The 55,038-nt window shown below is 70.5% G+C and carries 53 protein-coding genes (1 of these 53 only partly in view); 19 read left to right on the top strand and 34 right to left on the bottom strand.

Translation table 11 applies throughout. The features are described 5' to 3' along the window. Window positions 1-548, top strand: the final stretch of a protein-coding gene (locus J5Y10_RS21900) for a CaiB/BaiF CoA transferase family protein (RefSeq protein ID WP_209376253.1). Its footprint begins 655 nt before the window's first position; 548 of the gene's 1,203 nt are visible here — the last part of the coding sequence; the start codon falls outside the window, past its left edge; the stop codon is at window positions 546-548. 85 nt (window positions 549-633) lie between these two features. Further along, entirely contained in the window at window positions 634-1,596 is a 963-nt protein-coding gene (locus J5Y10_RS21895) for a LysR substrate-binding domain-containing protein (protein ID WP_209376252.1), read from the top strand. Window positions 1,597-1,755: 159 nt separating this feature from the next. Here the strand turns inward: J5Y10_RS21895 and J5Y10_RS21890 are convergent, their stop codons facing one another. The 3 genes from J5Y10_RS21890 to J5Y10_RS21880 form a co-directional block, all read right to left on the bottom strand. Beyond that, a complete protein-coding gene (locus tag J5Y10_RS21890) occupies window positions 1,756-2,838 on the bottom strand; it encodes an Ldh family oxidoreductase (protein WP_209376251.1) in 1,083 nt (360 codons plus the stop codon). A 190-nt stretch (window positions 2,839-3,028) separates the two neighbouring features. After that, window positions 3,029-3,820, bottom strand: coding sequence for an enoyl-CoA hydratase-related protein (locus J5Y10_RS21885; RefSeq protein ID WP_209376250.1), 792 nt, complete (start codon window positions 3,818-3,820; stop codon window positions 3,029-3,031). Window positions 3,821-3,828: 8 nt separating this feature from the next. Then, window positions 3,829-5,001, bottom strand: a complete 1,173-nt coding sequence (locus J5Y10_RS21880) for an enolase C-terminal domain-like protein (RefSeq protein ID WP_209376249.1) — start codon at window positions 4,999-5,001, stop codon at window positions 3,829-3,831. 136 nt (window positions 5,002-5,137) lie between these two features. Here J5Y10_RS21880 and J5Y10_RS21875 point away from each other — a divergent pair, with 136 nt between their 5' ends. Beyond that, window positions 5,138-6,133 (top strand): Bug family tripartite tricarboxylate transporter substrate binding protein, encoded by a 996-nt coding sequence (locus J5Y10_RS21875; RefSeq protein WP_209376248.1) that lies wholly within the window; start codon window positions 5,138-5,140, stop codon window positions 6,131-6,133. Window positions 6,134-6,142: 9 nt separating this feature from the next. Continuing rightward, window positions 6,143-7,297, top strand: coding sequence for a mandelate racemase/muconate lactonizing enzyme family protein (locus J5Y10_RS21870; RefSeq protein WP_209376247.1), 1,155 nt, complete (start codon window positions 6,143-6,145; stop codon window positions 7,295-7,297). Here the strand turns inward: J5Y10_RS21870 and J5Y10_RS21865 are convergent. From J5Y10_RS21865 to J5Y10_RS21835, 7 genes are all read right to left on the bottom strand, one after another. Next, window positions 7,294-8,070, bottom strand: coding sequence for a FadR/GntR family transcriptional regulator (locus J5Y10_RS21865; protein ID WP_209376246.1), 777 nt, complete (start codon window positions 8,068-8,070; stop codon window positions 7,294-7,296). The genes J5Y10_RS21870 and J5Y10_RS21865 overlap by 4 nt on opposite strands. 52 nt (window positions 8,071-8,122) lie before the next feature. Then, window positions 8,123-9,124 carry a Bug family tripartite tricarboxylate transporter substrate binding protein gene (locus J5Y10_RS21860; protein ID WP_209376245.1) on the bottom strand — a complete coding sequence of 334 codons (1,002 nt, stop codon included), beginning with the start codon at window positions 9,122-9,124 and terminating at the stop codon, window positions 8,123-8,125. Window positions 9,125-9,171: 47 nt separating this feature from the next. Continuing rightward, on the bottom strand, window positions 9,172-10,221 hold the full coding sequence (locus J5Y10_RS21855; protein ID WP_209376244.1) for a malate/lactate/ureidoglycolate dehydrogenase: 1,050 nt from the start codon (window positions 10,219-10,221) through the stop codon (window positions 9,172-9,174). Between the two features lie 35 nt (window positions 10,222-10,256). Further along, window positions 10,257-11,219, bottom strand: a complete 963-nt coding sequence (locus tag J5Y10_RS21850; RefSeq protein ID WP_209376243.1) for a Bug family tripartite tricarboxylate transporter substrate binding protein — start codon at window positions 11,217-11,219, stop codon at window positions 10,257-10,259. 35 nt (window positions 11,220-11,254) lie between these two features. Beyond that, window positions 11,255-12,208, bottom strand: a complete 954-nt coding sequence (locus J5Y10_RS21845; RefSeq protein ID WP_209376242.1) for a 2-hydroxyacid dehydrogenase — start codon at window positions 12,206-12,208, stop codon at window positions 11,255-11,257. Window positions 12,209-12,296: 88 nt separating this feature from the next. Further along, window positions 12,297-13,499 (bottom strand): mandelate racemase/muconate lactonizing enzyme family protein, encoded by a 1,203-nt coding sequence (locus tag J5Y10_RS21840; RefSeq protein WP_209376241.1) that lies wholly within the window; start codon window positions 13,497-13,499, stop codon window positions 12,297-12,299. Window positions 13,500-13,511: 12 nt separating this feature from the next. Further along, a complete protein-coding gene (locus tag J5Y10_RS21835; protein ID WP_209376240.1) occupies window positions 13,512-14,504 on the bottom strand; it encodes a Bug family tripartite tricarboxylate transporter substrate binding protein in 993 nt (330 codons plus the stop codon). A gap of 137 nt (window positions 14,505-14,641) precedes the next feature. On the opposite strand from J5Y10_RS21835, the gene J5Y10_RS21830 reads away from it, so the two are divergent. Next, window positions 14,642-15,319, top strand: a complete 678-nt coding sequence (locus J5Y10_RS21830; protein WP_209376239.1) for a FadR/GntR family transcriptional regulator — start codon at window positions 14,642-14,644, stop codon at window positions 15,317-15,319. Window positions 15,320-15,569: 250 nt separating this feature from the next. On the opposite strand, the gene J5Y10_RS21825 is transcribed toward J5Y10_RS21830, so the two are convergent. Genes J5Y10_RS21825 through J5Y10_RS21815 form a run of 3 tightly spaced genes read right to left on the bottom strand, consistent with a single transcriptional unit; the run spans window position 15,570 to window position 18,674 of the window. Further along, on the bottom strand, window positions 15,570-15,938 hold the full coding sequence (locus J5Y10_RS21825; protein WP_209376238.1) for a c-type cytochrome: 369 nt from the start codon (window positions 15,936-15,938) through the stop codon (window positions 15,570-15,572). A gap of 11 nt (window positions 15,939-15,949) precedes the next feature. Further along, the gene (locus J5Y10_RS21820) at window positions 15,950-18,208 is read right to left on the bottom strand and encodes a xanthine dehydrogenase family protein molybdopterin-binding subunit (RefSeq protein ID WP_209376237.1); all 2,259 of its coding nucleotides are present in this window, start codon (window positions 18,206-18,208) and stop codon (window positions 15,950-15,952) included. A 16-nt stretch (window positions 18,209-18,224) separates the two neighbouring features. After that, the gene (locus J5Y10_RS21815; RefSeq protein ID WP_209376236.1) at window positions 18,225-18,674 is read right to left on the bottom strand and encodes a (2Fe-2S)-binding protein; all 450 of its coding nucleotides are present in this window, start codon (window positions 18,672-18,674) and stop codon (window positions 18,225-18,227) included. Between the two features lie 414 nt (window positions 18,675-19,088). Here J5Y10_RS21815 and J5Y10_RS21810 point away from each other — a divergent pair, with 414 nt between their 5' ends. From J5Y10_RS21810 to J5Y10_RS21800, 3 genes are all read left to right on the top strand, one after another. Then, on the top strand, window positions 19,089-19,832 hold the full coding sequence (locus J5Y10_RS21810) for a Crp/Fnr family transcriptional regulator (protein WP_209376235.1): 744 nt from the start codon (window positions 19,089-19,091) through the stop codon (window positions 19,830-19,832). 244 nt (window positions 19,833-20,076) lie between these two features. After that, complete coding sequence (locus J5Y10_RS21805) at window positions 20,077-20,823, top strand: Crp/Fnr family transcriptional regulator (protein WP_209376234.1); 747 nt, start codon at window positions 20,077-20,079, stop codon at window positions 20,821-20,823. Window positions 20,824-20,938: 115 nt separating this feature from the next. After that, entirely contained in the window at window positions 20,939-21,820 is an 882-nt protein-coding gene (locus tag J5Y10_RS21800; protein ID WP_209376233.1) for a response regulator, read from the top strand. Between the two features lie 304 nt (window positions 21,821-22,124). Here J5Y10_RS21800 and J5Y10_RS21795 read toward each other — a convergent pair whose 3' ends face one another. Next, window positions 22,125-23,105, bottom strand: coding sequence for a Bug family tripartite tricarboxylate transporter substrate binding protein (locus J5Y10_RS21795; protein WP_209376232.1), 981 nt, complete (start codon window positions 23,103-23,105; stop codon window positions 22,125-22,127). A gap of 127 nt (window positions 23,106-23,232) precedes the next feature. Then, a complete protein-coding gene (locus J5Y10_RS21790) occupies window positions 23,233-24,135 on the bottom strand; it encodes an SMP-30/gluconolactonase/LRE family protein (protein ID WP_209376231.1) in 903 nt (300 codons plus the stop codon). Window positions 24,136-24,301: 166 nt separating this feature from the next. Between J5Y10_RS21790 and J5Y10_RS21785 the strand changes: the two genes are divergently transcribed. Together J5Y10_RS21785 and J5Y10_RS21780 are read left to right on the top strand one after the other, a co-directional pair. Beyond that, window positions 24,302-25,309, top strand: a complete 1,008-nt coding sequence (locus J5Y10_RS21785; protein ID WP_209376230.1) for a Bug family tripartite tricarboxylate transporter substrate binding protein — start codon at window positions 24,302-24,304, stop codon at window positions 25,307-25,309. Window positions 25,310-25,430: 121 nt separating this feature from the next. Beyond that, window positions 25,431-26,078, top strand: a complete 648-nt coding sequence (locus J5Y10_RS21780; protein ID WP_209376229.1) for a glutathione S-transferase family protein — start codon at window positions 25,431-25,433, stop codon at window positions 26,076-26,078. Window positions 26,079-26,137: 59 nt separating this feature from the next. Here the strand turns inward: J5Y10_RS21780 and J5Y10_RS21775 are convergent, their stop codons facing one another. Both J5Y10_RS21775 and J5Y10_RS21770 read right to left on the bottom strand, forming a co-directional pair. Then, on the bottom strand, window positions 26,138-26,953 hold the full coding sequence (locus J5Y10_RS21775) for a hypothetical protein (RefSeq protein ID WP_209376228.1): 816 nt from the start codon (window positions 26,951-26,953) through the stop codon (window positions 26,138-26,140). Window positions 26,954-27,349: 396 nt separating this feature from the next. Continuing rightward, entirely contained in the window at window positions 27,350-28,090 is a 741-nt protein-coding gene (locus J5Y10_RS21770; RefSeq protein ID WP_209376227.1) for an SDR family NAD(P)-dependent oxidoreductase, read from the bottom strand. Between the two features lie 82 nt (window positions 28,091-28,172). On the opposite strand from J5Y10_RS21770, the gene J5Y10_RS21765 reads away from it, so the two are divergent. Together J5Y10_RS21765 and J5Y10_RS21760 are read left to right on the top strand one after the other, a co-directional pair. Beyond that, window positions 28,173-28,853 (top strand): TetR/AcrR family transcriptional regulator, encoded by a 681-nt coding sequence (locus J5Y10_RS21765; protein ID WP_209376226.1) that lies wholly within the window; start codon window positions 28,173-28,175, stop codon window positions 28,851-28,853. A gap of 213 nt (window positions 28,854-29,066) precedes the next feature. Next, window positions 29,067-29,405: a Rieske (2Fe-2S) protein gene (locus J5Y10_RS21760; protein ID WP_209376225.1), complete on the top strand. Its 339-nt coding sequence runs from the start codon at window positions 29,067-29,069 to the stop codon at window positions 29,403-29,405. A 13-nt stretch (window positions 29,406-29,418) separates the two neighbouring features. Here the strand turns inward: J5Y10_RS21760 and J5Y10_RS21755 are convergent, their stop codons facing one another. The 6 genes from J5Y10_RS21755 to J5Y10_RS21730 all read right to left on the bottom strand — a co-directional run bounded on the left by J5Y10_RS21755 (window position 29,419) and on the right by J5Y10_RS21730 (window position 35,630). Next, window positions 29,419-29,949 carry a gamma carbonic anhydrase family protein gene (locus J5Y10_RS21755; protein ID WP_209376224.1) on the bottom strand — a complete coding sequence of 177 codons (531 nt, stop codon included), beginning with the start codon at window positions 29,947-29,949 and terminating at the stop codon, window positions 29,419-29,421. A gap of 27 nt (window positions 29,950-29,976) precedes the next feature. Then, window positions 29,977-30,960, bottom strand: coding sequence for a Bug family tripartite tricarboxylate transporter substrate binding protein (locus J5Y10_RS21750; protein ID WP_209376223.1), 984 nt, complete (start codon window positions 30,958-30,960; stop codon window positions 29,977-29,979). A gap of 57 nt (window positions 30,961-31,017) precedes the next feature. After that, on the bottom strand, window positions 31,018-33,216 hold the full coding sequence (locus J5Y10_RS21745) for a hydroxymethylglutaryl-CoA lyase (RefSeq protein WP_209376222.1): 2,199 nt from the start codon (window positions 33,214-33,216) through the stop codon (window positions 31,018-31,020). A 61-nt stretch (window positions 33,217-33,277) separates the two neighbouring features. Next, window positions 33,278-34,231 (bottom strand): LysR family transcriptional regulator, encoded by a 954-nt coding sequence (locus J5Y10_RS21740; RefSeq protein ID WP_209376221.1) that lies wholly within the window; start codon window positions 34,229-34,231, stop codon window positions 33,278-33,280. Window positions 34,232-34,298: 67 nt separating this feature from the next. Continuing rightward, window positions 34,299-34,493, bottom strand: a complete 195-nt coding sequence (locus J5Y10_RS21735; protein WP_209376220.1) for a hypothetical protein — start codon at window positions 34,491-34,493, stop codon at window positions 34,299-34,301. 282 nt (window positions 34,494-34,775) lie between these two features. After that, window positions 34,776-35,630 (bottom strand): IclR family transcriptional regulator, encoded by an 855-nt coding sequence (locus J5Y10_RS21730; protein WP_209376219.1) that lies wholly within the window; start codon window positions 35,628-35,630, stop codon window positions 34,776-34,778. A 191-nt stretch (window positions 35,631-35,821) separates the two neighbouring features. Here J5Y10_RS21730 and J5Y10_RS21725 point away from each other — a divergent pair, with 191 nt between their 5' ends. From J5Y10_RS21725 to J5Y10_RS21710, 4 genes are read left to right on the top strand one after another with little or no spacing between them, the layout of a single operon-like run. Continuing rightward, on the top strand, window positions 35,822-36,994 hold the full coding sequence (locus J5Y10_RS21725) for an oxidoreductase (protein ID WP_209376218.1): 1,173 nt from the start codon (window positions 35,822-35,824) through the stop codon (window positions 36,992-36,994). A 14-nt stretch (window positions 36,995-37,008) separates the two neighbouring features. After that, on the top strand, window positions 37,009-37,896 hold the full coding sequence (locus tag J5Y10_RS21720) for an SMP-30/gluconolactonase/LRE family protein (protein ID WP_209376217.1): 888 nt from the start codon (window positions 37,009-37,011) through the stop codon (window positions 37,894-37,896). 4 nt (window positions 37,897-37,900) lie between these two features. Continuing rightward, window positions 37,901-39,106, top strand: coding sequence for a CaiB/BaiF CoA transferase family protein (locus tag J5Y10_RS21715; RefSeq protein ID WP_209376216.1), 1,206 nt, complete (start codon window positions 37,901-37,903; stop codon window positions 39,104-39,106). A 55-nt stretch (window positions 39,107-39,161) separates the two neighbouring features. Then, window positions 39,162-40,136, top strand: a complete 975-nt coding sequence (locus J5Y10_RS21710; protein WP_209376215.1) for a tripartite tricarboxylate transporter substrate binding protein — start codon at window positions 39,162-39,164, stop codon at window positions 40,134-40,136. A gap of 29 nt (window positions 40,137-40,165) precedes the next feature. Here the strand turns inward: J5Y10_RS21710 and J5Y10_RS21705 are convergent, their stop codons facing one another. Continuing rightward, complete coding sequence (locus J5Y10_RS21705; RefSeq protein ID WP_209376214.1) at window positions 40,166-41,122, bottom strand: hydroxymethylglutaryl-CoA lyase; 957 nt, start codon at window positions 41,120-41,122, stop codon at window positions 40,166-40,168. Window positions 41,123-41,325: 203 nt separating this feature from the next. On the opposite strand from J5Y10_RS21705, the gene J5Y10_RS21700 reads away from it, so the two are divergent. After that, window positions 41,326-42,303 carry a Bug family tripartite tricarboxylate transporter substrate binding protein gene (locus J5Y10_RS21700; protein WP_209376213.1) on the top strand — a complete coding sequence of 326 codons (978 nt, stop codon included), beginning with the start codon at window positions 41,326-41,328 and terminating at the stop codon, window positions 42,301-42,303. Window positions 42,304-42,349: 46 nt separating this feature from the next. Here the strand turns inward: J5Y10_RS21700 and J5Y10_RS21695 are convergent, their stop codons facing one another. From J5Y10_RS21695 to J5Y10_RS21660, 8 genes are all read right to left on the bottom strand, one after another. Next, complete coding sequence (locus J5Y10_RS21695; RefSeq protein ID WP_209376212.1) at window positions 42,350-43,555, bottom strand: acyl-CoA dehydrogenase family protein; 1,206 nt, start codon at window positions 43,553-43,555, stop codon at window positions 42,350-42,352. A gap of 37 nt (window positions 43,556-43,592) precedes the next feature. Continuing rightward, window positions 43,593-44,837 (bottom strand): acyl-CoA dehydrogenase family protein, encoded by a 1,245-nt coding sequence (locus J5Y10_RS21690; RefSeq protein WP_209376211.1) that lies wholly within the window; start codon window positions 44,835-44,837, stop codon window positions 43,593-43,595. A 150-nt stretch (window positions 44,838-44,987) separates the two neighbouring features. After that, window positions 44,988-45,965 carry a Bug family tripartite tricarboxylate transporter substrate binding protein gene (locus J5Y10_RS21685; protein WP_209376210.1) on the bottom strand — a complete coding sequence of 326 codons (978 nt, stop codon included), beginning with the start codon at window positions 45,963-45,965 and terminating at the stop codon, window positions 44,988-44,990. 16 nt (window positions 45,966-45,981) lie between these two features. Next, window positions 45,982-46,830 (bottom strand): alpha/beta fold hydrolase, encoded by an 849-nt coding sequence (locus J5Y10_RS21680; protein WP_209376209.1) that lies wholly within the window; start codon window positions 46,828-46,830, stop codon window positions 45,982-45,984. A gap of 3 nt (window positions 46,831-46,833) precedes the next feature. Next, window positions 46,834-47,313, bottom strand: a complete 480-nt coding sequence (locus J5Y10_RS21675) for a hotdog family protein (protein ID WP_209376208.1) — start codon at window positions 47,311-47,313, stop codon at window positions 46,834-46,836. A 5-nt stretch (window positions 47,314-47,318) separates the two neighbouring features. Then, entirely contained in the window at window positions 47,319-47,837 is a 519-nt protein-coding gene (locus tag J5Y10_RS21670) for an FAS1-like dehydratase domain-containing protein (protein ID WP_209376207.1), read from the bottom strand. Window positions 47,838-47,874: 37 nt separating this feature from the next. After that, on the bottom strand, window positions 47,875-49,110 hold the full coding sequence (locus J5Y10_RS21665) for a CaiB/BaiF CoA transferase family protein (RefSeq protein WP_209376206.1): 1,236 nt from the start codon (window positions 49,108-49,110) through the stop codon (window positions 47,875-47,877). 178 nt (window positions 49,111-49,288) lie between these two features. Next, complete coding sequence (locus tag J5Y10_RS21660) at window positions 49,289-50,650, bottom strand: MmgE/PrpD family protein (protein ID WP_209376205.1); 1,362 nt, start codon at window positions 50,648-50,650, stop codon at window positions 49,289-49,291. 414 nt (window positions 50,651-51,064) lie between these two features. Between J5Y10_RS21660 and J5Y10_RS21655 the strand changes: the two genes are divergently transcribed. Together J5Y10_RS21655 and J5Y10_RS21650 are read left to right on the top strand one after the other, a co-directional pair. Next, a complete protein-coding gene (locus J5Y10_RS21655) occupies window positions 51,065-52,441 on the top strand; it encodes an MmgE/PrpD family protein (protein ID WP_209376204.1) in 1,377 nt (458 codons plus the stop codon). After that, the gene (locus J5Y10_RS21650; RefSeq protein WP_209376203.1) at window positions 52,441-53,406 is read left to right on the top strand and encodes a Bug family tripartite tricarboxylate transporter substrate binding protein; all 966 of its coding nucleotides are present in this window, start codon (window positions 52,441-52,443) and stop codon (window positions 53,404-53,406) included. The genes J5Y10_RS21655 and J5Y10_RS21650 overlap by 1 nt, the downstream gene beginning before the upstream one ends. Before the next feature lie 111 nt (window positions 53,407-53,517). Here J5Y10_RS21650 and J5Y10_RS21645 read toward each other — a convergent pair whose 3' ends face one another. After that, on the bottom strand, window positions 53,518-54,279 hold the full coding sequence (locus tag J5Y10_RS21645) for an IS5 family transposase (RefSeq protein ID WP_245214960.1): 762 nt from the start codon (window positions 54,277-54,279) through the stop codon (window positions 53,518-53,520). Window positions 54,280-54,402: 123 nt separating this feature from the next. Further along, a complete protein-coding gene (locus tag J5Y10_RS21640) occupies window positions 54,403-54,864 on the bottom strand; it encodes an isochorismatase family protein (protein WP_342452990.1) in 462 nt (153 codons plus the stop codon). Window positions 54,865-55,038: the final 174 nt, after the last annotated feature.

The following is a 55,038-nucleotide window of genomic DNA, read 5'->3' as shown; positions in this document are numbered from 1 at the left end:
AGGCGGCGCATGTGCGGCTGACCGGCAAGCCGACCATGCGGTCGGGCAACCAGTCCTCCCATACGGCGCCGCGCAACGTCTATGCCTGTGCCGACGGCGCCTATGTCGCCCTCTCCGGCTCCATGCAGTCCATGGCGGAGCGCATCTTCGACACGATCGGGCGGCCGGAACTGAAGACCGATCCGCGCTTCCTGGACAATGCGGCGCGGGTCGCGAACCGCGACGAGCTGGATGCCATCATCGGCGCCTTCGTCGCAGCGCGTGGCCAGGCGGAGAACCTGGCGCTGTTCGATGCGGCGGGCGTGACGGTGGGGCCGGTCCATTCGGTCGCCGAGTTGCTCGACCACCCCTATGTGCAGGGGCGCGAGGCCATCATCGAGGTGGCCGATCGGGACATGGGCGCGATCCCCATGCACAACGTCATCCCGCGTTTCTCCGCCACACCCTCCCCCCTGCGCCGCGCGGCCCCGGCCGTGGGCGAGCACACCGAGGAGTTGCGCCGCGAGCTGGGCATGGAGAGCGCTCGCCTCGCGCCCGGAGAGGATTAGACGGGTCGTTTGGCGGCCGGGACCACAAGGCTTGAGGGAATGACGGGATGGAGGGACAAAGGCGTCCCTTCACCTCGGCAGGACCATGGACCTTCGGGATCTCCGTGCCTTCGTCGCCATCGCCGAAGCCGGCTCCCTGATGGCGGCGGCGAAGACCCTCAACAGCAGCCCGCCCGCGCTCAGCGCGCGGCTGAAAAGTCTCGAGGATGAACTCGGGACCACCCTGTTCGTGCGCTGGGCCCGCGGGCTGACGCTGACCGATCAGGCCCGCGAGTTCCTGGTGCATTCCTATGCCATCCTGAAGCAGGCCGAGGATGCCAAGGCCAGCATCCTCGGGCAGGACAAGCCGCCCTCCGGCGTGGTGCGGCTGGGCATCCCCGGCTCGCTGGTCGGCATCCTCAGCGTTCGGCTGATCGAAACATGCCTTCGCGAGCTGCCGGCCGTCCGGCTCCGGATTGTGGAGAGCATGTCGGGCTATCTGACGCGCTGGCTGCACGAGGGAACGCTCGATGCAACCCTTCTGTTCGGGAACAGCGCGCCGGAGGATAGCGGTGCCTCCGTGCAGCCGATCCTTGAGGAGGATCTCTATCTCGGGACCTACGACCCGTCGCTGCTCTACCCCTTCCTGAACGGGCGCGGCGAGATGCCAATGGCGGCGCTGCGTCACCTGCGGCTGGTCATGCCAGGTCCGGAGCATGGGCTTCGAAGCCTGGTCGAATCCACGGCGCGCCACCATGGCGTCCCGCTCGACATCGCGATCGAGATCGACGCCTCGCCGCAGATCTTCGAGCTGGTGCGACGGGGCCATGGCTCGACCATCTGCTCGCTCGCCGCCCGTCACTTCGCGGCGCCACCGAACGGTGCCGGCCTGCCGGAGCTCCATACCTTCCGGATCGTCGAGCCGGGCTTCCAGCGGACAGTATCCCTGGCGACGCCGCTGAGCCGGCCTTCATCGCGGGCCACGATGGCTGTTGCCCGCCTGGCCGTGACCATGCTCGCGGATCTGGCAGAGACGGAGGAGTGGAGGGCGAGGCGCCTGGGCGCCTAACCCGAATTGGGGATCAGGAAACGCGTGGAGCACGCCATCCGCTCTGCCGCGTGAGGGAACGGGTGATCGGTTCACCCGGTTCGGCCGGTTTCCCGCAACTGGCGTTCCGGTATCCGGCGCGGCTGCCCCGGGGCCTCCCGGGGTCGTCGCGTCGCGCGCTCAGGCCAGGCTTTTCCGGATCTCGCCCATCTCAACGCGAAGGCGCGAAGCCCAGTCCCGGATCGCCGCGAGGGTCGCGGCGGGATAGGGCAGGCCCTCGGCCAAGTTGCGGTCGCGATTGGCCAGGGCGCGCTGGCCGGGCAGGCGCACGGGCGGGCCGCCCTCGCGCGGGCGGCTCTCGCGGCAGCGGCGGGAGAGGGCCGTGGTCTCGCGCAGGAAGGCATCACGGCCGGCGAAGCCCGCGGGGTCGATCGCCTGCAGGAACACGCCCTGCCCGCCCCGCGGGGCGCCGGTGCTGCGCCCGTGCCCGGACATGCCGAGGCTCAGAGCCTCCACCATGAGGCTGAAGCCGAAGCCCTTGTAGCCGAATTCCTGGCCGCCCAGCAGCGCGATGGTGCCCGGCGGGTCCGCCGACAGCACGGCGGGATCGTCGCTCGGCCCTCCCTGCCCGTCCACAAGCCAGGCGCCGGGCGTCCGCTCCCCGCGCGCGGCATAGCCCGCGATGGCGCCGTTGGAGACGACGGAGGTGCTGGCATCCACCAGGATCGGATCGTCCAGCGTCGGAATGCCATAGGCGACAGGGTTGGAGGTGAGGACAGGATCCGCCCCTCCGAAGGGCGCGACGGAGGCGATGCCGGGATCGGTCGTCGCGAGGGTGACGAAGAGCCCCGCATCCGTCATCGAGCGCAGATAGACCTGCAGCGCGCCGATATGGGAGCAATCGGCGATGGTGGCCGTGACGACCGGGTGCTCCGCGACGCGCGCCAGCACCTGCCGCACGGCACGGCGCATCACCCAGGCGCCCGCCAGGCGGTGGGCGCGCCAGGCGAAGGTGGCGCCGGCATCGACGGTCACCTCCACCTCGCCGGCCTTCGCCATGGCCCCGCGCTCCAACCGCTCCAGGTAGTTTGGCAGCATGGAGAGGCCGTGGGTCCGGTGGCCCAGCAGGTCCGCTTCCAGCAGCACCGCCGCCACGTCCTCCGCCATCTCGGCCGAGAGGCCTGCCGCCTCCAGCAGCCGGCGCGCCTCGCGCGCGAGCGCCACAGGATCCTGCAGGGGGACGCCCTCGTCCGGTGCTGTCATGCCCGTTCCTCTCCCATGCCTGCACGCCGCCTGGGCGGCACCTCCCCTTGCTTCGAGCGGAGGACGGCAGCGGCAAGTCTAGCCCCCGCAACCCGGGCGCGCTTCAGTCTCCGCAGAAGGATGCCGATCTCTCCTGGATGCGTGCCCGGGAGCTTCGGGCCGGGCAGGCGCATCGGCCCGGACCGGGCGCTCAGACCTGCCAGGACGGGCGACGCTTCTGCCGATAGGCTTGCAGCCCCTCCCTCCCCTCCTCGCTCGAGCGCTGGATCCAGGATTCCTCGGTCAGGGCGCGGCTTTCGTCGTCGGTCAGAAGAAGCCGGTTGGCGCGCAGGAGGGAGTGCTTCGTGACCGCTGTGGCCTGCGGGGCCGCAGCCAGGATCTCCAACAGAAGAGCCTCCAGCCGTTCCTCGATGGCGGGGGCCGGGACCACCTCGTGGATCAGCCCGATCCCCATCGCCGTCGCGGCGTCGAAGCGCTCGCCGGTCAGGGCGTAGCGGCGCGCCTGGCGCAGGCCGAGGGCCTGGACGAGATGGGTCGAGATCGGCGTGGGGGCGACGCCGACCCGCACCTCGGTAAGCCCAAACACCGCCTCGGGGACGGCAAGGGCAATATCGACGCAGCAGAGAAGCCCGCAGCCGCCGCCGAAGCACGCGCCCTGCACCAGGGCGACACAGGGCAGCGGGAACTCGTTCAGGCGGCGGAAGGCGGTGACGCTGGCCAGGGAAGCCTGACGCGCCGCCTCGGCCGGACCGCGCGCCACCTCCTCCATCCAGCCGATATCCGCGCCGCACTGGAAGTGCCGGCCCGCCCCGCGGATGACGAGGGCGCGGAGACCCGGCCGAGCCGACAGTTCCTCCAGCAGGGCGGAGAAGCGTTCCAGCAGCGCGCCATCATAGGCGTTGCCGATCTGCGGGCGGTTCAGCGTCAGCGTGGCGATGCCGCGCGCGTCCACGGCCAGCGTCACGCGGCTCTCGTCGGTCATGCGGCCGCTCACCAGTCCACCACCGTGCCGTCCTCCAGCAGGGCGTTCTGCGCGTGCAGCACCTCCTGCTGGAAGGGGTGCTTCGCGGCCTCCTTCTCATCGACCTCCACGCCGAAGCCGGGCAGATCCGGCACGGGCCAGAAGCCGCCCTCTCGCTGCACGGGCTGGCGCACCACGTCGTGGTACCAGGGCACCGAGCCGGGCATGGCCTCCTGGATCACGAAGTTCGGCGTCGCCACGGCGTAATGCAGCGCGGCGATCCCGGCGAGGGGGCCGTTCGGGTTGTGCGGGGCGATGCCGACCTGCGCCACCTCGGCGAAGGCGGCGATCTTCTGCGCCTCCAGCAGGCCGCCGCAGTGGTTCAGGTCGGGCTGGAGGATATGCGCGGCCCGGCGCTGCAGCAGGTCCGCAAATTCGCGCACCCCGACCAGGCGCTCGCCGGTGGCGATCGGGCTCCGGGACGCGGCGACGATCTGGACCAGCCCCTCCGTGTCGCCGGGCTGGATGGGCTCCTCGCAGAACATCGGGGCCAGCGGCTCCAGCGCACGGATGAAGCCGAGCGAGGCGGAGACGGTGGCCGGGCGGCCGTGGAAGTCCACCATCACCTCCGTATCCTCGCCCACGGCGTCGCGCAGGGCGCGGCCGAGCCGCTCCACGTGGCGGAGGGCGGCGGGCGAGGCGGTCGCGCCGGCATAGGGGATGAAGACGACCTTCAGCGCGTCGTAGCCGGCCTCCAGGACCGCCTGGGCGCGCTCCGTCAGCTGCCCCGCATCGAAGGTCTCGTAGACCGCGCTCATGTCGCCAAGGCCGAGATGGGTATAGAGCCGCACCTTGTCCCGCACGCGGCCGCCGAGCAGGCGCCAGACCGGCACGCCGAGCGCCTTGCCCGCGATGTCCCACAGGGCGTGCTCGATCCCGCTGATCGCCGTCATCCCGATGATGCCAAGGCGGTAGTAGCTCTGCTTCTGCATGACGCGGCAGGCCTGGGCGATGTCGCGCGGGTCGCGCCCGATCAGCAGCGGCGCCAGGTCCTCCACCGCGCCGGTCACGGCGCGGGTCTTCCAGTTCAGCGTCGCCTCGCCCCAGCCATAGAGGCCATCCTGGTCGGTGAGGACCTTCACGAAGACCCAGTTCCGCATCTGGGCGTTCACGACGATGGACTCGATGCCGGTGATCTTCATGGGGTGATCTTCATGGGGCTGGCGGTCCTCCAAGGCTTGGTGGATTCATATGATGACCATTTGACTTTGATGGGAAGGGGTCTTTAGCTTGGCGCCGCCCGGCCGGGAAAAAGAGCGGGGCAGGAGGAACACAGGAATGGCCAAAGCAGGCACAAGCCGGGCGCGCCGCGCCCTCCTGGCACTCGCCGCGCCGCTTCTCGCCCTGGTGCCGGGGATCGCGCTCGCCCAGCAGCCCTCCGCGGCGAGCCGGCCGGTGCGGATGCTCGTCGGCTTCCCGCCCGGCGGCTCGACGGACATCTTCGCCCGCGCCCTGTCGGACGAGCTGTCGCGGATGTGGTCCACCCCCGTGGTGGTGGAGAACCGCGGCGGCGCCAACGGCATCATCGCGACGGAGGCGCTGGTGAAGAGCGAGCCGAACGGCGAGACGCTGATGTTCACCATCTCCTCCCACGTCACCAACCGCGCGCTCTATCCGAACCTGCCCTACAACCCGCTCCGCGACGTGACGCCGATCGCCCTCGTCGCGCGGTCGCCCTTCATCGTCGTGGGCAACCCGCGCTTTCCCGCGCGGAACCTGCAGGACCTGATCCGGCTGGCGAAGGAGAAGCCCGGCGGGATCGACTACGCCTCGCCAGGTCCCGGTTCCGCCCAGCAGCTGGCGATGGAGCTGCTGACCAGCACCGCCGGTATCCGCCTGAACCATGTGGCCTATCGCGGCGGGGCGCCGGCGATGACGGACCTGATGGCAGGCGTCATCCCGCTCTCGCTTCTCACCACGACCCAGGTGCTCCAGCAGGTGCGGGAGGGAACGCTGACCCCGATCGGCGTTACCACCGCCCAGCGCTCCACCATGCTGCCGGACGTGCCCACCATGGCCGAGCAGGGCCTGCAGGGCTACGAGGCCGATGTGTGGTTCGGCGTGATCGGCCCGGCCAATATGCCGGCACCCATGGTCCAGCGCATGGCCGCCGACATCTCCCGCGCTCTGACGAATCCGGCGGTGCGGGAGCGCTTCACGTCGCAGGACGCCGTCGTCCTCAACAAGCCGCCCGAGGAGTTCGCGCAGCTCATGCGCGATGAGGACCGGAAGTGGTCCGAGCTGATCCGCGCCGCGAATATCCGCGCCGAATAGGGGAACCGAATGCCGAAGATCGCCTCCGTCGAGGTCTGCGTCGCCCGCGTCCCGCTCGACAAGCCCATCAACTTCTCCACGCGCCAGGTCACCGCGCGGGAGTACTGCCTCGTCCGCGTGCGGGCGGAGGATGGCACGGCCGGGCTCGGCTACTGCTACGCCGTGAACAAGGCCGGGCGGCTGCTCTTTGACGCCGTGGTGGATGGGCTGTCGCACAAGGTGGTCGGCCAGGATTCCCACCGCGTGGAAGGCATCTGGCAGGACATGTACCAGGAGACGCTGCTGCTCGGCCGCGTCGGCGGCGTGATGCGCGCGCTCAGCGCCATCGACATCGCCATCTGGGACCTGAACGCCCGCCTCGCCGGCCTGCCGCTCTATCGCTATCTCGGCGCCTCCGTGCTGGACCGCGTGCCCTCCTACGGCAGCGGCGGCTACTACTGGCCGGGCAAGGGCGACAGGGAACTGGGCGAGGAGCTGCGCGCCTTCGTGGAGGCCGGACACCGCGCGGTGAAGATCAAGGTCGGCGCCCGCGGCCGCAGCCCGGCGCAGGAGGCGGCGCGGCTGAAGGCGGCGCGCGAGGCCATCGGCCCGGACATCGAGCTGATGCTGGACGCCAACAACGCCTGGCCGGACCTGCCCACCGCCCTGCAGTACATCCGCCGCTTCGAGCCGATGGAGCCCTACTGGATCGAGGAGCCCTTCCTTCCCGACGACATCGACAACCACGCCGCCCTGGCCCGCGCGACGCCGATCCCGGTCGCGACCGGCGAGATCGAGGCCGGGCGATGGCGCTTCAAGGAACTGCTGGAAAAGCGCGCCGCCGCCATCCTGCAGACGGATGCGACCGTTTGCGGCGGCATCACGGAATGGCGGCGCATCACGGCCATGGCCTCCTGCTTCGGCGTCGCCACCTCGCCCCATGCCTGGCATGACGTGCATGTCCATCTCGCCGCCAGCGCCCCCAGCGTCAGCTACGTCGAGTTCATGCCCGATGACCACGTGGTGAACTTCCGCCGGCTCATCGACACGCAGCTGGTGCTGGAGAAGGGCGACCTGCTGTTGCCGAAGGGCTCCGGCCTCGGCTTCGACTTCGACCCCGAGGCGATCGCCCGCTACGGCGCGAAGGATGTCGGCGGCGAAGGGATCTGGCGCATCCTGCGCTAGGGACCGTCACCGGCGGCCGAGGTGATTCGCGACATGCCGGCCTTCAGGTGATCCCGCATCGCGACCCGCGCCGCTTCGGCATCGCGGGCCGCGATGGCATCAAGGATCCGGCGGTGCTCCTCCAGCACAACGGACATCCGCCCGACCTCGCGGGTGCGCCCATGCGACACGCCGATGCTGTCCGTGAGGTATTGCTGCAGGAAAACCTGGAACTCCACGAAAAGCGGATTGCCGGCGGCCTCCGTGACGGCACGGTGGAACTGCAGGTCCGCCGCCATGGCGGGCTCGCCGCGCCGGACCTGCTGGGCGAACTCCTCGAATGCCTCTTGGATCCCGCGCAACTCCTTCCGGGCTGCCCGTGAAGCGGCCAGGGCCGCCGCCTCCGCCTCGAAACCAAGGCGAAGTTCCAGCACGCGCAGCACGGAAAGGTCGCTCGCCGCCCCGGCCGCGATGCGGAAGGGGCGCAGGCTGCGGGAGACATAGGCGCCCGATCCCTGCCGGACCTCGACAATCCCTTCCGAGCGCAGGCGGGCCAGCGCCTCCCGCACCACGGTCGGACTGACGCCATAGGTGCCGGAAAGGGCGGCGATCGTCGGAAGCTGGGCGCCCGGGGTCAGCCCCTGCTCGGCGATGTGGCTCAGGATCGCCTCGGCCATGCGGTCGGTCAGCTTCGGCGCGGCCGCGAGCCCGGGTTGCGGCGCCACGCCGGCGGAAGCCCGGCGCCGGGCCGGTGCCTCGCCATCGCCGGAAGCTGCCGCGCGTCGTTGTGCCACGGCGGGAGATTACAGGCCGCCAGAGCACCCCGTCGAGAGCGGCCCGGCGGCATCACCCCTCCCGCCAGGGTTTCTCCGCCCAGAGCTTCCGGAACTCCGCCTCCCGCCCCAGGGTGAAGGCGCGGTACTCATCCCCCAGGATGGCCCGGATGGGCATGCCCAGCCGATCCGCCTCCGCCAGGAAGGCCGGGTCCGCCAGGACGGTGCGGTAGGCCTCCACCAGCCGGCCATGGATCTCGGCGGGCAGGCCGGGCGGGCCGCAGATGCCCCGCTGGGCGCCTCCGCCGGAGAGGGCCACCCCGGCCTCCTGCAGGGTGGGCACCCCCGACGCCTTGTGCCAGCGGGCGGCCCCGGCCTGGGCAAGGCAGCGGGAGCGGCCGTCTGTCAGCCCTTCGTAGCCCTCGCTCATGTTGTAGGAGCCGAAGTCGAGATGGCCGCCGAGCAGGGCGGTCTGCATGGGCGCGGAGCTGTTGAAGGGCACGTGCACGAAGCGCGTCCCCGGCACCTTCTGGGCGATGTCGAGGACGAGGAGATGGTCGTCCGAGCCGACGCCGGTGGTGCCGTAGGACAGGCCTTCCGGCTTCCTGCGCGTGGCTTCCAGCAGCTCCGCCAAGCCGTGATAGGGCGAGGCGGGGCGGACCCAGATCCCGCCGGGGTCGTCCACCACGTTGGCGATGAAGCTGAACTCGCCGGCCCTGTACCGGGTGGCCCGCTCGATGGGGATGGTGACGAGCGTGGGGGAGGTGACGACCGTCAGAAGGTAGCCGTCCGGCCGGGCGTTGAAGACGAACTCGTTTCCGGTCTGGCCGGAGGCGCCGGGGCGGTTGGAGATGATGAAGTTGGAGCCGGGCAGCAGCCTCTGCACGAAGGGCAGCGTGGCGCGCGCGATAAGGTCGCTGCCGCCGCCGGGGGTGAACGGCACCACCACCTCGATCGGCCGTTCCGCGGGCCAGGCGCGCTGGGCCAGGGCCGGCGATGCGAGCGCGGTGCCGAGGGCGGCCATTCCCAGGCCGCGCCGCGTGATGCCCCGGGGTGGTTCCGTTCGATCGTCCATGGCGTCCTCCCTTTCCGGCCGCATCGGGCGCGGCCCTTGCTGCATCCCTAGGCGGCTTCCAGCACGACCCCCAGGCTTGCCGCCGCCTTGCCGATCTCGCGCCAGGTGGTGGCGTCCACGGGGATGCCCTCCTGCAGGCGCTTGCGGCGGCTGGCGCGCTCGGGGTCGCCCGCCACCATCACCGGCTTGCCCGGATCGATGGCGGCGGCGGTCTTCATATGCGCGACCACCGCCTCGACCTCCTGCGCGAACCAGGGCAGGTCCACCACGTGGCCGGGATCGATCGTGATGGCGGTCAGGCCGTTGATGATAGCGGGATCGGCCGCGTCGGCCCGCTGCCCGGCACCGCCACCGGCGAGCGCGCCGCCCAGAAGCTCGCAGATGAGGGAGAGGCCGGAGCCCTTGTGCTCGCCGAAGGGAAGCAGCGCGCCGCGCGGCCCATCCCCGTACAGCACGTCCGGGTCGGTGGAGGGCTCGCCCTCATGGGTGATGATGGAGCCGGGCGCGACGTGCCGGCCCTCGTTGCGCGCCACGCGCACCTTGTTGAGCGCGATCCGGCTGGTGGCGAAGTCCAGCACCACGGGCGTGTCGCCATGCGGCACGGCGATGCAGATCGGGTTCGTGCCCGTGCGCGGCTCCCGCCCGCCATGGGGCGCGACGCGTGGCGCGCCGGAAATGCCGTTGACGAAGGCGAGCATGATAAGCCCGGCAGCCGCCGCCTGCTCCCCGTAGGAGCCGACGCGGCCGACATGGTGGACATTGCGCAGCGCCAACAGGGCGAGGCCGTTCGCCTTCGCGGCGCCGATGGCCCAGTCTGTCGCCTCCCGCGCGATGACCTGGCCGAATCCCATGCCGCCATCGACCACGGCGATGGTGGGATCGCGCCGCAGGAACTCGGCGTGGCGGTTCGGGTTCAGGCGGCCGGCGGCGATGTTGCGGACATAGGCGGGCAGCACGCCCACGCCGTGGCTGTCATGCCCGCGCAGGTTGGATTCGATCAGGTGGTCGGCGACGATCGCCGCCTCCCCCGGCTGGCAGCCCGCGCCGCGCAGCACGCGGTCCACCTCGGCGCGCAGCCGTTCCACCTCGATCAGCATGTGTCTCGCTCCTCCCCTTCCATTCCCCGGCACGGTCAGGCCGGCCTCAGCGCCGCGCGCAGCCGGTCGGTGATGCGGTTCATCTCCGTCTGGAAGGCGGGGCCATCCAGGTAGCCCTCGGTGGCGCCGGTGCGCTCCAGGAAGGTCTTCCAGGCCGGGGACGCCATCGCCTCACGGAAGCGGTCGTGCAGGCTGGCGGCGGCCGCGTCCGGAAGGCCCGCGGGCGCCACCAGGCCCTTCATCCCCTCCACCTGCACGTCGAAGCCGAGCTCCCGCAGCGTCGGCACGGCCGGGAAGCGCTCCAGCCGCTCCGGAGAGGCAACGGCGAGGAGGCGGACCTGGCCCGTCTCCAGCAGCCCGCCCACATCCTCCGGCGCCGCGCCCGTCAGCCGGACCGTGCCGGAGAGAAGCGCCTGAAGGGCCGGTGCGCCGCCCTGGTAGGGGGCGTGCAGAAGCTCCGTCCCGCTCGCCCGCTCCAGCAGCACGAAAAGGGCGTGGTAGATCGAGCCGATGCCGGAGCTGGCATAAGCGGTCTCGCCCGGCCTCTCCCGCGCGGCCTGCAGAACCGGCGCGAGACCGGAGGCGCCATCATTGCCGCGCACGACGATGAACAGCGGCTGGCGCGTCAGCCGGATGATGGCGCGGAAGGAGGTTCGGGGGTCGTAGGGCACCTCGCGAAAGGCCGGCAGGCTGAGGGATTCGCTGCCGCCCGCGATGAGCAGCGCCTGCCCATCCGGCGACAGCCCCGCCACGTGCTGCGCGGCCGGCGCCCCGCTGGCCCCGGGGCGGTTGACGACCACCAACGGCACGGGAAAGAGCGGCGCCGCGGCCTGGGCGATGGCGCGGGCCGGCAGGTCCGAGTTCGCGCCCGGCGCGAAGCCCACCACCACCTCGATGGTGCGCGCCGGCTGCCAGGCCGGACGCGGCTGCGCCAGGGAGGGCGGCACGACCGAGAGGCCTGCCAGCGAGAGCGCTGCGCGGCGCGTGATGATATTCATGACCTCCTCCCTTTCCTGTTCTCGTCGTTCCGCCGCTATCGGGCGGGGCGCACCACGTTCTCCAGCGGCCTCCCTTCGGCCAGGCGCTGGATGTTCTCCGCCATGAAGGCGTAGCGCCGCTCCATGAGGCCCTCGGTCCAGCCGGAGATGTGTGGCGTGGCCCGCAGGTTCGGCAGCTCATGGAAGGGAAAGCGGGAGGGCGGGCATTCCGCCTCGCCCGGCTTCGGGTAGCGGTACCAGACATCCAGCGCGGCCCGCGCGATGCGGCGGTCGCGCAAGGCCTCGTAGAGCGCCTCCTCCTCCACCACCTCGGCCCGCGCCACGTTCACCAGCAGGGCGGAAGGCTTCATCGCCGCCAGTTCCGCCGCCCCGATCAGGCCGCGCGTGCTCTCGTCCAGCGGGCAGCACAGCACCAGCACGTCGGTGTCGGGCAGCGCCTCCCGGAGGCGGGCGACGGGCAGGCTGCGATCCGCCGCCGCGTCCGCCTGCCCGCGGCGGGTCACGGCGGTGATCCGCATGCCCAGAGCCCGCGCCCGCACGGCGATCTCCTTCCCGATATGGCCGAAGCCCACCAGGGTCATGGTCCGGCCATGGGCCTCGCCGTGGAAGGGACGGTTCGGATGGATCGCGGCCCAGCTCCTGGCGTCCAGGCGGGGCGGCAGGGCACCAAGCTCCAGCACATGCTCGAGCACGGTGAAGAGCGTGTATTCCGCGATCGGGATCTCGTGCTCGAACACGTTGCAGGCAGCGCATTCCCGGGGAAGCGCCTCCAGCGCGATGCCGTCCATCCCGGCTCCGGGAACCTGAAGCAGCCGGGCATCGAGCCGGCCAGCCTCCTGCTCCGTCAGGCGATTGGTGACGAGCACATCCGCGCGGATCGGTCCCTCCGCCGACAGGCGCTCCAGCGGCAGGATCTCGTGGCGGGGCCCGAGGAGGGCACGGAGCCGGGGCGCCTGGGCGGCATGCGCCCCGAGAAGTTGGATCAGCATCGGGCCACCGCTCTTATGCCGTGATCCGGCCGGCCTTCCTCGAGGGCCAAGGGCTTCGGCGACCCATGACAGGCCTCTCCGGCGCGGATCACGGCGCTGCGCTCTCGCGGATCACGGCATCGGGCCGTGACCGCACGGCTTCCTGCAGCTTCGTGCCGAGCCCCGGCGCGGTCGGCGCCTGCACCATGCCGTTCCTCAGCACCGGCAGGTCGGTGACCAGATCGCGGTACCAGGTGGCCAGCGTTGCGCGGACAACCTCCTGGAAGATCGCGGTGGGCGCGTGCAGCGCGAGGTGCAGCCCCGCCATGAGCGTGACGGGCCCGGTGCAGTCATGCGGGGCGAGCGGCTTGGCATAGACCTCGGCCAGGGCCGCGATCTTTCGGCCCTCCGTCAGCCCGCCGCACCAGGCGAGGTCGATCATCACCATGTCCAGCGCGTCCGCCGCCAGCAGGTCGCGGAAGGGCACGGCGCCGCCGAGCGTCTCGCTGCCGCAGATCGGCGTGCGGGTCTGGCGGCGCAGGTCGGCCAGGGCGCGGGCATCGTCCATCTTGGCGATGGGGTCCTCCGCCCAGAAGACGCCGACATCCTCCAGCGCGCGGCAGATGCGGATGGCGGCATGGCTGGACCAGATGCTGTGCAGCTCCGCCATCACCTCGATCCCGTCGCCGACGGCGCGGCGGATCTTGCGGAAGGGCTCGATCCCCGCCTTCAGGTCCTCCAGCGTGATCAGGTGCCCGCCCGAGGCCTCGGCATAGATGTCCAGCGGCCAGATCTTCATGGCCGTGTAGCCCTCAGAGAGCAGGCTCTCCGCCAGCTTGCCCGCATCCTTCATGAAGGCGACCTGGTCGTCATAAGGACCTGCCGCCTCCTCCTGCCCGGAGGTGGCGCGGCGGCCGCCGCTGGTGTTGTAGGCATAGCCCGCGCAGGTGTTGTAGGCGCGCACCTCGGTCCGCACCGCGCCGCCCATCGCCTCGTGCACGGGGATGCCGTGGCGCTGGCCGGCAAGGTCCCAGAGCGCGATGTCAACGGCGCTGGCGGCGCGCACCTCCGCGCTCGCGCTGTGGAAGCCGAGATAGGGGGTCATCAGTTGGCGGGAGACCTGCTCGATCCGGCGGGAATCCTTGCCGATCAGCCAGGGCGCCACCTGCTCATGCAGGACCGCCTCCACGGCCTGGGCGCCACGGAAGGATTCGCCGAGGCCGGTCAGCCCCTCGTCGGTCTCGATCTCCACCCAGATCAGGTTGGGGCGCTCGGCGATGCGGATGGTGCGAAGGCGCGTGACCTTGGACAACAGGCTGGTCTCCTACTCGGCGCTGATGTGGTTGGTGCGGATCACCTCGCCCCAGCGGGCCGCCTCGCTTCGCAGCTGCCCGGCCATGCGGGAGGGCGGGCCGCCCAGCGGCACCACCGCGGCCTCCTGCAGGCGCAGGCGCAAGGTCGGGTCCTCCAGCGCCTTATTGAAGGCGGTGTTGAGGGCGTTCACCGTCGCCTCCGGCGTGCCGACAGGGGCAAGGAAGCCGAACCAACTGTCGATCTCCAGCCCCTGGGCCAGCTCGGGCAGGCCGGATTCGCGGAAGGTCGGCACGTCCGGCAACTCGGGGATGCGCTCGTTGGAGACAGCGGCAACGGGGCGCACCGTGCCGGCGCGGATCTGCGGCAGGATGGAGGGCAGGTTGTCGAAGAAGACATCGATCCGCCCGCCGATCAGGTCGGTGATCGCCGGACCGCTGCCGCGATACGGGACGTGGATCCAGTTGATGCCGAGCATGCCGCGCAGCAGCTCCGGCGCCAGCTGGTTGGACGCACCGACGCCGGAGGAGCCGAAGGTGACCGTGCCGGGCCTGGCCCGGACGACGGCGATCACCTCTGCCAGGTTCTTCGCCGGGAAGGCATTGCTGACGGACATCACGTTGCGCACCGCCCCCGTCAGGATCACCGGCGCGAAGCTGCGCTGCAGGTCGTAACCGGTGTTGGCATAGAGGAAGGGGTTCGCCGCGCAGGTGCCGATGGTGCACTGGATCAGCACCGTGCCGTCCGGCTGGGCCCGCGCCACCTCGGCCGTCCCGATATTGCCCGCCGCCCCCGCCTTGTTCTCCACCACCGCGCCGGCGGGCAGGTAAGGCGTCGCGCCGACGGCGAGGATGCGCGCGACGATGTCGCTTGTCCCGCCGGGCACGAAGGGCACCACGATCCGCACGGGTCGGTTCGGGATCTGGGCGGCCGCAGGTGACGTCCAGACGGCACAGGCGGAGAGCAGCGTGGCCATGGCGGCACCAAGCCCCATGCGGCGTCTCATGGCGCGTCCTCCCGGTTGTCTTGTTCTCCCCAGGTTTACCAGTCCCGCCAACTTGTCAATTCTCATTGCATTTCAGGGCTATTTTCAGACAGATTTTACAGATCAGCGCTTGGCTGGACGCCGTAGGAGAACGAGGCATGGATCAAGCCGCGCGACGGCCGCTCGCAGACGAGGTTTATGAGCGCCTTCAGGACCTGCTGGGCTCAGAGAGCTTCCCGCGCGACTCCCGCCTTCCGGCGGAGCTGGACCTCGCGCGCCGCTTCGCGGTCTCGCGCCCCGTGTTGCGCCAGGCCCTCGCCCGCCTGCGGGAGGAAGGGCACGTGGTCTCCCGGAAGGGCTCCGGCAGCTATGTCCGGGCGCCGACCCGGCCTGCCGCGCCGGGCTTCGGCCCGCTCCACAGCATTCCCGACATGCGCGGCTTCCTGGAATTCCGCTGCAGCCTGGAGAGCGAGGTTGCCGCCCACGCCGCGCGGCGGGCCGATCCCGCCGCTGTTGCCGCCATCAGGCAGGCCCTTCTGCGCCTGGAGGAGGACCCGGCGGCGCTGGAGGCCGACGTCGCCTTTCACCACGCCATTGCGCGGGCAACCGGCAACCGCTTCTTCCTGACAACGCTGGAGGCGTTTCGGGAGCAGATGATCTCCGGCATCCGCCTGACGCGCGAACTCGCCGGCCGCCCGGAGGGCGACCGCCGCCCCGAGATTGCGCGCGAGCATGCCCGCATCGCCGAAGCCATCGCGGCGGCGGATGAGCAGGCCGCGCGGCAGGCCATGGCGGATCACCTGCATGGCGGCATCCGGCGCCTCTTCGGAGCCTGATGGCCGGACGCATCGCGGACCCGTTGTTTGATGAAGGTCCCCGATGCTCCTCCTGGAGTCAGGTCCTCGCTGAGGCGGTCACCCGGTCCCGAGCAGCTGTGCAGACGGTTCCGCAAGCGCCAGACCCGCAGGTTGTCGGGTGCTGGCACTGCGCAGGAAAATCGGAACAGGCCTTATCACGGCGGGTCAGAAACGCAGTGCCGCCCGCGGTTCTGCCCCGATCACCCCTTGCCGCCCGCCGCCCCCTGCCTCAGCCACCCGGTGCGGCAAGGTAGGCGACGATGTCGCGCCGGTCGGAATCGTTGGTCACGCGGATCGGCTGGCGCGTGCCGCGCACCTTGCCCTGCGGGTCCGCGAGGAAGGCGTTCAGTTCCTCCACGCTCCAGGTGATGCCGGAGGCCTTCAGCGCGGGGGAGTAGTTGAACCCCTCCGCGCTGGCAGCCGGGCGGCCGACAACCCCCTGCAGGTAGGGGCCACCGCCGTTGCGGGCTGCGGTGACCTGATGGCAGGCACTGCACTGCCGCTGGAACAGCGTCCGGCCCTTCGCCGGGTCGGGCGCATCCTGCGCGAAAGCAGGCATGGCAGCGACCGCGAGGGCGGCAACGAGAAGGATCCGCATCGCACCAGCCCTCAAGAGGAACCCAGCCGCGCCTTGGAGAGCGGCAGGCTCCGGATGCGCTGGCCCGTCAGCGCGGCCACGGCATTCGCCACGGCCGGCGGCACGCCGGGCACGCCCGGCTCGCCCACGCCACCAAGCGCGGCCCCACTCTCCACCACCTTCACATGGATCCGCGGCATGCGGGCCAGGGGAAGGATGGGATAGGTGTCGTAGTTGCGCTGCTGCGGCACGCCGGCGTCGTAGGTGATCTCCTCCAGCAGGGAGGAGGAGAGCCCGATGGCGGCGGCGGACTGCACCTGGGCCTCGATGATGGCAGGATTCACGGCACGGCCCGGATCGATCGCGATCCAGAGGTCGTGCACGCGGATCTCACCGCCGGTGATCGAGACCTCGGCGATGGTGGCGACCTCCGAACCGAAAGGCGAGGCCATGGCCACGCCCCGCGCGCGGCGGATGCCGTCCACCTCGAAGGGGCCGCGCTTCCAGCCGCCGGAAAGGGCGGCGACCTCGCGCAGCAGCGTCGCCTGCCGCGGCTTGTCGCCGAGCATGGCCAGCCGCATCTCGAACGGGTCCTTGCCGCCCGCGGTCGCCAGCTCGTCGAGGAAGGACTCGTAGAAGAAGTCGTTCATCGAGTGGCCGACGGAGCGCCAGAAGGAGATGATCGTCGGCTGCTTCACCTTCACGCAGTCAACGCGCTTGGCCGCGATGGCGTAGGGCTTCCCGGCGATGCCCTCAACCATCGAGGAATCCACGGGCTGGCTCTGCGTGAAGTAGCGGCCGATCGGGCCCTCGCCGATGGCGGCGGCCTGGAGGGCGACGGGCATGCCATCCGCGCCGACCGCCCCCTTGAAGCGGACGAAGCCCATGGGGCGGTAGCCGTCCCGCAGGAACTCCTCCTCCCGCGTCCAGAGCACCTTCACCGGGCGGTTCACCGCCTTGGCGAGGGCGATGGCCTGTGGATAGGGCGCCGCGGCCTCGTACAGGAAGTGCCGGCCGAAGAAGCCGCCGAGGATGGGGGAGTGGACCTTCACCTTCCCCGGCTCCAGCCCTGCCATCCGGGCCGCGGTGGCCTGGAACATCTCGGGTGCTTGGTTCGGGACCCAGAGGTCCAGCGTGCCGTCCACGTTGAAGCGGGCGGCGGCCGAGGGAGGCTCGAGCTGCGCGTGCGCGATGTAGGGCGCGTCGTACTCCGCCTCGATGGTCTTGGCCGCGCCGGCGAAGGCGGCGGCGAGGTCGCCGTTCTCCTCCGCGGGGGCACCGGCTCCCTTCTCCGCGCGCAGCGTGGCCAGCATGCCGGCCGAGGAGAAGTCGGCGGGCAAGGCATTCGGGTTCGGCGCGTCGGCCCAGGTGACCTGCAGCGCCTCCACCGCCTTGCGGGCCCGCCACCAGCGATCCGCCAGCACCGCAACGGCGCCGGGCAGCTTGTGGACGGAGTGCACGCCGGGCATGGCGCGCACCTCGGCCTCGTTCGCCAGCGCACCGGGCTCCTGGCCGAGGCGCGGGGCATGGGTCACGGCGCCCTGCAGCATGTTCTCGACCTGCAGGTCGATCGCGTACTGCGCGCGGCCCGTGGACTTGTCGCGAATGTCGATGCGGGGGACGGGCTTGCCGATCCAGCGGAAGGTGGCAGGGTCGCGCAGCGCCGCCACCTCGCTCGGCTGCAGCTTCAGCGCGGCCTCCACCAGCTCGGCATAGGGCACCGTGCGGCTGGAGGCCTTGTGCACGACTTTGCCGGGCTCCGTGGTCAGCTCGGCCTCCGGCACGTCCAGCCGCGCGGCGGCGGCGCGGACTATCAGGTTCCGGGCGGTGGCGCCGAGCTGGCGCATCGTCGCGTAGCTGGAGCGCACGGAAAGGCTGCCACCGGTGAGGCGACGGCCGTTGACGACGAGGTAGTCGGCCCCCGGGGGGGCGCAGTCCACGATGAACTGGGCGGGATCGACGTCCAGCTCCTCACCGACGATCTGTGCCATGGCCGTGGCGATGCCCTGCCCACCCTCCACGAAGGGAGAGAGGAGGCGCACCTTGCCGTCCGGGTGGAACTCCAGGAAGGCGGCGACCTGGGTGCCGGGGCGGGGCGCGGCGGCGGCCAGGCCCTCGCCCTGCGCGCGCGCCGGGCGGGCCTTCACCATGACGCCCAGAAGGAGCGCGCCGGCGCCGACGCCGAAGAGGCCGCGGCGGGAGAGGTTGGCGACGCCCGCCTCGGGAATCGTCACATCGGAGAGCGGCGTGCCGAGGAAGTCCTCGGTGCCGGGGTTGATCATGCCGTCCATGGTCTGCGTTCCCCGCTCAGGCCGTCGCGGCCTGCCGCACGGCGGCGGCAATGGCGTTGTAGGTACCGCAGCGGCAGAGGTTGGTCATCGCGCCCGCGATGTCCTCATCGGTCGGCTTCGGTGTCTGCTGCAGCAGGGCCGTCGCGGCCATGACCTGGCCGGACTGGCAGTAGCCGCACTGCGCGACCTGGCGCGAGACCCAGGCCTCCACCACCTTCGCGCCCACGGGGTCGCGCTCCACCGCCTCGATCGTCACCACCTTGGCCCCGACCACGCTCTCGGCGGGGGTGACGCAGGCGCGTGTGGCGGTGCCGTCCACCAGCACGGTGCAGGCGCCGCACTGGGCGATGCCGCAGCCGTACTTCGTGCCGGTCATGCCGAGATTGTCGCGCAGCACCCAGAGAAGGGGCGTGTCACCTTCGGCATCCACTTGGCGGGTCTGGCCGTTGATCGAGAGTTCGAGCATCGTCGTCTCCGTAAGCCCAAACGGGGCGGTTGCTTCGAGACTAGACCGACGGCCAACGATCCGCCATGGATTGCGTCAAGCGAAATCCCCCGCGTCGCGGTCAGCCATGAATGGGCGCTGAGTGCCTGACCCGCGCGAATGGACAGCCACAGGCTAGTGGATGGCCCAAACGCCAGCCGCCCTCCTGCTGGACATAGCGCAGCTGACAACGTCAGGCGGTCATTACCGGCGCCGCCGGGGGCCAAAGCACATGAGTTGCCGCCCTCTCCGGGAAGGCTTCGCCCGATTTACGGTTTCGTTCAACCTTTCCGCCCGCGCGGGTCTAGACTTCATCCCATCACCCGCCGCGAACCCTGGCACGGGTGACAGAGAGCCTCGTCACGCTCCCGCCGACACCCCGTCGCAGGAGCCGCCATGGCCTCCGCCTTGCCCTCGCCCGCAACCCGCAACCGCCTTCTCTCCGCCCTCCCGCGGGTCGTGCTGGCCCAGCTCTGGCCCGAATTGACCCGGGTCGAACTCGCCCTGCGCGAGGTGCTGCACGAGGCCGGGAAGCCGATCGCATTCGTCCTCTTCCCCGAGACCATTTGCGTCTCGATGCTTGCCTACATGGAGGACGGCGACGCCGCCGAGGTCGGGATCATCGGCCGCGATGGGGTTGTCGGGCTCGCAGTTCTGCTCGGGGGCGAGCGCGACGACCTCGAGGCGATGATGCAGAACCAGGGAACCGCGCTGCGGATGGAGGCCGGCGCCCTCCGCGAGACGCTCGACGCGCACCCCGTTCTCCGCAGCCTCCTCCTCCGCTACGCCCTCGTCCACCACACCCAGGTCGCACGCACCGCGGCCTGCAACGCGCACCACAGCATCGAGCAGCGCTTCGCGCGCTGGCTGCTGATCAGCCATGACGCGGTGGAGGGCGACACCTTCCCGATGAGGCAGGAATTCCTCTCCATGATGCTCGGGGTGCGCCGGGCCGGAATCTCGTCCGCCGCGGCCGGGCTGAGGCGGGCGGGCATGATCGACTACGGGTCGGGCCAGATGACCGTCACCGATCGGCCCGGCCTCGAGAGGGTCGGCTGCGAGTGCTACGGGACCGCCCGGCGGGCCTCTGATCGGCTGTTCGGGCTGCCCGACGGAGCCCGCGGCCTCCAACGGGCATAGCTTCCCCAGAGTGCCGAGAAGCACCGGACCGGCGATGGAAGGGCAGTCCGGGGCGGTTTTCCCGGCCGTTCCCGCCCACCCTGCCCCTTCGCCGGATCGGCTTTTCGGTGGGCGGTGCACGGTATCGCACAACGGATCCGACCACTTGCCCCTATAGCTCGCCCACCATCCGCCGCGACCTTCCCGGCGCGGGTGGCTGGGTGATTCGCCGTGCTCCCGCCGCCCCCTGGACGCACGAGCTACAATGGCCACCTCCGCTGCATCTCCTCCATCAACCCGCAACCGCCTTCTCGCGACACTCCCGCCGCCGGTCCTGGAGGCGATCCGGCCCGGGCTGGAGCCGGTCGAGATCGGCCTGCGCGAGGTGCTGCAGCCCGCGGGCAGTGCTGTCCGCCATGTCTTCTTCTTGGAGAGCGGCTGGGCGTCGATGCTCGCCTACATGGAGGATGGCGACGCGGCCGAGGTCGGCCTGGTCGGCCGTGAAGGCATGGTTGGCTTGCCGGTGCTGCTGGATGCTGAGTCCGACGACATCGAGGCGATCGTGCAGTGCCCGGGGATGGCGCTCCGGATGGAGGCCAGGCGCTTCACGGAGGCGTTGGACGCGCACCCTGCCTTCCGCTCACTCCTCCTCCGCTACGCCCTCGTCCACCACAGCCAGGTCGCGCGGACGGCGGCCTGCAACGGGCGGCACGGGATCGAGCAGCGCCTCGCGCGCTGGCTGCTGATGGGCCACGACCGGGCCGACGGGGACTCCTATCCCATGACCCACGAGTTCCTCTCCATGATGCTCGGGGTGCGCCGGGCCGGGGTCACGGTGGCCGCGGGCCTGCTCCAGAGAGCGGGCTTCATCCGCTACGGCGCGGGGCGGATGGAGATCACCGATCGCCCGGGCCTCGAGAGCACGGCCTGCGAGTGCTACGGCATCGTCCGGCGCCTCTCCGAAGCCCATTTCGGGCTGGCTCCGGGCACGAAGGCTCCCTACCGGCCCTGATGACGGCCAGGACCCCCGGCCGAAATCGGCAGCGGGCCGGGCGGGCGGTACGGTATGGGACAGCATCTCCGCGGCAGGGATGTTACCCCGGCCGGCAGCACTCGGAGACTGGCCCGTGAGCGAGCAAGACGACTTTCAGCAGGCCCGGGACGGCCGTTGCGACGACGGGCACGATGGCGGCTATGCGGCCCGATCGACGGCCGCAGCGGACATCGCCGCCGGAGCCCTGCGACGGAATGCACCGCATGCGGCGTTTGCCGCCTTGCAGGAGGCCGCGCGCGCGGCCTTGCTCGCGCTCTCCCACGTGCCACAGCGGCACACGAACGAGGACCTGCGCTTCCTCACCGCGCTCGCCTCCGCCCCGCCTGACCGCTTCGCGGGCCACCCGCAGATGCGCGAGGCTGCGGTGCGAGACGCACTCGGCGTCCTTGCCCGACTGATCCCGCCGGTGTCGGAGAACGCGGAGGCCCTGGCCGAGCCGGAGCGGCAGGACCGTGACGAGAGGGCCGATCGCAAGCTCCGCGTCCTCGTGGTGGAGGATGACTGGCTGATCGCCGAGGACACCACGCTGTGCCTTGAGGAGGCGGGCTTTCAGGTGCTGGGTCCAGTGCCAACGGTGGACGGTGCCCTCCGGCTCATCGAGGCCTCGGCGGCCGATGGCGGTATCAACGCTGCGGTGCTCGACTTCAACCTCGGGGGGACCGCCGTCACGCCGGTGGCGAAGGCTCTCACCGCGATCCGGGTGCCGTTCCTGTACATGACGGGCTATTCCGCCGAGTACCTCAGCGATCGCGGTGACCAAGCCCTGCTGCTGGAGAAGCCCGTCGACGCCGATGTGTTCCTCGACAGCCTGCTCACCCTCGGCGGCATGGGTCAGGGACCGTCGAGTGCCGCATCGGCGGCGGGGCTGGACGAGACACCCGGTCGATCTCGCCTCGGGAACCCGGGGCCTGATAGGGTTTCCTCGGAGGGCTATGCCCTGGAGTGCAGGGCGTAATGCCGGTGAACGGCCGCGGCGCCGGGCTGCATCCCGTTCCGAATTAGGAAGTCATTGTTGAGAAGGCGTTTGACCGCGCCCTGGCCTGCGTTCCACCCGAACACTTGGCCGCTACGCTGCAGCCTGCCCGTCGCGTCGATGCCCAAGGCGCATGGGGCCAGGCCCTGGGCGCCAGTCTTTGGTTCCATCGTTGACGGGGCCGGGTATCCCGCAGGGGATCCGGGCTGGCCGAGAGCGGCCAGTCCGATCAGCGGCCCTGGATGGGCGAAGTGAGCGAGCCCTCGCCACATGGTGCTTCCCGTGCTCAGTCGGCCTGCAGACCGAGTTCGCGCGACACGGCCTGCCAGCGCGACGCGCTTTCATCCGTCCATCGCACCAGATCCGCCTCGGGCACGACAAGCGGATCGACGAAAGCGGCCTTCAGCCTCTCCTCGAATTCCGGAGTGCGGCCCCTGGCCATGGCCTGTCGCAGCGCGGCCACCACCGGAGCGGGCGTGCTCCTGCGCACGAAGAAGCCGGTCCACAGGCCCACATCGTAGCCGGGCAGCCCGGCCTCGGCGAAGGTCGGCACCTCCGGCAGGGCGGAGGCCCGGCGGGTCGTGGAAGCGGCCAGCGCCCGGAAGGCGCCGGAGCGGATATGCGGGGTGGAGGTGGCCGTGGTGTCGAAGCCGAAGTCGATCTCGCCGGACAGCATGGCCGCCACCAGCGGGGCGGAGCCGCGATAGGGAACATGGGTCGCCTCGACACCCGCCATCTTCAGGAAGGTGGCGGCCGCCAGGTGCGAGGAACTGCCGTTCCCGACCGAACCGTACATCATGGGCCGCTGCTTCGCCTCGGCGATGAAGTCCTTGAGGTTCGTGGCCTTCACCTTCCCGGGCAGCACGGAGAGGATGTTCGCCACCTCCCCGATGGTACCGAGCGGCACGAAGTCCTTCGCCGCGTCGACGCCGCCGCGCGGGTAGAGCACGGGATTTACGCCGAGGATCGCCATGCTGCCCAGCAGCACCGTGTAGCCGTCGGCATCGGCGTTCAGCGCGGCCAGGGTCCCGACATTGCCACCCGCACCGGCGCGGTTCTCCACCACTACCGTCTGGCCTAGCGCACGGCCGAGCAGGTCCGCCCCAAGGCGGCCGGAGATGTCCATCACCCCGCCCGGCGGGAAGGTGACGATGACGCGCAGCGGCCGGTCCGGCTTCCAGCCCGCGCCCTGGGCCGATGCGCCCCGGACCGTCGCGGTCGCCAGCGCTCCGCCGATGGCTGCCATCACTCCGCGCCTGCTCGTCATCACATCACATCCCCGTCCGCTCTTTCGGCCAGCCCGTAGCACGGGTGGGTCTGCTGGCCCACTTGCCAACCCCAGGTCGGCCGCGCCGGGCCGAGGTTCCCCGCATCGCATCCTGATCGCCATCCCGTCAGGAGGAGGCGATGTCCCATTCGGCCGACAGAATGGACCCTGTTTCGGACTCCGTGACGAAAACGGTCCTTCCATCCCGGCCGAAGGCGAGATTGGTGGTGGTCGATCCCCTACAGGACCGGATCCGCGCCACGGGCTCCCCCTGCGGGGACAGGACGAAGACCGATCCGAGCGAGGCATGGGCGACCAGAAGATTGCCCGAAGGGTCCATCGCCATCCCGTCCGGGCCGCTGGTGCCGTGGAAGGACGCGAAGCGTCCCACCTTCGCCGTGCTGCCATCGGGGAGCAGCGGCAGGCGCCAGACCGCGTTGTCCCGCGTCATGGCGATGAAGAGCACGTCCTCATCCCCGGACAGCGCCAGGCCGTTCGGGCTGGGGCCGTTGGAGAGCAGCAGGTCCAGCTGACCGCCGGGCCGCAGGCGATACACCCGGCCCGTGGGGTCATGCAGCCCGCTCTGCCCCTGGTCGGTGAAGTAGAGGTCCCCGTTCGACGCGAAGACGAGGTCGTTCGGCCCCTTGAAGCGCTCGCTGTTGCGCCGGGTGAGCAGCGGGCCGACCGTGCCCGTTGCCAGGTCGAGGGTAAGGAGGCCCTGCTTGTAGTCGGCGATACAGAGGCGCTCCCCGTCCGGATGCAGGGCCAACCCGTTCGGCTCGCCGTCATACTCGGCAATCGGCGTCCACTGCCCCTCCGGAGAGATGCGGAAGATGCGGCCATGCGGGATGTCCGTGACGTAGAGATGCCCCGCAGGGTCGAAGCACGGCCCCTCCAGGAAGCAGTCCACGGGATGGCCGCGCTTGTTGGCCCGCGACCACTCCGTCACCACCGCGCGGCGCAGTTCCTGCGGCATCGCCGTGTGCACTCGCGTCGTGACGTTTCGGGGCAGAGGCTGGAAGCTCTGCATGCTCGTCTCCCATGAGGTCATACCGTTCGGGGCCTGGAATTCCGCGTGAAGGTAGCCTGTGGCGGATTGGGCGCCCATCCCGACGCGGCGGCCGACGCCGTGGTTGACCCGCCCGCAGGGGCTGGTTCATCACGGGAGCCAAGAGATCACGGAGAGGATGCGCCCGATGCCCCACCGGTCCCGGCCTTTCCCGCGTCGCGTGGCGCTCGCGACCGCCCTGGGCGCAGCCTCCGCCTGGGCCCTGCCCCGTTCCGCTTCGGCCCAGGCGCGCGGCGACTGGCCGAGCCAGCCGGTCCGCATGATCCTCCCCTATGCAGCGGGTGGCCCGACGGACGTGATCGCGCGGCTGCTCTGCGACACCCTTTCCCAGCGCCTGCCGCAGAGGATCGTGGTCGAGAACCGGACCGGCGCCGGGGGAAACATCGGCGCCTCCGTGGTCGCGAAGTCGCGCCCGGACGGCACCACATTCCTGTTCAGCAACACCGGGCACGCGGTGAACCGTGCCCTCTACGCCAACCTCGACTACGATCCGGCGAAGGACCTCACGCCGGTCAGCATCGTGGCCGAAGGACCGATGGTCCTGCTGGTGCCGAACAGCTCCCCCGCCCGAACCCTGGCCGAGTTCGTCGAGCGCGTCTGCGCCAGGCCAGGCGAGTACAGCTACGGCAGCACGGGCACCGGTGGCGCCCTGCAGCTGGTCAGCCTCCTCTTCACCAAGGCCGCCGGGCTGAAGATGGAGGAGGTGCCCTACCGCGGCAGCGCCCCCGCGGCGCAGGACCTGATCGCCGGACGAGTGGAGATGCTCTACGACGCCGGTGTCACCGCCTTCCCGCTCGCGCAGTCGGGACAGGCCCGGGCCCTGGCCGTGTCCTCCGCCCGGCGAAGTGCCGTGATGCCGGACGTCCCGACGATCGGTGAGGCCGGTTACTCCGACGCGACGTTCAGCGTCTGGCAGGGCGTCCTTGCGCCGGCGGGAACCCCGGCACCCATTCTCGAGAGACTGCGCGCCGAGATCGTCGCTGTGCTGAACGAGGGATCGCTGCGCAGCCGCCTGACCGAACTCGGCGCCGAGCGAATCGTCGCCAATACGCCTGCCGAGGCGAAGGCCTATGTCGAGGCGGAGATGGCGCGCTGGGAAAACGTCCTGCGGGAGGCGGGCGTTCGCCCGCAATGAGCGCAGGACCGCTTTCCCGCGCCATGGTCGCCGAGGATGGGCGGGCCTATCCTGGCGAACGGCTTGGAACAGGTCCTGAAGGGCGAACTCCACCAAGCCTGGGACCGGGAGAGAAGATGCCATGACGGGGTTGGTCATCTGGGGGCGCGCGAACTCGGTGAACGTCCAGAAGGTGCTCTGGTGCTGCGATGAGCTGGGCCTGGCCTTCGACCGACGGGACGCGGGCATGAAGTTCGGCGTGGTCGACACCCCGGAGTACCGGGCGATGAACCCGAACGGCCGGGTGCCGACCCTGGTGGACGGCGATGTCGTGCTCTGGGAGTCCCACTCCATCCTGCGCTACCTGGCCCTGCGCCAGATCGAGCGCGACACGGGGGCGAGGAGCATCTACCCCGATGGTCCCGCCGCACGCGCCCGGGTGAACCGGTGGCTGGACTGGGTGCTCTCCACCCTACAGCCCGCAGAGCGGGCCCTGTTCTGGGGCATGGTGCGCACCCGCCCGGACGATCGTGACATGTCGGCGATCGATGCCGCGGCGAAGGCGTCCGGTGAGGCGTGGCAGGTGCTCGATGCACACCTCGCGCACGGGCACCCCTATGCGGAGGGTGACAGCCTGACGCTCGCGGACATCGCTCTCGGCGCCTATGCCCGGCGCTGGTTCGGGGTCGAGGTGAAGCATCGCCCCGATCTGCCCCGGCTCCAGGCCTGGTATGAACGCCTTGGAGAGCGCCCGCCCTTCCAGCGGCATGTTGCTCCGCCCCTGACGTAGAGAAGCCAGCCCCGCTCCGTCGTCAGAAGCCTGCCAGTCCATGGAGATGAGGGGCCGGATCAGCGGCGTAGGTATTCGCGTACCGTGGTCCAGGCGGCATCCTGCAGGGTGCGCGCGACGGCAGGATCCAGACCGGCGGTGTAGCCCGAGCCGACGGGGGACTGGTTGAAGAGCGCGGCATAGGTCACCGCTGCCGCGAGATAGGTTCCAGCAAGGGTTGGATGCCGCTTGTCCGCGACGTAGAGGCCGATGTCAGGCCGCTCCGAGACGACGCGGGCGAAGGCGAGGCCGGCCGGGATCACCAGCGCGCGGTTCTCGTTTCCAGCCCGGGTATAGGCCTCGGCGAGCTGCGCGGTCATCTCCGGCTTGTCGAGATAGGCCCAGGACATGAAGAACACGGGTTGGGCACCGTGGCGGCGCACCGTCTCCGCATGCTTCCGGGCATAGTCGACGAACACGTCCTTGAGGTCCGGATGCACCGGGCACTGGCTGCAATCCATCATGACCGCGACATCGAACAGACGCGCATCGGTGTTGGGCGAGAGAACATTGTTGCGGTCGATCGTGTAGCGCGCGACCGCGTTCGGGCGGAAATAGGACTCCACGTCATGCCAGTCGAAGCCGGAACCCCCGATGCCGATGAGGGTGGAGCGGAGGCGCTGGGTCGGCGCGGTCGCGCGCAGGAACTCGGAGACGTGGTTGGTGATGCCATTGTTGTAGTAGAAGAAGCTGTTGCCGATGAAGACGAGCGAGGCCGGTGAACTGACCCCGGTTTCCGTCACCTGGGCAACCGGTTGTGCGGCGAGGGGCGCTCCACCCCCGGCCAACATCGCGGTAACGAGCAGCGCACGACCGATCCGGTTCAACCCCGTCATCGCATCCTCCATTCTCTGCTTTTTTATGGCCGGAGCAGGTCCTGCACCGGATGGCTTGGCCGGCCGATTTGGCTCCGCTCCGCTTCGGGATGCAAGGGCGCCAAGGCAGGAGACGACTTTGTTACCGTCTTGCCGACCAATGAGGCGCGCCCGTTCGGGCTGTACCGGACGGCGAGCGTGGCGTCGTAGTGCAGTAAGGCTGCCGGGACAGCGCTTCCCGATCACTCCCGGCCCGGTCCGGACTGCACAGGGGGTGCGCCTTTCGGACCCAGCGACCTCCCATGCGACACGATCCGGCGGCATCGATGCAGTCCTCCACCCTTCACGGTCTCGGAGACAGGCTGGTGACGGCCGTGCCTGGCCTGTCCGGACTGATGGAGGAACGGGCAGGCTCCTTCAGGTCGTCTGCCCGCCATCGACCGTCAGGATGGCGCCGGTGATGTGTCGCGCCGAGGGGCTCGCCAGGAAGGCCACTGCGGCCGCGACATCCTCCGGGGTGCCGTAACGGCCAAGTGGGCTCAGGCTGCGCTGAAAATCGGAGAACTCGCCATCGGCGGGGTTCATGTCGGTATCGGTCGACCCCGGCTGGATCAGGTTGACCGTCACATCGCGCGGGCCAAGCTCGCGAGCGAGGCCGCGGGTGAAGGAGTGCAGCGCCGACTTGGTCATGAAGTAGATCGTGCCGGTGTCCCCGACGATGCGTTCGGCACCGGCGGAACCGATGGTGATGATGCGCCCACCCGTCGGAAGATGGGGGATGGCAGCCTGCGCGGCGAGCACGGGCCCCCGCACGTTGACGCCGAGCAGCGCATCGATCGCCTCGACACTGGCATCAGCGATCCGGGCGTAGAGCGCGATTCCCGCATTGTTGACGAGGATGTCGAGACCGCCGAGTGAACGGGCCCCCTCGTCGACGGAGCGCTTCACCGCGGCCGGGTCAGCGATATCAGCCTGAATGGCGGCCGCCTTGCGCCCCTTGCCCTCGATCGCCCGAACCACTTCGGCGGCACGGTCCACGGACCGCTCGTAGGTGATCGCCACGTCCGCACCCTTCTCCGCCAGCGCCACCGCGATCGCGGCGCCGATGCCGCGCGACCCGCCCGTCACGAGCGCGCGCTTCCCAGCCAGTTCCGTCATCTTCAACCCCATTCTATAGCGTTCGATACAGAATACCCTATTGACGTTGCTTGGAGGGGTCAATGGCATTATCTAGCGATCGATGCAGAATTCTGACGGGAAGTCGGGCACTGGTACCCCCGCGGCCCGCCCACGTGGGCGGCCCCGCGCGTTCGACCGGAATGCCGCGCTGGAGCGCGCGATCCGCCTCTTCTGGACCAAGGGGTTTGAGGCGACCTCGATTGCCGACCTGACTCAGGCCATGGGCATCGGCGCACCCAGTCTCTACGCCGCCTTCGGATCGAAGGAGGCGCTCTACGCCGAGGCCCTGCGGCACTATGCCGAGACCAACGAGGGATATGTCTGGGCGGGCTTCCAGTCGGCCCCGACCGCACGCGATGCCGTCCGGTCCCTTTTCATGGATTCCGCCGCGGCTCTGACCGGCTGCGTCGTGGATATCCCTCGCGGGTGCATGGTGACGCTCTCGGCCGTTGGCAGCGAAGGTCATGAGGAGCTCGGCGAACTGGTCCGGTCGGCTCGCGCCGCTACCCTCGAGCGCCTTTCCGGCCGTTTCCGTCGGGCTGTGGAGGAAGGAGAAGTCCCGGCCTCGACCGATCTCCACGCGCTCGCGCGCTTCGTGCAGACGCTCCAGAGCGGCATGTCGATCCTGGCCCGCGACGGGGCGAGCCGTGCGGATCTGGAAGCGGTCGCGGATGTCGCGATGGCGGGCTGGGACGCCCGGACCTTCAGGCGCAGCGACGGTGAAGATGGAAGCCGTGCCTGAGTGCCGCCATGGCTGCGGGACCAAAGGCTGTGGTGGCCCTGCTCAGCCGATCCTCGATGTGGACCGGTTCTGACCCCGACCACTACCCGGAAAGATAAAAGACCGTGAGCCATCCTCACTCGGCGAGCCGTGCCGTCCTGGCCGCGTTCGGCCTCACCTCCTCAGCGCCTGCGCGCCGTCCACCCCGCAGGGCGTCCGAGCGCTCGCGCCGGCATGAGCGCGGAGATCCCACTCGGCCGCCTGGAGGACTTCCCCGAGGGCACTGCCACCCCCATCGTCTGCGAGCGCGACGGGCGAAGCACGGCGCTGCTCGTGGTGCACCAGGGCGGTCGGCTGGTCGCCTATCTCCACATGTGCCGGCACCAGTACTTGCCGCTGACCTGGCGCGGGCGCCGCGTGCTGAGCGCGGACGGCCGCCGAATTCGCTGCTCCAGCCACGGGGCCGAGTTCGCGGTGGAGCATGGCCGGCCGCTCGGCGGCCCCGGCGACGGCAGCGGATTGACCGCCGTCGCCCTGCACATCGAGGACGGGGCGGTCTCCCTGGCCGGGTAGCACGCCCCCCGGTTCAGTCGAGCCGCCGTAGCCCGGCCGAGAAGCGGCGCCAGTTGGCGACGTAGCGTGCCGCCGATTCCAGCAGCGTTCCCTCCATCGCCGGGTCGAGCGCGCGCACGACCTTGGCCGGGGCGCCGACGATGAGGGAGAAGTCCGGGAACTCCTTGCCCTCTGTCACCAGCGCATTGGCGCCGACAATGCAGCAGCGCCCGATCCGCGCCTTGTTCAGCACCGTCGCGCCCATGCCGATGAGCGAGCGGTCCCCCACCGTGCAGCCGTGCAGGATGGCGTGGTGGCCGACCGTGACGTCGGCGCCGATGGTGAGCGGCGCGCCCGGGTCGGAACGCAGCATGGCCCCGTCCTGGATGTTGGTGCGCGCGCCGATCGCGATGCGCGTGTTGTCCCCGCGCGCTACGGCGCCGAACCAGAAGCTGACATCCTCCTCCAGGGCGACGTCGCCGATGACCTGTGCGTCCGGCGCGATCCAGAACCGGCCCGCCTCCGGCAGCGTCGGTGCCGCCCCGTCCAGCGCGTAGAGTGCCATGTCTATCCTCCCCAGAGGCGCGTTCGCCTACTCGATCACGATCTTCCCACGCTCCGCGACCGCCTTCCACTTCGCCTGCTCCGCCTTCAGGAAGGCCGCGAACTCGGCCGGCCCTTCGGCCAGCGGCGTGGTCGCCTGCTCCTCGAAGCGGGCGCGGACGGCCGGGTCGCGCATCGCCTCGCCGAAGGCCTGGTGGAGGGTCTCGATCACGGCGGGCGGCGTGCCTGCGGGCGCCACGATCCCGCCGGAGCCGAAGGTGGTGACGTCCTGCAGCCCCGCCGCCTCGGCCAGGGTGGGCACGTCGGGAAGCTGCGGCCGGCGCGCGGTGTCCGTCACCGCCAGGGCCCGCAGTTGCCCGTCCCGCACCAGCGGGATGGCGGAGGCCGTGCTCTCCATGACGAAGCCGAGGGAGCCCGCCATCAGGTCCGTCAGTGCCGGGCCGGAGCCGCGATAGGGGATGTGCTGCGCCTGCGCGCCGATGCCCTGAAGGAACAGCTCGCTCCCCATGTGCTGGGTGGAGCCGGGGCCGCTGGAGCCGTAGTTCATCCCGCCGGCCCTGAGCTTGCGCACGAACTCCGCCACGTCCCGCGGCCCATCCTTCGGCACCAGCAGCACGAGCGGCGCCTGGAAGACGCGGATGACCGGCGCGAAGTCGCGATCAGCGTCGTAGGGCATGTTCCGCATGATGGCGGGGTTGATGGCGAGGCTCGCGAGACTGCCGAAGCCGAGCGTGTAGCCATCCGGCGCCGCGCGGGCGACGGCCTGCATGCCGATGGTGCCGCCCGCGCCCGGGCGGTTCTCCGTGACCACGCGGTTCGCGCGGAACCGTCCCTCGGAGGCCTTGTCGGCCAGCAGGCGGCAGAAGATGTCGTTCGCCTGGCCCGGCGGGAAGGGCACGATGATCCGCACCGGCCTGGACGGCCAGGCCTGGGCGAAGGCGCGCGGCGCGACGGTGATGCCCGCGGCGCCGAGGAGCAGCCGGGCCGCGTTGCGGCGGGACAGGGTGATCATTCTTGTTGTTCCTCCAGTTCGCCTTTTATCGAGGTCCGGCGTCGAGGCCGGGCCACGTCACTCGGCCGCCATGGCCGTCCGGTTCTCGGCGTGCAGCGTGCCGTCGGCCAGCAGGGCCGCGATCTCCGCCTCGCCCAGCCCGGCCTCCCGGGCGATCTCCACGGCGTGCTCCCCGGGGCGGGGCGGCTGGCGACGCAGGCCGGTGCGGCCGCTGCCGAGCAGCACGGGCAGCGCCGGGATGCCGGCCACCGCCATGGCCGGTTGCCCGCCGGGCCCGTTGGCCATCTCCACCGGCAGCAGCCCGCCGGAGGCGTTGAGGTGCGGGTCGTCGAACAGGTCGGCCGGCTTGGCGATGGGCGCGAAGGGCAGGCCCAGCCGCTCGAAGCGCGCCATCAGCTCGGCCTGCGGCACGGCGCGGAACGTCGCGGAGACGCGCTCAAGGATCCTGGGCCGGCCGGCCGCGAGCTGCTGCATGCTGGCGAGCGACGGGTCGTCGCGCAGTTCCTCCAGCCCGAACTCAGCGCAGAAGGCCTGCCACTGCGTGGTCGTCACCGTGCCGACGAAGACCTGCCGCCCGGGATCGGCGCTGTCGAACACGTCGTAGAGCGGCCAGGGCTTCGGCATGGCCTTGTCGCCGAAGGGCGGCGGGTTGCGCCCGGTGATGGCGGCCGCCGCCATGTGCTGCGCCACCAGCAGCATGTTCGTCTCGAACAGGCCGGACTGGACCATTCCGCCGCGCCCTGTGGCCTCGCGGTCCCGCAGCGCTGCCAGCACCGCGACGGCGCCGAACACGCCGCCCATGATGTCGTTCACCGAGGTGCCGGCGCGCATCGGCTCGCCGGGCCGGCCGGTCATGTAGGCCAACCCGCCCATCATCTGCACCACCTCGTCCAGCGCGGCGCGGTTCTCATAGGGGCCGGGCAGGAAGCCCTTGCAGGAGAGATAGATCAGGCGCGGGTTGGCGGCCGAGAGCGCCGCGAAGCCCAGGCCAAGCTTGTCCATGGCGCCGGGCCGGAAGTTCTCCAGCACCACGTCCGCCTCCGCCGCCAGCTTCCTGACGAGAGCGATGCCGGCGGGCCGCTTCATGTCCACGCAGAGACTGCGCTTGTTGCGGTTGAAGGTGGTGAAGAACCCGGCGGCCAGCCCCGTCAGGCGCCGCGTGTTGTCGCCGCCCGGCGCGGGCTCCACCTTGATCACGTCGGCGCCGAGGTCGGCCAGCACCATGCCGCAGCTCGGGCCCATGACCATGTGGCTGAATTCGACGACGCGCAGGCCCTCCAGCGGTAGACGAGCCTTCGCGGTGGCTAGGACGGCATCATTGGCGGGCGGGGGCACGGTGCGGGCCGGGCGATAGGTGCGGGGCAGGCCGGCGGCGGCTACGCGGCCGTGCAGGGGCTCGTCGGGCAGCCCCGTCTTCAGCCCCTCGCGGGCCGCGATAAGGGCGATCAGGTCGATGCCGGTGTCGAAGCCCTCGGCCTCCAGCATGTGCACCAGGTCCTCGGTGCAGACATTGCCGACCGATCCGGGCGCGTAGGGGCAGCCGCCGAGGCCGCCTAGCGCCGCGTCGAAGCCGCGCACCCCTTCCTCCAGCGCGGCCAGGGCGTTCGCCAGCGCGGTGCCGAGCGTGTCGTGCAGGTGCAGGTTGCCGAAGCGCTCCGGCCCCACCTCCGCCCGCACGGATCGCACCAGGCGGCGGACGTGCGAGGGCGTCGCGTAGCCCAGCGTGTCCGCTAGGGCGACCACGTCGGCCCCGGCGCGGGCCAGCTCGGCCGCGAGGGACACCACCTCCGCCTCCGGCACCACCCCCTGGAGAGAGCAGCCGAACGCGGTGGAGATGCCGGCCTCGATCCGCGGGGCACCGGCGCCGAGGCCGCGCGCCCACGCCACCACCCGCGCCACTTCGGCCACTTGGTCGGCGCGGGCGCGGCGAACGTTGGCGCGGCTGTGTGCCTCAGAGGCCGAGACGGGAATGATGACTGATTGCGCGCCCGCTGCAGTGGCGTTCTGCGCGCCGCGCAGGTTCGGCGCCAGGGCAATCAACTGCAGTCCCGGATGTGCAGCGCGGACGGCACGCACCACCTCGGCAGCGTCCGCCATCTGGGGTAGGGCGGCGGGCGGCACGAAGCTCGCCACCTCCATCTCCCGCACCCCGGCGGCAACCATGGCGCCGATCCAGCGCAGCTTGGCTGCCGTCGGCATGACGGATTTCGCTATTTGGAGGCCGTCGCGCGGCCCCACTTCTCGCACCGTGACCATGGACGTTCCTGCCGTTTTTCCTTGGCGCCATTCTGTTTTCGCCAGGGGCGCGGCAGAAGCGCTATTTCGTGCCCACTCCGTTCACCTCTGGTGAACGCTCCGTGCCGGGACCGGGGCCCGTATCGGGCCCAAGGAGATGGTTCAGCAGCATCCGCGCGGGCTGGGTCAGCCGCTCGGCAGGGCGCGCCACCAGCCGGAGCCGGCGTCGCGCCCATCCCTCCGCGATGGGCACGCCGGCGAGGCCGAGCGCGGCTTCGTAAGGGCGCGCCACGCCCTCTGGCATCACCGTGATGCCATGGCCCGCGGCCACCAGCCGGCGGCAGGCATCCGTCCCGGCCACGCGGAAGCGATAGCGCGGCCGGCGGCCCAGCCGTTGCGCCTGCTCCTCCAGCAGCAGGGTCAGCGCGCCGCTCTCCACCGCGCCGATCAAGGGCTCGTCCAGCACCGTGCCGAACCCGACGCCGGCCCGGCTCGCCAGGGGGTGGTCGCGGCGCATCACCGCCAGCAGGTGGTCCTCGCGCCAGGGATGTGCCTCCAACCCCGCGGGCACCGCGCCGCCGACGGTGACGATGCCCAGGTCGGCCTGCCCCTCCAGTAGGTTCTGCAGGATGACCAGGCTCGTCTCCTCCTGCAGTTCCACCTGGACGCCGGACCGCGCCTTTGCGAACACCGCCAGCGCCTCGGCCAAGCCGTGGCCGGCGATACAGGAGGTGGTGGCCTGCAGCCGCACGCTGCCCAGCCCCCCAGCGGCGAGGGCGCGCAGGTCGTCGTCCAGCCGCGCCAGTCCATCCTGGGCGGCGCGGGCATGGCGTATGAGCAGCTCTCCTGCCGGCGTCGGCCGCACGCCGCGCGGACCGCGCTCCAGGAGCGCCGTGCCGTAGGCCAGCTCCAACTGCTGCAGGCGTTTCGCCGCGGCGGAGGTGACCATGCCACAGCGCGCGGCGGCGCGGGTGAGGCTGCCCAGCTCAGCGGCGGCAAGCAGGATTCGGAGCGTAACCCAATCGGGGGTGATCATCCTGCCCTTGGCCACCCGTACCGCCCGGCGAGTGGGCGACCCGCTCGAGGGAGCTGTCGACCGGATATCACTGGGTGCCAACCATCTCTGATTTTGGCCGGCCAGCCTGCCTGCTGACGACCCAGATGAAAGCGGCGCCGCCGAACACGATCACCGCCCTCCCTATGAACATGTCCGGCATGCCGACGTGACCACCGACGAAGCCAACCGCAAGCGGCCCCAGCACCTGCCCCGGGTGCTGTGCCAAGGTATCGTAGCCCATATCTCGGCCTGCGGCACCCTTCGGTAGGTTGGGCCGGCATGGTCGAGGTCTGCTTCGCCACTGTCACAGCCTGAAAGCGGTCATGCCGCTTCCGGCCATAACCGGGCACGGCGGCTGTGCACCCATGGTGGTCCGGTAAGCCGCCTCGCGGCCCGAGCGCCGGTCCCGCTTGCCGGAACAGGGAAGGGCGCACCGATGCCCACTCCTCGCCAGTCCCATCGGGCTGATAGAGTCTGCGGGCAATACCCATCGATCGGCAGTTCCCCCAGCCCGTGACAGGCTCTAAGGATTCCCGCTTCGGCCGGGGCGGCCTCTCGTTGAGGGCACGCTCTTCGTTCTTTTCGAGAGCGCTGCGTACTGCAACGCCTCCGCAAGTCTCGCAAGGCGCGGCCCCACGTCGGAGCGCAGGCGGGCCGCAGACAAGGTGACGGCGGCCGAACCGCAGTTTATCGCGAAAGGCACCGACCCATCGGGGGCCAGCACGGGCGCCGCGGCCGTGTTGTAACCCTTGTGCAGGACACCGGCATTGATGATGAAGCCGCGCTGCCGGAACTCTACCAGAGCAAGTGCAAAGCCCGCCTTTGCCTTCCCCCATCGTGCGCCATCCTTGATCTCCAGCTCGCTAACGGCGCGAGCGCGCTCGTCCTCGGATGCACCGGCGAGCCAGGCCCAGCCGAGCGCCGAGGTGGAGAGCGGCACGCGCGAGCCGACGTGAAGATTCATCAGCAGCCGGTTGTCGCTCTCGCACCGCTGCAGGATGACCATTTCAACCCCGTCCCGCGTCGCGAGCCCGCCCGCACCCTCGAAGGTATCTGCCAGTTCCTGCAGGTGTGGCCGCGCGGTCTCGGCGATGCCGAGGCCCGCGATGGCGCTGTGCCCGAGCCGAAGAGCCGCCAACCCTGGCCGCATCTTGTCACCGGAGACGGTGACCAGCACGCCCATCTCGACCATCGTGTGGCAGAGCCGCCAGACAGTCGGTTGAGGCAGACCCGTGAGCCGCGCGAGGTCGGAGCCGCTCATTTCCGGCTGCTGCGGCGAGAAGCACTGCAGTAGCTGCAGCCCGCGGGAGAGGGCCGTGACGAACTGCCGGTCCTTCTTCTCGTCCTCGCTTGTCGGGGGAGGTTTGATTGAGGCCAAGAAGCGGTCTCCGGGTACGGCAGGGCCGGGGGCAGTTTACGAGAGGTCCGCGAGCGCGCTAGCATCGCACCTGTTCGATTACATAATTCATTATGCGAGTAAAGAGCGGCTTGAGATGGGGGGAGACGCGGCGTCCTGCATGGGACGCGGCCGACTGAACCCTCGAGAAGGAGGGGGAGACAGACGCGTCCATGCAGCAGGCTCCACTCCTGTTCCAACCCCTAGCGCTGCGCGGCCTCATCCTGCGGAATCGGATCGTCCTGTCCCCCATGCTCACCTACGCCGCGGAGCGTGGCCATGTGACGGACTGGCACCTCATGCATCTCGGCAAATTCGCGGCGGGCGGCACGGGGCTGGTCTTCATGGAGTCGACGAAGGTGGACCCGCGCGGCTGCACCACGCCGCGCGACCCGGGCCTCTGGAAGGACGAGTTCATCCCGGGCCTGGAGCGCATCACCCGCTTCGTGAAAGGCCACGGCGCGGCGATCGGGATCCAGCTCGGCCATTCCGGGCGGAAGGCCCGCAACTCCGTGCCCTGGGAGGGACGCGCCCCGCTGGCCAGCCATCCCGGCCTGGAGGATGACGGGGACTGGGAACTGGTGGCGCCGAGCGCCGTTGCCGCGAGCCCGGCTGCCGAGCGGCCGCGCGCCCTCACCCTGCCGGAGATCCAGGACATGGTCGCCGCCTGGGGCGCCGCCGCCGGCCGGGCGCACCGCGCCGGCTTCGATGTGCTGGAGGTGCACGGCGCGCACGGCTACCTACTGCACCAGTTCCTCTCCCCGGCCGCCAATCAGCGGAACGATGCCTATGGCGGGTCCCCGGAGAAGCGCATGCGTTTCGCGGTGGAGGTGGTCGAGGAGGTGCGGCGGCACTGGCCGGCGGAGAAGCCGCTCTTCTTCCGCGTCTCCGCGATCGACGAGGAAGGCGGCACGATCGAGGCGACGGTGGCGCTGGCGCGCGCGCTGCACGCCAGGGGCGTGGACATGATCGACTGCAGCACGGGCGGGATGACGGCCCGCTCCATCACCGAAGCCGACAGGCCGCGCCTAGGCTACCAGGTGCAGCACGCCGCCCGGATCAGGGCCGAGGCCGCGGTGGCGACCATGGCGGTCGGCCTCATCATCCACGCCGACCAGGCGGAAGCGATCCTGCGGGAGGGCAGCGCTGACCTCGTCGCGATCGGGCGGGAGATGCTGCACAACCCGAACTGGCCGCTGGACGCCGCGCAGAAGCTCGGCGTCCCCGCCCCTTTCGCCGTCCTCCCGCCCGCCTATGGCTACTGGCTGGAGAAGCGCGACAGGTCCGGCTTCGGCGGACGCCCCTCCACCTGGCAGGCCGGTATGGGGCCGGCCGGTGCGCCATAGGCCCGGAGGACCCGATGCCGAAGCTTCCGCAACCCGAGATCGAAGTGGTGCATGAGGGCGCCGACATCGTCGGGGAGAGCCCGATGTGGCACCCGCTTGAGGGGCGCCTCTACTGGGTGGACACGCGATACCCCGCGCTGCAGCGGCTGGAAGCGGACGGCACGGTCCGCCGCTGGACCATGCCGAGCAACATCGGCTCCTTCGTGTTCCGGCGCGGCGGCGGCGTGGTGGCCGGGCTGAAGCAGGGCTTCGTGACCGTGGACCTGGAAACCGGGGCGGTGACGCCGGTGCTGGACCCGGAGCCGGACCAGCCGGAAAACCGGCTGAACGACGGCCGCTGCGACCGGCGCGGTCGCTACTGGTGCGGCTCGCGCGATCCCGGCGACGAGAACCCAGGCGGATCGCTCTTCCGCCTCTCTCCGGACATGGCGTGCGAGCGGATGGACACGGGCTTCATCGTGTCCAACGGCATGGCCTTCAGCCCGGACGACCGGACGATGATCTTCGGCGACAGCCGCGGGGAGGTGATGTGGCGCTACGACCTCGACATCGAGAGCGGGCGGATCGCTAACAGGCGCGTCTTCCTCTCCACCGCCGGCCTGCCCTGGCGGGTCGACGGCGCGACCTTCGACGCCGAGGGCTACTACTGGTGCGCCCTGATCGGGGACGGCGCGATCGGGCGCTTCGACCCGGAGGGACGGCTGGACCGTATCGTGCGGCTGCCCGTGTCCCACCCCACCATGTGCAACTTCGGCGGGCCAGACCTGGACGTGCTCTACGTCACCTCCGGCACCGTGTTCCTGGGCGAGGCGGAGCGGGCGCGGCAGCCGCTGGCGGGCGCCCTCCTCGCGCTGCACGGCCTCGGCGTGCGGGGCGTGCCCGAACCGCTGTTTGAGGGCTGATACGATGACGGAAGTGGCGGCGGAGGGGCCCCTCCGGGGCATACGGGTCCTCGACCTTTCGCGGCTCGTCTGCGGCAACATGCTGACGATGCTGCTCGGCGACTTCGGCGCCGATGTCGCGAAGGTGGAGGAGCCGGGGCCGGGCGACCCGCTCCGCGCCTGGATCGCGGACGGCATCGCCGCGCATTGGAAGGTCTATGGCCGCAACAAGCGCAGCATCGCCCTGGACCTGCGCTCCGCCGACGGGCGGGCGGTGCTGGAACGCCTGATCGCGCGAACGGACGTGCTGGTGGAGGGCTTCCGCCCCGGCACGCTGGAGCGCTGGGGCCTAGCGCCGGCCCTGCTGCTGGAGCGGCACCCGGACCTCGTTGTCGTCCGGATCTCGGGCTTCGGCCAGACCGGGGACTACCGGATGCGGCCAGGCTACGGGTCGTTGATCGAGGGCTTCTCCGGCTTCGCGTCGCGCAACGGCTTCCCCGACCGCCCGCCCCTGCTGCCGAGCTTCCCCCTGGCCGACATGGTCGCGGGAATGATGGGCGCCTTCGCCACCGTCTCGGCCGTGCGCGCGCGGGAGGCGGGAGGGCGGGGGCAGGTCGTGGACCTCTCCCTGTTAGAGCCGATGGTGGCGATGTTCGGCGCCGACGCGGTGCTGCACGGGTTCAAGGGAACTGTGCGTGGTCGCCTGGGCAGCCAGGGCGCCTCGGCCGCGCCGCGCAACACCTTCCTGGCCGGCGACGGCAACTGGCTGACCATCTCCGCGCCCATGCAGTCCATGACGGAGAAACTGTTCGACGCGATGGGGCGGCCGGAGATGAAGACCGATCCGCGCTTCGCCACGAACACCGCACGGCTGACGAACGTGGAGGCCCTGGAGGCGGAGATCACCGCCTGGCTCTCGACGCGGAGCGCCGCGGAGGCCTGGGCGACGCTGGACGCCGCCGGGGTGACCGCCGCGCCGATCCTCGACGCGGCCGGGCTCGCGGCCGATCCGCACGTCCTCTCCCGCGGGGTGTTCCGCGCGGTGGAGGACGCGGAGCTCGGACAGGTGACGGTGCCGGACGTCGTGCCGCGCTTCTCCGCGACGCCGGGCGCCGTGCGCCGCCCCGCGCCGGCTGTGGGCCAGGACAGCCGGGCCATCCTGGCGGAGGCGGGCCATGACGACGGGACCATCGACGCGCTGATCGCGGCTAAGGTGGTGGCGGAGAACTAGAGAACGACGGGCGACAGGTCGGAGGGGCGCAAGACCCCCCGAGAAGGAGGAACGTATGAGGTGCATCCGGAGGGCCGCCATGGCAGTGGCGGTGGTGTCGGCCGCATGGCCCGGCTGCCTCGGCATGGCCGTGGCGCAGCCGACGGCGTCCTATCCGGACAGGCCCGTGCAGGTGGTCGTCTCCTGGCAGGCGGGCGGCGTGGTGGATACGATCGGCCGCGCCCTGGCCCAGGCCATGTCGGACCTGTCCGAGGGCCGCTTCGTCGTGGTGAACCGCGACGGCGCCTCGGGCATCGTCGGCGCGCAGGCGGTGGCCTCGGCCAAGCCGGACGGCCTTACCATCGGTTTCGGCCCCATCACCCCGATCACCACGGCCGCGCACACGGTGCACGGCGTGCCCTTCGACGTGGAATCCTTCGAGTATGTCTGCCGCGTCTTCGAGAACGTCCTCGCCGTGGTCGTGGCCGAGGGATCCCCCTTCCACTCCATGGCGGACCTCCTCGCCGCGATCCGCGCCCGGCCGGACACGATGACCTACGGGCATTTCGGCACGAACAGCCTCGGGCACCTCTCCTTCGCCAACATCGTGCGCGGCCTCTCCCTGCGCGTGACGGACGTGCCCTTCCGCGGGGAGACGCCGATCTACCCGGAGATGCTCAGTGGCCGGCTGGACTTCGGCATGGGCACGGTCGGCGGCGCCCGCGGCAAGCCGGTGCGCCTGCTCGCCGTGTTCGGGGACGAGCGCAGCGTGGCCGCCCCGGGCGTGCCGAGCACGCGGGAGCTGGGCCTGCCCACGCTGCAGCCCGTGCTGGCCGGGATCACCGTGCCGCGCGGGACGCCGGCGGCCATCACGGCGCGGCTGGACGAGCTGTGCCGCAAGGGGACCGAGGAAGCCTCGTTCCGCGCGGTGATGGGCCGCCTGGGCGAGCCCATCCTGTATTCCGGGCGCGAGGCCTTCACGTCCCAGGCGCGGCGCGACAATGCCGAGAAGGTAGAGGTCGTGCGCTCCCTCGGCTTGGCGCCGCAGTAGCTCGGGGGCGGGCGGGCCCCCCCTCCACTTCAGGCCGCCTTGCGAAAAGCGTCCAGGCTGCCGGCGTGGATCAGCTCGCTCGGCAGCTGGTGGCCGACGATCGCCTCCGCCATTCGCCCCACCTCAATCAGCGCGTCGAGGTCCACGCCTGTCTCGATCCCCATCTCGTGGCAGAGCAGCACCAGCTCCTCCGAGCAGATGTTGCCCGCCGCGCCCTTCTGGCCGGCGAAGGGGCAGCCGCCGAGCCCGCCTACCGTGGTATCAAAGCGGTCGATGCCCATCTTGATCGCGGCGTGGGCGTTGGCGACAGCGAGGCCGCGCGTGTCGTGCAGGTGCAGCGTGATGCGCTTCTCCGGCCAGCGGGACCGCACCTCCCCGAGCACGCGCTCGATCCGCGCCGGCATGGCCCAGCCCATCGTGTCCGCCAGCGAGATGTCCGTGATCTCCGCCCCGGCCTCGGCAGCGATGGCAAGGCCGTCCTCGATCGTCGAGATCACCTGCGTGGGCGAGATGTCGCCCTGGTAGTTGCAGCCGAAGGCCGCCATCACGCCGATGCGCCGCACCGGCACGCTGTGGGAGAGGTGCAGCGCCGTCTGCTTCCGCATCGCCGCGAGGTTCTCCTCGTGCGTGCGGTTAAGATTCTTCTTCGTGAAGCCCTCGCTCGCGGTGAGCGAAATGGAGCCGGAGATGGCCAGCTTGTCACGGAAAGCAAGCGCGCGGTTCAGCCCGCTCTCGTTGAACCACAGCGCCGTGTAACGCACGCCCGGCTTCGCCTTGAAGCCGGACACCGTATCCTCCGCGTCCGCCCAGCCCGGCACGATCTTGGGGCTGACGAAGGAGCAGACCTGGATGTGATCCAGCCCCGTCTCGGCCAGCGCCTCGATCAGGCGGATCTTGTCGGCGGTCGCGATCGGGCCGGGCTCGATCTGGAAGCCCTCGCGCGGTCCCTCCTCCTGGATGTGGACCCGCTTCGGAAGGTCGGACATGGATCTGCTCCCCGTGCTCTGACGCCCCTGCCCGGACCGGCCGTCTGCCGTGCCGCGGATCGGGACAAGGCCTGCAAAGTCGTTGATCACCTCGCGGCAAACAAGGCAATCTCATTCTCAAACAAACAACTCGCGATGCGAATTGAGCACGCGGGTTGACGCCGGCCACCAGTACGGGGCGGCGACAGGGAGGGGAAGTCCGCATGCTGACCAGACGTGAACTCGCGGCCGCCGCCGGCCTGGCCACACTGGGCCGCGCCGCCGGGGCGCAGGCACAGCGGGAGGCCTTCCCGGACCGGCCGATCCGGCTGATCGTGCCGTACACGCCGGGCGGCTCCGTCGATCTCATGGCTCGAGCTTTCGGCACGCGGCTCTCGACTCATACGGGCCAGCCCACGGTTGTCGAGAACAGGCCGGGCGCTTCCACGATGCTCGCGACCGAATACGTCGCGCGGGCCGATCCCGATGGCTACACGGTGCTGTCGGGCGGCACGCAGCTGGCGCTGATGCCGCATCTCGGCACCCGCACGCCCTACGACGTGGAGCGCGACATCACCGCCGTCGCGGTGCTTACTATCGTGCCCTACCTGCTGGTGGTGAACGCGAAACTTCCCGTCCACAACGTGAAGGAGCTAATCGCCTACGCGAAGGAGCGGCCGGGGGTGTTGAACTACGCCTCCTTCGGCGTCGGTGGGGCCGGGCACCTCGCGGCCGAGATGTTCAACCTGCTCGCCGGCACCGAGACGGTGCACATCCCCTATAACGGCACGGCGCCCGGGCTGAACGACGTGATGGGCGGGCGAGTCGCCATGAGCTTCTGCACCATCCCCCCTGCCCTGCCGGCGATCGAGGCCGGGCGCCTGCGGCCGCTCGGGCTGACGGGGCGGCAGCACCTCTCTGCCCTGCCCGGCGTCCCGACGATCGAGGAGGCGGGAGTACCGGGATACGAGTGCGTCAGCATGAACGTCATGTTCGCGCCCAGCGGCGTGCCGGCCAGCCGGTTGCAGCGGCTGAACGGTGCGGTGGTGAAGTCGCTCGGCGATGCCGAGTTGCGGAAGCTGCTGGAGGAGCAGGGCTTTGTGCCCGCCGAGCCGATGACGCCCGCCCAGGCCAAGGCGAGCTTCGACGCCTCCGTCACCAAGTTGGTGGACATCATCCGGCGGGCAAAAATCCAGACCTGACGGGATGCCGCCCCGCCCCGGAACGCCGGGGCGGGAAGCGCCGGCGTCAGGCCACCCGGCGCTCCGGCTCCGGGAGCGCCCCGGCCACCGGGACGGGCTGGCCGAGCACCACCTCGCCGGGATAGTCGATCAGCGCCGCCGCCACCCGCGCGCGGTGCTCGTAGGTGGTGCCCAGGCGCATTCCCCAGGCCGCGATGCGCCGGTACCAGAGGTGCAGGTCCAGCTCCATCATGAAGCCGATGCCGCCGTGGATGATCTGCGCGTTGCGGGCGGATGCCAGGCACTTCTCGTTACAGAAGGCTTTGGCCTGGGAGACCTCGACCCCGTGCGGCAGGCCTTCATCCATCCGCCACAGCGCCTCGTAGGTCAGCAGTTCGCCGCCATCGATCCAGATGACCATGTCGGAGCACATGTGCTGGATGGACTGGAAGGCGCCGATAGGCTGGCCGAAGGCCTCGCGCATCTTGGCGTAGTCGAAGGCCATCTCGGCGTCCTTGCGCGCGGCGCCGAGCATCTGCGCGCAGAGGAGCGCCGCCGCGCGGTCCAGCATCCGCTCCACCACCGGCCAGGCCTCGCCCGCGCGTCCGATCAGGTCCGCGGCGGGGACGCGGACGCGGTCGAAGACGACCTCGCTCTGCTTGTCCTTCGCCGTGGTGATCAGCGGGTTGTGAGAGATGCCCTCTGCCTTCGTATCCACGATGAGGAGCGAGAGGCCGCCGCTGCCGCCGCGCGCCGGCGCGGTGCGGCAGACGACGAGGCATTTATCCGCGGCGGCAAAGTCGTCCACGAACATCTTGCGGCCGGAGAGGACGTAGCCGTCGCCATCCTGCACGGCGCTCATGGTCACGGCCTCCGGGCGCAGGCGCGGGTCATCCTCGGTGAAGGCCCAGGTCAGGATCGTGTCGCCCGACACCACGCCGGGCAGTATCGCCTCGCACTGCGCCTTGCTGCCGGCCTCGGCGATCGTGAGCGCCGCGACGGCGGTGCTGTGCAGGGGCAGCGGCGCGACGGCGCGCCCGACCTCCTGCAGGACGAGGCCGAGGTAGACGAGCGGCATTCCCGAGCCGCCATAGGCTTCCGGTAGAGAGAGGCCCTGCCATCCCAGCTCCGCCGCCTTGCGCCAGAGCTCCGGCGGGTAGCCGAGCGGGTCGGCCTCCATGGCACGCACGAGCTGCGGCGAGCACTCGCCTTCCAGGAAGCTCCGCGCAGTCTCGCGGATCATCTCCTGTTCGTCGGTCAGCAGGACATCCATGTCAGCGTTCCGTCATCTCGTTCTGTACCAGGAGTCGTCAGTTCGCCGCGGCCTTCGGCCGGCGCATGGCCGGCAGGCCCAGGCCGCGGCGCGCCACCTGGTCCCGCATGATCGTGACGCCGCCGTGGTTCACGCCCGACTGGAAGGCGCCGAGGACGTTGTGCGCGAAGACGCCTTCCTCCACCGCGTGCGGCGAGCCGCGGAGCAGCTGGCCGTAGGGGCCGAGCATCTGCGTGATCGCCTCCGTCGTGCGGACGCCATGCTCGGGCGCCCAAACCTTCTCGGCCGAGCCCTCGTAGGTGAAGTCGCGGCCGCGCTGGACGATGGACATGCTGCGCATCGTCATCAGGCGGCAGACCTGCGCCTCGATCCACAGCTCCGCCACCTTGTCGCGGATCGCCGGGTTGTCGGCGTAGCCTTCCAGCTCCGTCGTTTTGACCCAGTTGACCATGTCCTCGTCGCGCCGGATCGACATGACGTAGCGGAAGGCGCCCACCCGATCGAGGTTGAGGCCATCCGCCGCCACCTTCCATCCCTTGTTCTCGCCGCCCAGCAGCGTGGATTCGTGGACGCGCACGTTGTCGAAGAAGGTTTCGTTCGTCCGCGCCTCGCCGTAGGTGGTGCCGAGCGGGGCGCGCGGGTTGTTCTGGATGGACCAGAGCGGCCGCACGGTGATGCCTGGCGTGTCCATGGGGAAGATGAAGATGGACAGTCCCTCGCGCTTCGGCAGGCTCGGGTCCGTGCGCGCCATCAGGTAGATGTGGGAGGAAAGGTGGCCGGAGGTGGTGTAGATCTTCTGGCCATTGATCACGAAGTGGTCGCCGTCCCGGGTCGCGCGGCAGCGGATATTGGCGAGGTCAGCGCCCGCATGCGGCTCGGTGAAGCCGAGGGCGAAGGTAATCTCGCGGCTGATCAGGCGCGGGATGTAGTAGCGCTTCTGCTCCTCGGTGCCGGCCGCCATGATCGCCGGCGCGCCGCTGCCGCTGAGGCTGATGTTGAGGCCGACCCGCATGAAGGCCTCCTCGACGATGTACTGGCTGATGCGGTCGCCGCCCTGCCCGCCGTACTCCTTGGGATAGGCGATGCCGAGCCAACCGCGGGCCTGCAGCTTCCCGTACAATTCCCGCATGTTCGGCCCGAAGGGATCGGCCACGCCGGAGCCGTGCATCTGGTCGTCCTGGGCCTCCTTGTCGTGGAGGACCTCGGGCGTGACATGCTCCGCGATGAAGGCGTTGACCTCCCGCCGCAGCGCCTCCTGCTCGGGCGTGTAACCGAAGTTCATGGCGTTCCCCGTTCTGCGGGGGCAGGTGAGCCCCGCACCCATTGCGCACCGCTTGTCGGAGACGGGCCCCGTTAATCGCAGCGCGAATAACCTATCCTCTCCCGACGGTAGCCGATCCGCGATAAGGGGGTCAAGGAGGTGCGCCGGCCGTCAGTCCAGGCGTACCGCCGCTTCCTCGATGATCCGGCCCCATTTGAGGGCGTCGCTCCGCTGCAGGGCGGCGAGCGCGGCCGGGGTGTTCTGCACGGCTGGCGGAATGACGTAGCCCTGCTCTCCGAAGAAGCGTCGGACTTCCGGGAGGTCCAGCGAGGCCAGCATCTCGGCGTTCATCCGCCGCAGCGCGGCCTCGGGTGTTCCCGCGGGCGCATGGACGGAGTTCCAGCCGGCAGCCTCGAAGCCGGGCATCCAGGCCTCCTGCATCGTCGGCAGCTGCGGAAGCGCGCTCACCCGCTCCGGTGTCGTGACCGCCAGGGCGCGCAGGCGCCCGTTCCCGATCTCCGGCACGGCGGGGAGGATGGTGCTGAAGGCGAAGGCGAGGCGCCCGGCCATGAGGTCGATGAGCACGGGTGACGAGCCGGGATAGGCGACATGCGTCACCTCGACCCCGGCGGCCCGGCCGAAGAGCAGCCCCGTGAGGTGGGCCGTGCTGCCCGCTCCGTAGGAACCGAAAATCAGCCCGCCCGGCGCCGCGCGGCCATGGGCGACAAGATCCTGCACCGAGCGCACCGGCAGCGCCGGGTTCACCACCAGCACGAAGGGCACCATCGCCAGCAGCGCCACCGGCACCAGGTCGCGCTCGGCCTCGAAGGGAAGGCGGCGGTAGAGGAAGGGATTCATCGCCAGCGAGGACGTGCCCACGACGAAGTTGTACCCATCGGGCGCCGACTGGGCGATCTGCTGGGTTCCAATAATCGTGTTCGCGCCGCCTCGGTTCTCGACCACGATTGGCTGCTCCAGCCGTTCGGAGACGTGGCGCATGACGGTGCGGGCCAGGATATCGGCGCCGCCGCCGGGCGCGTAGGGGACCACCAGCCGCAGGGGCCGGGTGGGCCAGGGCTCGGCCGCGCGGCCCGTGGCGGCGGGCAGGAGCAGGCCGCCCCCTGCGCCGAGAAGGTGCCTTCGCCGCATTTTCCGTTCCTCCCGTTCAGGGGGCTTCCAGGAACTCCCGCAGCGCGGTGTCCAGGCCCTCCGGTTCTTCGTAGGCAACCCAGTGGCCGGCCTTCGGGACGACGCGGATGCGTGCCCGGGGATGGAGGGCGCACAGCGCCGCCTGGCGCTCCTCCAGCCCGCAGAGGGCTGGCTGGTCCTCGGCGCCCCAGATCGCGTCCACACGGACGCGTAGCTGCCCCAGCGCGCGGAGGAGCGCCCCCTCGGCGTGGAAGCCCCGCGTGTCCAGCCGCGCGCGCTGCGAGTTCCAGGCCTGGACCGCGAGGGCGAGGTCGTCGATCCGCGCGGGATCGGCGATCATGATGCGGGACAGGTTGGTACGATGCGCCTCGGTCAGCGCCGCCCCGGTCTTGCCGCGCACCTTCTCGAGCACGATCGGCCTGCGCATCGGCACGAGCCCGCCGGCGCCAACGAGGGTGACGGAGCGGGCCCGCGGCCCCAGTTGCAATGCCGCATGGGCCGCGACGGTTGCGCCGAAGGAGAAGCCGACGATGTCACAGGCCCGGCCCGGCGGAAGCAGCGCGTCCAGCCCCGCGACGACGACGCCCGCGATGGTCTCGATGGATCCGGGTGCCGGCGGCAGGTCGGATTCCCCGAGGCCTGGCAGGTCCGGCACGAGGAGGAGACGCCGGCCACTCCAGCGGGGGATGGTGCGGAGCCAGTGGCGCCAGGAGCCGGCGCCGCCGTGCAGCAGCAGCAGGGGCTCAGCCTCGCCCCAGAGGTGCCACGCCAAGCGGCCCTCGCCGCAGGGGGTCTCGGCGCGGCGTGCCGCGCCGAGAAGGGCCGCAACCTCGGGATGATCACCGGAGGGTACGGGCCCGTCCATGGGTCAGACAGGCGCGGGAGGCACGAAGGGATAGGGCACCGGCGCCCGCCCGCGATAGGGCAGTGCAACCACGGCGGAGCCCGGGGTGGATTCCACGCCTCGCTCGTTGCTGATGCCGACATCGAGATCGACAAGGCCGTAATCCGGCATCTCGCGCTTGCCTGTGACCCTGGCCCAGACGGAGAGCGTCTCCCCCACCACGTTCATGGCGCGGAACTGGAAGCTCACCTTCCACATCCAGCCGTCGCGCCCCGCCCAGTCCTTCAGGAGCTGTGCGATGAACTGCTGCTTCAGCGAGCCGTTGATCAGCAGGCCTGGCAGCTTGTCGTGGCCGGTGGTGAAGGGCTGATCGTAATGGATCTTATGCCAATTCTCCATCGCTGCCGACCATCGCATCAGGTGCGGCGTGGTGAAGGGACCCTTACCGAGCGGCCCGACGGCGTCGCCGACGGACACGTCCTCGAAGTTGATTCTCTCGCGCATGCCGCTCACCGCCGGATGATCGTCTTGCGGGAGCGAAGCAGGAGCTGGCCCGCCTCGTTCGTGAACTCGGTCTCGAAAATGACCAGCAGCATCGGGCCCGACTTCGTCTGCTTCTCCTGTATGTCCGCGAAGTGGGACTTCTGCAGCACGCGCTCGCCGTGGCGGGCATAGGCGAAGAACTCCACCTCCGCGCCGCCGTTCAGCAGCGCTAGGCCGTGGAGCGGCAGCTCCGGCAGGCCGTTTCCCACGCCCATCACGATGCCGTCGAAGTCGGGATCGTGCGCGCGCTCCGTCAGGACGTCGGGCGCGCCGAAGGGCGTGCGGAACATGAAGGAGGGATAGAGCGGCGGCGCCACAGCCCCGCCGTAACGCACCCCCTCCTGGTCGGAGGCGTAGGCCGGGTCGGGATCCATGATGGCCTGGGCGTAGCGGCGGACCGCACCGGCCTCAACGGCGTCGCAGGCCGCGAAGGTCGGCCCTTCCCGCCCGATGTATGACCGCACCTCGTCCGTCAGCAGCGTCATGCCCGATCTTCCTCCTGTTCTCTCTCCGGCGCAGCGCTCAGCCGGTGCGGCGCGGCTGGTCTCCCTCGCGCCAGCCCTCGTCCAGGCCGATGGCGCCGCGCCTCGCGAGGGCCTCGATCTCCTCGTCCGCGTAGCCGGCGCCGCGCATCACCTCGGCCGTGTGCTGGCCCAGGCGTGGCGGCGGCAGGCCAATCGCCGCCGGCGTCTCGCTGAGTTTCACGGGCAGTCCCGCCATCCGCATGGCGCCGAGGCCGGGCAGGTCGATCTCCATTACCATGTCGCGCGCCGCGACCTGTTCCTCCGCCACCACCTTGTCGATGCGGTTGATCGGGCAGCACGGAACCTCGTTCGATCTTAGCAGCATCTCCCATTCCGCTACGCGGCGGGTCGCGACCGCGGCGCCGATGAGGTCGATCAGCTCCAGCCGGTTGGCCACACGCAGCGCGGCGTCCGCGAAGCGCGGATCCGCCACCCATTCCGGCCTATCCAGCGCCGCGCAGAGGCCGCGCCACATGCGCTGGTTGAAGGCGGAGATGACGATCCAGTCGTCGGAGGCGCGGTAGGCGCGGTAGGTCGGGCTAGTCAGCGCGCCGCTGCCGCTCGGCCCCGGGACCTCGTCCGAGGCGAAGTAGCGCGTGACAAAGTGGGCAAGCATCGACATCTGTCCCTCGAGCAGCGAGGTGTCCACTCGCTGCCCGCGTCCGGTGCGGTGCCGTGCCTCCACCGCCATCATCACGCCGATGGTGGCAAGCATTCCGGCGCCGATATCGGCGACCGACATGCCCATCTTCACCGGGCCGCCGCCCTCCTCGCCCGTGATGCTCATTCCGCCGGCATAGGCCTGCATGAAAAGGTCGTTCGCGGGCTCCTCGGCGCGCGGGCCGCTAGCGCCGAAGCCGCTGATGGAGCAGTAGATCAGGCGGGGATTCGCGGCGCGCAGCGTCTCCCAGTCCAGCCCCGCGCGGGCCAGGGCGCCGATGCGGTAGTTGTCCACCAGGATATCCGCGCCCTCGATCAGTCTGCGCGCGACCGCAGCGCCCTCGGGCGTCTTCAGGTCGAGCGCGACGCTGCGCTTGTTGCGGTTGGCAGAGCCGTAATAGTAGCCCATGGCGCCGAAGAAATGCGGCGGCCAGGAGCGGCTGTCGTCGCCGGCGCCGACGCGCTCGATCTTCACCACCTCGGCGCCGAAGTCACCGAGCGTCATGGCGCAGTAGGGACCGGCCATGGCAACGCCGACCTCGACCACCCGGAGGCCCGCGAGAGGCCCGCTCATCGCGCGCACCTAGTCAGGTGAGCATCGAGGTTTCCTGGTTGGATCAAGCGCTTCTCCCGGGGAAAGGTCCGGCCGGAGACGGCCCCTTGCATTTGCTCTGCGAGTTATTTTTTCGCTTCTATCGCACGCTAGTCTCAACCGGCGCGGGCTGTAAACCGCCCATGGCGGGAGGCTGCGCTCAGGCCGCCGCCTCCAGCTCCATCGCCGTGCCGAGCGTCGCGATATCGTTCAGCCGCTCGAACAGCGCGGCCGCGCGCCGGCTCTCCCCCGCGGATTCCAGACAGTCCATGAACTTCGCGCGCAGCTCGGCATCGGTCAGCGGCACGGCGGCGTGTCCGCGCGCCCGCCGCACGGACTCCTCCAGCCGCTCCCCGCTCCGCAACGCGACCCGGACGGTGTCGTAAGGCGCGGCACCCGGCAGCGCCGGGTCGGTCTCATCTGTGGGGAAGACGGTCACGCGAGCCATCAGCGCCTGCACCTCCGGGCGCTGCACGAAGGCGTCGGTCAGCTCCGCTAGTCCGACCTTCCCGGCGATCACCGCAGCCGCCATGTCGAACTGCGCGCTGAACTTCGCCTCCAGCCCGGTCGAGGGCATGGCGTTGCGGAGCGTCCCGGCATGGGCGCGGCTCGTCACCACCTCGACCGCCTCGATCTCCTCCGCCCGGAGAGGCCGGCGCGCGAGCAGGGCGAGCATCGCGTCCGTCGCGCGGTGGCCGCAGTAGCAGATCGGGAACTTCTTGATGCTCAGCCGATGCTCAAGGATGCGCCAGTCCTGGCCGAAGCCCCGGCTCGGCGCGTCCAAACCCGTCACCCGGCCGTGCGGGGAGATGGCGTAGAGGAAGCCGCGCGGGTGCTCGATCGCGTCGAGTGAGGCCGTCATCCCGGCCTGCGCCAGGCGCGCCGACATCACGCCGGCCTGCGCCGCGCGCCCGGCGTGGAACGGCTTCGTCATCGTGCCGAAATTGGCGCCCAGCCCCGCGCTCTGCGAGGCGCCGAGCGCGATGGCGTGGGCCGCCCGCTCCGCGTCCAGCCCGCGCAACCGGGCGCAGGCGGCGGCCGCGCCGACAGCGCCGAACACGCCGGTCGGGTGCCAACCCTTCTCATGGTGGAAGTCCTGGTCGTGGGCGATCAGCTCCGCCCAGACCTCGTAACCCGCGACATAGGCCGCCACCATCTCGGCCCCCGTGGCGCCGAGCGCCTCGCCCTCTGCCAGGATCGCGGGGACGAGGACGGTGCTGGGATGGCCACGCAGGGCCACGTCGTCGTAGTCGAGCGCGTGGGCGGCCGTGCCGTTGATGAGGGCCGCGTCCGGGGCCGGGGCACGCAAGGGGCCGAAGGTCAGCGCCGCCTCGCCCCGCGGCCCGGCCACGCCGAGCGTGTCGCGCAGGATGCCCACCACCGGCTCCTCCCGCCCGGCAATCATCACGCCGGCACAGTCCACGAAGCCCATTCGAGCGATGGCCGAGGCGTCTGCCGGGATCGCGTCGAACCGTAGGCCGCTGACGAAGGCCCCGAGCGCGCGCGTGATAGAGGTGGCCATGGCTCAGCCCTCCCGCGCGTTGCGGCGCGCATCGGCGAGAGGGATCGCTGTCGGGAGTTGGACGATCATGGAACGCTCCTCCGGCGCTGCCGCCGCCCAGCGATATGGCTCCGGAAGGGCATTCGCGCGGCGAATTTCTTATTTGTGTGCTTCGTCACGGTTACCTCAGCCGGCAACGCAGGGTCAAGAAACGCGACCAGATCGCGTTTCCACGAACATCCAACCCGTCCTATTCGCACAGCGGTTTGTCTGCCGCATTGCAGGGAACTCGGCGCCGGCATAACATTCAGCCAACGATCCCGCCCGGCCTCGGAGACGGGATCACGGGACGGAAGCCGCCATGACACGGATCACTCTCGCGGGCTCCCGCGTGCCTTACCGCGCTGGAACCCAGCGTGGCTGGGCACCCCGGCATTGAGCGTTACGGAGCCGCAGGCGGCCACGCGATGCCTGGCCGCGCACGTGGCCGGGCTGAACGCCACAGACCTTGTCCCGGAGGAGCGTGTGCTCGTCGCCCGGGCGGTGCTCGACACCGTCGCCGTCGGGGTCGCTGCGCGCGATGAGCCGGCCGCGCGCCTCGCTGTCCGGCGGGCTCGCGCGCAGGGTGAGGGGCCCTGCACGCTCTGGACCGCCTCGGGCGCGCTCCATGTGCGGGAGGAGGAAGCGGCCTGGGCGAACGGTGTCATGGCCCATGTGCTGGACTTCGACGATGTCACCTCCGTGATGCGCGGCCACCCTTCCGTGGCGATGCTGCCGGCCGTTCTCGCCCTCGCCGAAGCGGAAGGCCTCTCGGTGAGCGATGTCACGGCCGCCTATGTCGCGGGGTTCGAGGTGATCGCCGCGCTGTCGGCCGCCATGGCCACGCCGCACTACGCCCGGGGTTGGCACAGCACGGCGACGATCGGCGCGATTGGGGCTGCGGCGGCCTGCGCCCGGCTGCTCCGGCTGGACGAGATGCGGGTTGCGCACGCGATCGGGCTCGCCGTTACCCAAGCCGCCGGCACGCGGGCCAGCTTCGGCACCATGGCCAAGTCGGTGCAGGCGGGGAACGCGAACCTCACCGGATTGCGCGCCGCACGGCTGGCGGAAATCGGCTTCGACGCGGCACCGGACGCACTCGGCGGCGCCCTGGGCTTCGCGCAGCTTGGCGGCGGCGGGACGCTGGCCCTGCCCGAGGCGCGCGACGCGCGCGCCCTGCTGCGGCACGGGCTGGAAGTAAAGAAGTACCCGCTCTGCTACGCGACACACCGCGCGCTGGACGCGGTGCTGGATCTGCGCGCGGCGCACGGGCTGGCGCTGCCCGATGTGGAGGCCGTGCATGTCCACGCTTCACCCGGCGCGCTGGCGCCGTTGATCCACCACCGCCCCACGACCGGCCTCGATGCCAAGTTCTCCATGGAGTACGCCATGGCGGCCGCGCTGGAGGACGGCGCCCTGCATCTCGCCAGCTTCGAGGACGCGGCGGTGCGCCGGCCCGTGCTCCAGGCCTTCCTGTCCCACGTGACCGCGGATGAGGCCGTGGGCGCACTGCTGCCGCGCTGGGCGGAGGTGACGCTGCGGCTGAAGGACGGCCGCGTACTCTCGACGCGCCAGGACGCACTGCGCGGCGGTGCCGAGGATCCATTGAGCGAGGGCGAGCTGCTGGCCAAGGCCGCCGGCTGCTTCGCGCATGGTGGCGGCGCGGCGACGGGGGCGGCGGCCCTCCTCTCCGCCTTCGAGGACCCGCACCGCGCAGCCGGGCCGGCGTTGCGCGAGGCGCTGACCGGCGCCGTACTGGAGGAACGAATCTAATGCCCCACCGCAGACATGTCCTGGCGGGCGCTGCCGCGCTCGCGCTGCCGGCGCTGCGGCCGGCCCGGGCACAGGCTTGGCCGAACCGCCCCCTGCGCCTGATCGCCACCTTCGAGCCCGGCGGCGCCGCGGACCAGCTCGCCCGAGCCATCGCTGCGGGGATGGGACCGGAGCTCGGGCAGACCGTGGTGGTGGAAAACCGCACCGGCGCGGCCGGCAATATCGGGACGGAGCTGGTGGCGCGGGCGAATGACGGCCACACCTTCCTGCTCTGCAGCACCGGGCCGATGACATACCATACCATCCTGTTCCGATCCCTTCCCTTCGACCCTCAGAGGGATTTCACGCCGATCGGCTTCGCCGCTTGGTCGCCGAATATCTTTGCGACGCGGAACGACCTGGGATGGAAGCGGCTGGACGAGGTCGTGGCCGCCGCGAAGGCGGCGCCGGGGAAGCTGAACTTTGGCAGCGCCGGCACCGGCACCACGCAGCACCTCGCGGGGGAAATGCTGCAGGAGGCGGCCGGAATCCGTCTGACCCACGTGCCCTACCGTGGCGGCGCGCCGGCCCTGCGGGACCTGCTGGGGGGCCAGCTGGAACTGCTCGTCACGACCGGCTCCGGTGCCAACATGATGCGGGAGGGAAAGATCACCCCGATCGCCGTGATGGGCGAGAAACGGATCGCCGCCCTTCCGGACACACCCACGATGCAGGAGGCCGGGCTGCGAGACTTCTCCGCCACAGCCTGGTACGGGGTCGTCGGTCCGGCCGGCCTACCCGCCCCTGCCGTTGCCCGCATGTCCGCCGCGCTCCGTGCCGCGCTGACCGACGAGACTCTGATCGCGCGGATGCGCGACCAGACCATGGACGCCCAGTTCAGCACCCCGGACGATTTCGCTTCCTTCATTGCCGGCGAGCGGCGGAAGTGGCGACCCGTGGCGCAGCAATTCGCCGGCACCATGTAGGGCTGGCTTCCCGACGCACGGAAGACGGTTGGCTGGCATCTCCTCGGTGACAAGCCAGCCCTCATGGGCGATGGGAGCGCGCCAGTTATGCCGCTGGCCGCTTCGGCCATGTTACGCCCTGGGGCCGCTTGGTGCTTGCGGCCAAGGGGCGCCACTTGAAGGCGCTCGGGATACACCGCCCATGCCCTTCAGGCCCTTGAGCATGAGGCATGCGAAGGCGACGAGGTGGAGGCCGGCGAGGGTATCGGGGAGGCGTTCGTAGTGGCGGACGACCTCGAGTTGGATGCCGTGCTCTGCCGCAGCCTGGGCAGGCTTCGGGCCGACATAGCCCTGGTCCACGAAGGCGACCTCGACATGCTCGCCGGTCGCCTCCTGGACGGCGCCGGCCAGGCGCCCGACCTCGGCGCGGTCGTCAGCGGTGGCGGGCGTGACGTGGAGCGCCAGCAAATGGCCGAGGGTATCGACGGCGGCGTGGACCTTGCTGCCCCGGTTGCGCTTCGCCCCGTCATAGCCCGCCCTGGCTCCACTTTGGGGTGTCGAGCGCAGGGTGCGGCTGTCCAGGATGGCGGCCGTCGGCTCGGGGCCACGGCCCGCCTCCAGCCGCAGCAGGACCCGCAGGTCGTGCACGACCGCCTCGAACACCTCGGCCGCCAGCCAGCGGCGCGCCTGGGCGTAGACGATGTCCCACGGCAGCAGGTCATTGGGCATCCACCGCCAGGGCGCGCCCGTCTTGACCACATAGCGCAGCCCGTTGAACACCTCCCGCAACCCATGCCGCCGCTGCCCCGCAGCCTCGGGCAGCAGAACAAGGTAGGGCACCACCAACGCCCACTCCTCGTCGGACACCTCAGACGGATAAGACTTGCGGGTCATCCCGCAAATCTGGCCCTCACCTCAGTCCACAACAGCCTCTAGTTACGGGGATGCCGGCGGACCGAAGCGGCGGTGCGCTTCCGCCCGTCCGGATCCCCATTCAGAAATCGTGACCGCGCGGTCTCAAGCCGCGACGGCACGCCCCTGGGCCTGGGGGACCGTGGTGTTCAGTAATTGCTGCTCCCAGAGGCTGACCACACCTGTGGCGCCACCGTGCTCGACGAGTGCGGCCCCGAGCGAGGCGACATGCTCCGTCCGAGCCCAGTCGCGCTGCCACTCGCCGGCGATGGCCATCCACGTCATGGGGTTCGCGCCCGCGACGATCATCCGCTGGATGGCCATCTGGTGGGCTTCGACGCTGACGCCACCAGAGGCGTCCGTCACGATGGTGACGTCCCATCCTTCGCCGATCGCCTGAATGGTGGGCATCGCGAGGCAGATCTCGGTCCACAGGCCGCACATGATGAGCTGCTTGCGCCCGGTCGCCCTGACTGCGGCGACGACACGTTCGTCCTGCCAAGTGTTGATCAGTGTCCGGTCAATGGGCACCTGCTCCGGGAAGACGGAGGTGATTTGTGGGAAGATCGCCCCGCCACGCTCCGCGATGACGCTGGTCAGGATCGTCGGAACACCGAACTGTCAATCGGCACGGAATCGGGACCCCGGATCGGCGCGCAATAGGGACCCCTCTGGCGAGGCGTGCTGAGGGGGTAGTCAGACGCGGTTCTTGAACCGCCAGCTGTCGTTGCCGGTCTCGAC

The sequence above is a fragment of the Roseomonas indoligenes genome (assembly GCF_017813365.1).
Classification (GTDB): domain Bacteria; phylum Pseudomonadota; class Alphaproteobacteria; order Acetobacterales; family Acetobacteraceae; genus Roseomonas; species Roseomonas indoligenes.
This window is presented reverse-complemented; position numbering and strand designations above follow the sequence as displayed.

Excerpts from the sequence above, each read along its gene's own strand:
- J5Y10_RS21895 (WP_209376252.1), top strand. The coding sequence starts at position 634 with ATGGACCTTCGGGATCTCCGTGCCTTCGTCGCCATCGCCGAAGCCGGC.
- J5Y10_RS21890 (WP_209376251.1), bottom strand. The coding sequence starts at position 2,838 with ATGACAGCACCGGACGAGGGCGTCCCCCTGCAGGATCCTGTGGCGCTC.
- J5Y10_RS21885 (WP_209376250.1), bottom strand. The coding sequence starts at position 3,820 with ATGACCGACGAGAGCCGCGTGACGCTGGCCGTGGACGCGCGCGGCATC.
- J5Y10_RS21880 (WP_209376249.1), bottom strand. The coding sequence starts at position 5,001 with ATGAAGATCACCGGCATCGAGTCCATCGTCGTGAACGCCCAGATGCGG.
- J5Y10_RS21875 (WP_209376248.1), top strand. The coding sequence starts at position 5,138 with ATGGCCAAAGCAGGCACAAGCCGGGCGCGCCGCGCCCTCCTGGCACTC.
- J5Y10_RS21870 (WP_209376247.1), top strand. The coding sequence starts at position 6,143 with ATGCCGAAGATCGCCTCCGTCGAGGTCTGCGTCGCCCGCGTCCCGCTC.
- J5Y10_RS21860 (WP_209376245.1), bottom strand. The coding sequence starts at position 9,124 with ATGGACGATCGAACGGAACCACCCCGGGGCATCACGCGGCGCGGCCTG.
- J5Y10_RS21855 (WP_209376244.1), bottom strand. The coding sequence starts at position 10,221 with ATGCTGATCGAGGTGGAACGGCTGCGCGCCGAGGTGGACCGCGTGCTG.
- J5Y10_RS21850 (WP_209376243.1), bottom strand. The coding sequence starts at position 11,219 with ATGAATATCATCACGCGCCGCGCAGCGCTCTCGCTGGCAGGCCTCTCG.
- J5Y10_RS21845 (WP_209376242.1), bottom strand. The coding sequence starts at position 12,208 with ATGCTGATCCAACTTCTCGGGGCGCATGCCGCCCAGGCGCCCCGGCTC.
- J5Y10_RS21835 (WP_209376240.1), bottom strand. The coding sequence starts at position 14,504 with ATGAGACGCCGCATGGGGCTTGGTGCCGCCATGGCCACGCTGCTCTCC.
- J5Y10_RS21830 (WP_209376239.1), top strand. The coding sequence starts at position 14,642 with ATGGATCAAGCCGCGCGACGGCCGCTCGCAGACGAGGTTTATGAGCGC.
- J5Y10_RS21825 (WP_209376238.1), bottom strand. The coding sequence starts at position 15,938 with ATGCGGATCCTTCTCGTTGCCGCCCTCGCGGTCGCTGCCATGCCTGCT.
- J5Y10_RS21820 (WP_209376237.1), bottom strand. The coding sequence starts at position 18,208 with ATGGACGGCATGATCAACCCCGGCACCGAGGACTTCCTCGGCACGCCG.
- J5Y10_RS21815 (WP_209376236.1), bottom strand. The coding sequence starts at position 18,674 with ATGCTCGAACTCTCGATCAACGGCCAGACCCGCCAAGTGGATGCCGAA.
- J5Y10_RS21810 (WP_209376235.1), top strand. The coding sequence starts at position 19,089 with ATGGCCTCCGCCTTGCCCTCGCCCGCAACCCGCAACCGCCTTCTCTCC.
- J5Y10_RS21805 (WP_209376234.1), top strand. The coding sequence starts at position 20,077 with ATGGCCACCTCCGCTGCATCTCCTCCATCAACCCGCAACCGCCTTCTC.
- J5Y10_RS21795 (WP_209376232.1), bottom strand. The coding sequence starts at position 23,105 with ATGACGAGCAGGCGCGGAGTGATGGCAGCCATCGGCGGAGCGCTGGCG.
- J5Y10_RS21790 (WP_209376231.1), bottom strand. The coding sequence starts at position 24,135 with ATGCAGAGCTTCCAGCCTCTGCCCCGAAACGTCACGACGCGAGTGCAC.
- J5Y10_RS21785 (WP_209376230.1), top strand. The coding sequence starts at position 24,302 with ATGCCCCACCGGTCCCGGCCTTTCCCGCGTCGCGTGGCGCTCGCGACC.
- J5Y10_RS21780 (WP_209376229.1), top strand. The coding sequence starts at position 25,431 with ATGACGGGGTTGGTCATCTGGGGGCGCGCGAACTCGGTGAACGTCCAG.
- J5Y10_RS21775 (WP_209376228.1), bottom strand. The coding sequence starts at position 26,953 with ATGACGGGGTTGAACCGGATCGGTCGTGCGCTGCTCGTTACCGCGATG.
- J5Y10_RS21770 (WP_209376227.1), bottom strand. The coding sequence starts at position 28,090 with ATGACGGAACTGGCTGGGAAGCGCGCGCTCGTGACGGGCGGGTCGCGC.
- J5Y10_RS21765 (WP_209376226.1), top strand. The coding sequence starts at position 28,173 with ATGCAGAATTCTGACGGGAAGTCGGGCACTGGTACCCCCGCGGCCCGC.
- J5Y10_RS21760 (WP_209376225.1), top strand. The coding sequence starts at position 29,067 with ATGAGCGCGGAGATCCCACTCGGCCGCCTGGAGGACTTCCCCGAGGGC.
- J5Y10_RS21755 (WP_209376224.1), bottom strand. The coding sequence starts at position 29,949 with ATGGCACTCTACGCGCTGGACGGGGCGGCACCGACGCTGCCGGAGGCG.
- J5Y10_RS21750 (WP_209376223.1), bottom strand. The coding sequence starts at position 30,960 with ATGATCACCCTGTCCCGCCGCAACGCGGCCCGGCTGCTCCTCGGCGCC.
- J5Y10_RS21745 (WP_209376222.1), bottom strand. The coding sequence starts at position 33,216 with ATGGTCACGGTGCGAGAAGTGGGGCCGCGCGACGGCCTCCAAATAGCG.
- J5Y10_RS21740 (WP_209376221.1), bottom strand. The coding sequence starts at position 34,231 with ATGATCACCCCCGATTGGGTTACGCTCCGAATCCTGCTTGCCGCCGCT.
- J5Y10_RS21735 (WP_209376220.1), bottom strand. The coding sequence starts at position 34,493 with ATGGGCTACGATACCTTGGCACAGCACCCGGGGCAGGTGCTGGGGCCG.
- J5Y10_RS21725 (WP_209376218.1), top strand. The coding sequence starts at position 35,822 with ATGCAGCAGGCTCCACTCCTGTTCCAACCCCTAGCGCTGCGCGGCCTC.
- J5Y10_RS21720 (WP_209376217.1), top strand. The coding sequence starts at position 37,009 with ATGCCGAAGCTTCCGCAACCCGAGATCGAAGTGGTGCATGAGGGCGCC.
- J5Y10_RS21715 (WP_209376216.1), top strand. The coding sequence starts at position 37,901 with ATGACGGAAGTGGCGGCGGAGGGGCCCCTCCGGGGCATACGGGTCCTC.
- J5Y10_RS21710 (WP_209376215.1), top strand. The coding sequence starts at position 39,162 with ATGAGGTGCATCCGGAGGGCCGCCATGGCAGTGGCGGTGGTGTCGGCC.
- J5Y10_RS21705 (WP_209376214.1), bottom strand. The coding sequence starts at position 41,122 with ATGTCCGACCTTCCGAAGCGGGTCCACATCCAGGAGGAGGGACCGCGC.
- J5Y10_RS21700 (WP_209376213.1), top strand. The coding sequence starts at position 41,326 with ATGCTGACCAGACGTGAACTCGCGGCCGCCGCCGGCCTGGCCACACTG.
- J5Y10_RS21695 (WP_209376212.1), bottom strand. The coding sequence starts at position 43,555 with ATGGATGTCCTGCTGACCGACGAACAGGAGATGATCCGCGAGACTGCG.
- J5Y10_RS21690 (WP_209376211.1), bottom strand. The coding sequence starts at position 44,837 with ATGAACTTCGGTTACACGCCCGAGCAGGAGGCGCTGCGGCGGGAGGTC.
- J5Y10_RS21685 (WP_209376210.1), bottom strand. The coding sequence starts at position 45,965 with ATGCGGCGAAGGCACCTTCTCGGCGCAGGGGGCGGCCTGCTCCTGCCC.
- J5Y10_RS21680 (WP_209376209.1), bottom strand. The coding sequence starts at position 46,830 with ATGGACGGGCCCGTACCCTCCGGTGATCATCCCGAGGTTGCGGCCCTT.
- J5Y10_RS21675 (WP_209376208.1), bottom strand. The coding sequence starts at position 47,313 with ATGCGCGAGAGAATCAACTTCGAGGACGTGTCCGTCGGCGACGCCGTC.
- J5Y10_RS21670 (WP_209376207.1), bottom strand. The coding sequence starts at position 47,837 with ATGACGCTGCTGACGGACGAGGTGCGGTCATACATCGGGCGGGAAGGG.
- J5Y10_RS21665 (WP_209376206.1), bottom strand. The coding sequence starts at position 49,110 with ATGAGCGGGCCTCTCGCGGGCCTCCGGGTGGTCGAGGTCGGCGTTGCC.
- J5Y10_RS21660 (WP_209376205.1), bottom strand. The coding sequence starts at position 50,650 with ATGGCCACCTCTATCACGCGCGCGCTCGGGGCCTTCGTCAGCGGCCTA.
- J5Y10_RS21650 (WP_209376203.1), top strand. The coding sequence starts at position 52,441 with ATGCCCCACCGCAGACATGTCCTGGCGGGCGCTGCCGCGCTCGCGCTG.
- J5Y10_RS21645 (WP_245214960.1), bottom strand. The coding sequence starts at position 54,279 with ATGACCCGCAAGTCTTATCCGTCTGAGGTGTCCGACGAGGAGTGGGCG.